Annotated in this window: 49 protein-coding genes and 1 pseudogene (1 of these 50 only partly in view); 24 read left to right on the forward strand and 26 right to left on the reverse strand. The window is 69.8% G+C overall.

The genetic code is table 11. The features are described 5' to 3' along the window. The first annotated feature begins 584 nt into the window (after nt 1–584). Nucleotides 585–1,328: an SGNH/GDSL hydrolase family protein gene (locus ACWDA7_RS19550; RefSeq protein ID WP_450605564.1), complete on the forward strand. Its 744-nt coding sequence runs from the start codon at nt 585–587 to the stop codon at nt 1,326–1,328. Nucleotides 1,329–1,472: 144 nt separating this feature from the next. On the opposite strand, the gene ACWDA7_RS19555 is transcribed toward ACWDA7_RS19550, so the two are convergent. Both ACWDA7_RS19555 and ACWDA7_RS19560 read right to left on the reverse strand, forming a co-directional pair. After that, entirely contained in the window at nt 1,473–2,312 is an 840-nt protein-coding gene (locus ACWDA7_RS19555) for a GAF and ANTAR domain-containing protein (protein ID WP_450605514.1), read from the reverse strand. A gap of 350 nt (nt 2,313–2,662) precedes the next feature. Then, nucleotides 2,663–3,181 (reverse strand): Fur family transcriptional regulator, encoded by a 519-nt coding sequence (locus ACWDA7_RS19560; protein WP_450605515.1) that lies wholly within the window; start codon nt 3,179–3,181, stop codon nt 2,663–2,665. A 516-nt stretch (nt 3,182–3,697) separates the two neighbouring features. Here ACWDA7_RS19560 and ACWDA7_RS19565 point away from each other — a divergent pair. The 3 genes from ACWDA7_RS19565 (at nt 3,698) to ACWDA7_RS19575 (ending at nt 8,527) form a co-directional block, all read left to right on the forward strand. After that, complete coding sequence (locus tag ACWDA7_RS19565) at nt 3,698–4,834, forward strand: PP2C family protein-serine/threonine phosphatase (RefSeq protein ID WP_450605516.1); 1,137 nt, start codon at nt 3,698–3,700, stop codon at nt 4,832–4,834. 314 nt (nt 4,835–5,148) lie between these two features. Continuing rightward, on the forward strand, nt 5,149–7,632 hold the full coding sequence (locus tag ACWDA7_RS19570; RefSeq protein WP_450605517.1) for a SpoIIE family protein phosphatase: 2,484 nt from the start codon (nt 5,149–5,151) through the stop codon (nt 7,630–7,632). Between the two features lie 22 nt (nt 7,633–7,654). After that, a complete protein-coding gene (locus tag ACWDA7_RS19575) occupies nt 7,655–8,527 on the forward strand; it encodes an amidohydrolase family protein (protein ID WP_450605518.1) in 873 nt (290 codons plus the stop codon). A gap of 78 nt (nt 8,528–8,605) precedes the next feature. Here ACWDA7_RS19575 and ACWDA7_RS19580 read toward each other — a convergent pair whose 3' ends face one another. The 3 genes from ACWDA7_RS19580 to ACWDA7_RS19590 form a co-directional block, all read right to left on the reverse strand. Continuing rightward, nucleotides 8,606–9,082, reverse strand: a complete 477-nt coding sequence (locus ACWDA7_RS19580; protein WP_450605519.1) for a (2Fe-2S)-binding protein — start codon at nt 9,080–9,082, stop codon at nt 8,606–8,608. A gap of 9 nt (nt 9,083–9,091) precedes the next feature. Then, nucleotides 9,092–11,428: a molybdopterin cofactor-binding domain-containing protein gene (locus tag ACWDA7_RS19585; RefSeq protein ID WP_450605520.1), complete on the reverse strand. Its 2,337-nt coding sequence runs from the start codon at nt 11,426–11,428 to the stop codon at nt 9,092–9,094. Between the two features lie 730 nt (nt 11,429–12,158). After that, entirely contained in the window at nt 12,159–12,674 is a 516-nt protein-coding gene (locus ACWDA7_RS19590) for a lamin tail domain-containing protein (protein ID WP_450605521.1), read from the reverse strand. A 429-nt stretch (nt 12,675–13,103) separates the two neighbouring features. Between ACWDA7_RS19590 and ACWDA7_RS19595 the strand changes: the two genes are divergently transcribed. After that, entirely contained in the window at nt 13,104–13,379 is a 276-nt protein-coding gene (locus ACWDA7_RS19595) for a hypothetical protein (protein WP_450605522.1), read from the forward strand. Between the two features lie 304 nt (nt 13,380–13,683). After that, nucleotides 13,684–14,388, forward strand: coding sequence for a TetR/AcrR family transcriptional regulator (locus tag ACWDA7_RS19600; RefSeq protein WP_450605523.1), 705 nt, complete (start codon nt 13,684–13,686; stop codon nt 14,386–14,388). A gap of 159 nt (nt 14,389–14,547) precedes the next feature. Here the strand turns inward: ACWDA7_RS19600 and ACWDA7_RS19605 are convergent, their stop codons facing one another. Continuing rightward, entirely contained in the window at nt 14,548–15,786 is a 1,239-nt protein-coding gene (locus ACWDA7_RS19605; protein WP_450605524.1) for a SpoIIE family protein phosphatase, read from the reverse strand. Between the two features lie 399 nt (nt 15,787–16,185). Here ACWDA7_RS19605 and phoU point away from each other — a divergent pair, with 399 nt between their 5' ends. After that, nucleotides 16,186–16,854 (forward strand): phosphate signaling complex protein PhoU, encoded by a 669-nt coding sequence (gene phoU / locus ACWDA7_RS19610; RefSeq protein ID WP_450605565.1) that lies wholly within the window; start codon nt 16,186–16,188, stop codon nt 16,852–16,854. 256 nt (nt 16,855–17,110) lie between these two features. On the opposite strand, the gene ACWDA7_RS19615 is transcribed toward phoU, so the two are convergent. Together ACWDA7_RS19615 and ACWDA7_RS19620 are read right to left on the reverse strand one after the other, a co-directional pair. Further along, nucleotides 17,111–17,536: an SsgA family sporulation/cell division regulator gene (locus ACWDA7_RS19615; RefSeq protein WP_450605525.1), complete on the reverse strand. Its 426-nt coding sequence runs from the start codon at nt 17,534–17,536 to the stop codon at nt 17,111–17,113. A 223-nt stretch (nt 17,537–17,759) separates the two neighbouring features. Beyond that, complete coding sequence (locus ACWDA7_RS19620) at nt 17,760–18,068, reverse strand: hypothetical protein (protein ID WP_450605526.1); 309 nt, start codon at nt 18,066–18,068, stop codon at nt 17,760–17,762. Nucleotides 18,069–19,014: 946 nt separating this feature from the next. Between ACWDA7_RS19620 and ACWDA7_RS19625 the strand changes: the two genes are divergently transcribed. Continuing rightward, on the forward strand, nt 19,015–19,830 hold the full coding sequence (locus tag ACWDA7_RS19625; protein ID WP_450605527.1) for a hypothetical protein: 816 nt from the start codon (nt 19,015–19,017) through the stop codon (nt 19,828–19,830). 145 nt (nt 19,831–19,975) lie between these two features. Then, nucleotides 19,976–20,722, forward strand: coding sequence for a class F sortase (locus ACWDA7_RS19630; protein WP_450605528.1), 747 nt, complete (start codon nt 19,976–19,978; stop codon nt 20,720–20,722). Nucleotides 20,723–21,211: 489 nt separating this feature from the next. Here the strand turns inward: ACWDA7_RS19630 and ACWDA7_RS19635 are convergent, their stop codons facing one another. Then, the gene (locus ACWDA7_RS19635) at nt 21,212–22,792 is read right to left on the reverse strand and encodes an IS200/IS605 family accessory protein TnpB-related protein (protein WP_450605529.1); all 1,581 of its coding nucleotides are present in this window, start codon (nt 22,790–22,792) and stop codon (nt 21,212–21,214) included. A 213-nt stretch (nt 22,793–23,005) separates the two neighbouring features. On the opposite strand from ACWDA7_RS19635, the gene ACWDA7_RS19640 reads away from it, so the two are divergent. Beyond that, entirely contained in the window at nt 23,006–24,448 is a 1,443-nt protein-coding gene (locus tag ACWDA7_RS19640; protein ID WP_450605530.1) for an MFS transporter, read from the forward strand. A 271-nt stretch (nt 24,449–24,719) separates the two neighbouring features. On the opposite strand, the gene ACWDA7_RS19645 is transcribed toward ACWDA7_RS19640, so the two are convergent. After that, a complete protein-coding gene (locus ACWDA7_RS19645) occupies nt 24,720–26,639 on the reverse strand; it encodes a glycoside hydrolase family 5 protein (protein ID WP_450605531.1) in 1,920 nt (639 codons plus the stop codon). Between the two features lie 336 nt (nt 26,640–26,975). On the opposite strand from ACWDA7_RS19645, the gene ACWDA7_RS19650 reads away from it, so the two are divergent. Next, nucleotides 26,976–27,305: an antibiotic biosynthesis monooxygenase family protein gene (locus ACWDA7_RS19650; protein ID WP_450605532.1), complete on the forward strand. Its 330-nt coding sequence runs from the start codon at nt 26,976–26,978 to the stop codon at nt 27,303–27,305. Between the two features lie 317 nt (nt 27,306–27,622). On the opposite strand, the gene ACWDA7_RS19655 is transcribed toward ACWDA7_RS19650, so the two are convergent. Then, entirely contained in the window at nt 27,623–28,546 is a 924-nt protein-coding gene (locus ACWDA7_RS19655; protein WP_450605533.1) for an NADP-dependent oxidoreductase, read from the reverse strand. A gap of 250 nt (nt 28,547–28,796) precedes the next feature. On the opposite strand from ACWDA7_RS19655, the gene ACWDA7_RS19660 reads away from it, so the two are divergent. The 3 genes from ACWDA7_RS19660 to ACWDA7_RS19670 all read left to right on the forward strand — a co-directional run bounded on the left by ACWDA7_RS19660 (nt 28,797) and on the right by ACWDA7_RS19670 (nt 30,129). Then, entirely contained in the window at nt 28,797–29,102 is a 306-nt protein-coding gene (locus ACWDA7_RS19660; RefSeq protein WP_450605534.1) for a hypothetical protein, read from the forward strand. Nucleotides 29,103–29,317: 215 nt separating this feature from the next. Beyond that, on the forward strand, nt 29,318–29,587 hold the full coding sequence (locus ACWDA7_RS19665) for a hypothetical protein (protein ID WP_450605535.1): 270 nt from the start codon (nt 29,318–29,320) through the stop codon (nt 29,585–29,587). After that, nucleotides 29,584–30,129 carry a hypothetical protein gene (locus ACWDA7_RS19670; RefSeq protein ID WP_450605536.1) on the forward strand — a complete coding sequence of 182 codons (546 nt, stop codon included), beginning with the start codon at nt 29,584–29,586 and terminating at the stop codon, nt 30,127–30,129. Before ACWDA7_RS19665 ends, ACWDA7_RS19670 begins: the two co-directional genes overlap by 4 nt. Before the next feature lie 46 nt (nt 30,130–30,175). Here ACWDA7_RS19670 and ACWDA7_RS19675 read toward each other — a convergent pair whose 3' ends face one another. Beyond that, nucleotides 30,176–32,410 carry an MMPL family transporter gene (locus tag ACWDA7_RS19675; protein WP_450605537.1) on the reverse strand — a complete coding sequence of 745 codons (2,235 nt, stop codon included), beginning with the start codon at nt 32,408–32,410 and terminating at the stop codon, nt 30,176–30,178. A 251-nt stretch (nt 32,411–32,661) separates the two neighbouring features. Between ACWDA7_RS19675 and ACWDA7_RS19680 the strand changes: the two genes are divergently transcribed. From ACWDA7_RS19680 to ACWDA7_RS19690, 3 genes are all read left to right on the forward strand, one after another. Further along, nucleotides 32,662–33,294, forward strand: a complete 633-nt coding sequence (locus tag ACWDA7_RS19680) for a TetR/AcrR family transcriptional regulator (RefSeq protein ID WP_450605538.1) — start codon at nt 32,662–32,664, stop codon at nt 33,292–33,294. A gap of 433 nt (nt 33,295–33,727) precedes the next feature. Next, nucleotides 33,728–33,916, forward strand: a complete 189-nt coding sequence (locus ACWDA7_RS19685) for a hypothetical protein (protein ID WP_450605539.1) — start codon at nt 33,728–33,730, stop codon at nt 33,914–33,916. A gap of 61 nt (nt 33,917–33,977) precedes the next feature. Continuing rightward, nucleotides 33,978–34,625 (forward strand): hypothetical protein, encoded by a 648-nt coding sequence (locus ACWDA7_RS19690; protein WP_450605540.1) that lies wholly within the window; start codon nt 33,978–33,980, stop codon nt 34,623–34,625. A gap of 6 nt (nt 34,626–34,631) precedes the next feature. On the opposite strand, the gene ACWDA7_RS19695 is transcribed toward ACWDA7_RS19690, so the two are convergent. The 5 genes from ACWDA7_RS19695 to ACWDA7_RS19715 form a co-directional block, all read right to left on the reverse strand. Continuing rightward, nucleotides 34,632–35,264: a hypothetical protein gene (locus tag ACWDA7_RS19695; protein ID WP_450605541.1), complete on the reverse strand. Its 633-nt coding sequence runs from the start codon at nt 35,262–35,264 to the stop codon at nt 34,632–34,634. Next, nucleotides 35,261–36,970: a PHP domain-containing protein gene (locus ACWDA7_RS19700; RefSeq protein ID WP_450605542.1), complete on the reverse strand. Its 1,710-nt coding sequence runs from the start codon at nt 36,968–36,970 to the stop codon at nt 35,261–35,263. Before ACWDA7_RS19700 ends, ACWDA7_RS19695 begins: the two co-directional genes overlap by 4 nt. Before the next feature lie 247 nt (nt 36,971–37,217). Beyond that, nucleotides 37,218–37,670, reverse strand: a complete 453-nt coding sequence (locus ACWDA7_RS19705) for a flavodoxin family protein (protein WP_450605543.1) — start codon at nt 37,668–37,670, stop codon at nt 37,218–37,220. Between the two features lie 193 nt (nt 37,671–37,863). Continuing rightward, nucleotides 37,864–38,274 carry a tautomerase family protein gene (locus ACWDA7_RS19710; protein WP_450605544.1) on the reverse strand — a complete coding sequence of 137 codons (411 nt, stop codon included), beginning with the start codon at nt 38,272–38,274 and terminating at the stop codon, nt 37,864–37,866. Between the two features lie 50 nt (nt 38,275–38,324). Further along, nucleotides 38,325–39,356 carry a nitronate monooxygenase gene (locus tag ACWDA7_RS19715; RefSeq protein WP_450605545.1) on the reverse strand — a complete coding sequence of 344 codons (1,032 nt, stop codon included), beginning with the start codon at nt 39,354–39,356 and terminating at the stop codon, nt 38,325–38,327. A 272-nt stretch (nt 39,357–39,628) separates the two neighbouring features. Here ACWDA7_RS19715 and ACWDA7_RS19720 point away from each other — a divergent pair, with 272 nt between their 5' ends. After that, nucleotides 39,629–40,480 (forward strand): LysR family transcriptional regulator, encoded by an 852-nt coding sequence (locus ACWDA7_RS19720; protein WP_450605546.1) that lies wholly within the window; start codon nt 39,629–39,631, stop codon nt 40,478–40,480. A gap of 219 nt (nt 40,481–40,699) precedes the next feature. Here ACWDA7_RS19720 and ACWDA7_RS19725 read toward each other — a convergent pair whose 3' ends face one another. From ACWDA7_RS19725 to ACWDA7_RS19740, 4 genes are all read right to left on the reverse strand, one after another. Continuing rightward, a complete protein-coding gene (locus ACWDA7_RS19725; RefSeq protein ID WP_450605547.1) occupies nt 40,700–41,500 on the reverse strand; it encodes a sigma-70 family RNA polymerase sigma factor in 801 nt (266 codons plus the stop codon). 83 nt (nt 41,501–41,583) lie between these two features. Further along, nucleotides 41,584–41,922, reverse strand: a complete 339-nt coding sequence (locus ACWDA7_RS19730; protein ID WP_450605548.1) for a hypothetical protein — start codon at nt 41,920–41,922, stop codon at nt 41,584–41,586. Between the two features lie 37 nt (nt 41,923–41,959). Next, nucleotides 41,960–43,681, reverse strand: a complete 1,722-nt coding sequence (locus tag ACWDA7_RS19735; protein ID WP_450605549.1) for an MFS transporter — start codon at nt 43,679–43,681, stop codon at nt 41,960–41,962. 46 nt (nt 43,682–43,727) lie between these two features. After that, nucleotides 43,728–44,174, reverse strand: coding sequence for a MarR family winged helix-turn-helix transcriptional regulator (locus tag ACWDA7_RS19740; protein ID WP_450605550.1), 447 nt, complete (start codon nt 44,172–44,174; stop codon nt 43,728–43,730). Nucleotides 44,175–44,611: 437 nt separating this feature from the next. Between ACWDA7_RS19740 and ACWDA7_RS19745 the strand changes: the two genes are divergently transcribed. Then, complete coding sequence (locus ACWDA7_RS19745; protein WP_450605551.1) at nt 44,612–45,490, forward strand: methyltransferase domain-containing protein; 879 nt, start codon at nt 44,612–44,614, stop codon at nt 45,488–45,490. A gap of 100 nt (nt 45,491–45,590) precedes the next feature. Here ACWDA7_RS19745 and ACWDA7_RS19750 read toward each other — a convergent pair whose 3' ends face one another. Then, on the reverse strand, nt 45,591–47,051 hold the full coding sequence (locus ACWDA7_RS19750) for a dihydrolipoyl dehydrogenase family protein (RefSeq protein ID WP_450605552.1): 1,461 nt from the start codon (nt 47,049–47,051) through the stop codon (nt 45,591–45,593). A gap of 250 nt (nt 47,052–47,301) precedes the next feature. Continuing rightward, nucleotides 47,302–47,952, reverse strand: a complete 651-nt coding sequence (locus ACWDA7_RS19755) for an FMN-dependent NADH-azoreductase (protein WP_359392786.1) — start codon at nt 47,950–47,952, stop codon at nt 47,302–47,304. A gap of 121 nt (nt 47,953–48,073) precedes the next feature. Between ACWDA7_RS19755 and ACWDA7_RS19760 the strand changes: the two genes are divergently transcribed. Continuing rightward, on the forward strand, nt 48,074–48,439 hold the full coding sequence (locus ACWDA7_RS19760) for a winged helix-turn-helix transcriptional regulator (protein WP_450605553.1): 366 nt from the start codon (nt 48,074–48,076) through the stop codon (nt 48,437–48,439). Nucleotides 48,440–48,615: 176 nt separating this feature from the next. Here the strand turns inward: ACWDA7_RS19760 and ACWDA7_RS19765 are convergent, their stop codons facing one another. After that, a complete protein-coding gene (locus ACWDA7_RS19765; RefSeq protein WP_450605554.1) occupies nt 48,616–49,494 on the reverse strand; it encodes a YegS/Rv2252/BmrU family lipid kinase in 879 nt (292 codons plus the stop codon). 70 nt (nt 49,495–49,564) lie between these two features. Then, entirely contained in the window at nt 49,565–51,160 is a 1,596-nt protein-coding gene (locus ACWDA7_RS19770; protein ID WP_450605555.1) for an FAD-binding oxidoreductase, read from the reverse strand. A gap of 71 nt (nt 51,161–51,231) precedes the next feature. Here ACWDA7_RS19770 and ACWDA7_RS19775 point away from each other — a divergent pair, with 71 nt between their 5' ends. The 4 genes and pseudogenes from ACWDA7_RS19775 to ACWDA7_RS19790 all read left to right on the forward strand — a co-directional run bounded on the left by ACWDA7_RS19775 (nt 51,232) and on the right by ACWDA7_RS19790 (nt 56,707). Next, complete coding sequence (locus ACWDA7_RS19775; protein ID WP_450605556.1) at nt 51,232–51,831, forward strand: TetR/AcrR family transcriptional regulator; 600 nt, start codon at nt 51,232–51,234, stop codon at nt 51,829–51,831. After that, nucleotides 51,828–53,426, forward strand: a complete 1,599-nt coding sequence (locus tag ACWDA7_RS19780; RefSeq protein WP_450605557.1) for a glycerol-3-phosphate dehydrogenase/oxidase — start codon at nt 51,828–51,830, stop codon at nt 53,424–53,426. The genes ACWDA7_RS19775 and ACWDA7_RS19780 overlap by 4 nt, the downstream gene beginning before the upstream one ends. 252 nt (nt 53,427–53,678) lie before the next feature. Continuing rightward, nucleotides 53,679–54,203: a hypothetical protein gene (locus tag ACWDA7_RS19785; RefSeq protein WP_359392774.1), complete on the forward strand. Its 525-nt coding sequence runs from the start codon at nt 53,679–53,681 to the stop codon at nt 54,201–54,203. A gap of 254 nt (nt 54,204–54,457) precedes the next feature. Next, a pseudogene (locus tag ACWDA7_RS19790) lies at nt 54,458–56,707 on the forward strand (FUSC family protein). A gap of 124 nt (nt 56,708–56,831) precedes the next feature. On the opposite strand, the gene ACWDA7_RS19795 reads toward ACWDA7_RS19790, so the two are convergent. Further along, nucleotides 56,832–57,057: the end of an APC family permease gene (locus ACWDA7_RS19795; RefSeq protein WP_450605558.1), read on the reverse strand. It continues 1,412 nt past the right edge of the window; the window shows 226 of its 1,638 coding nt (coding positions 1,413–1,638); its start codon lies beyond the right edge, outside the window — the gene reads right to left on this strand; its stop codon occupies nt 56,832–56,834.

Genomic DNA, 57,057 nt, shown 5'->3' on the forward strand with positions numbered 1-57,057 from the left:
CCAAGAGGAAAGCGACGTCAGACGCGGGCGGCACCCGCGACCGATTTTCGCGCCGTCACCACGGCGCGGGCAACGCGCCACATGGACTTGAGTGAAGCCTCTGCCTCAAGTGGAGCTTGAGGGTGTGCGAGCGTCGCGAGGCGCCGGCCGAAACGGTGCCTGCACCGGTCGTGGTCAGCAGGGCCAGGCCCACACCCTCGAAGCGCCCTGCGGCCTGCCGCCGTTCGACCTGAACCGCGGGGCCCGACGGTGGGAGCGCCTCGGCGCACCCCGTCGGGCGGCCCCGGCGATCCTGGCACGACACGCTGGACAGGCTCCGCAACTGACGCCGGATCAGTCCCCGACTCGGTTTCGTTGAGCTGCACTTCTGAGCTGGGCACGTCTCAACCGTACATTTCGGGCCCGTTGGCCGGATCACGCGCCTATCTGGCATGAATGGGGTGTCTACACGCAAAGAATCTTTGACATGAGCACTTCCGCTGAGTCGTTGCTGGTTGTACCAAATGAGAGCCAGCATTCCCGCTCCGGGAGGTTCCGTGAGACGCAAGTCGCTGTCAGCTCTTGCCACGCTGAGCGTCGCGATCATGTTCAGCCTGGTCATCGGTGGTCCGGCCTACGCTGCCGGGCCCGCGTACGTCGCCCTGGGAGACTCGTACTCGGCCGGTAACGGCGCAGGTAACTACGACAGTTCGAGCGGCTCCTGCCACCGCAGCTTCAGCGCCTACCCGTACCTGTGGAAGAACGCCCACGCCCCGTCCTCGTTCGCCGACACCTCATGCTCGGGCGCAGTCACCACCGATGTGACGAACAATCAGCTCGGCCCGCTGAACTCCTCCACCGGACTCGTCTCCCTCACCATCGGGGGCAATGACGCCGGGTTCTCGGATGTCATGACCACCTGCGTGGCCGGCTCCGACTCCGACTGCGTCAACCGGGTCAACCAGGCTGAGAGCTACGCTCAGAACACGCTTCCCGCCCGTCTGGACGCCACCTACAACGCCATCCGCGCCAAGGCGCCCAACGCCAAGGTGGTCGTGCTGGGCTACCCGCACATGTACACCCTCAACGTCTTCTGCGTCGGTCTCAGCGACACCAAACACCGCAAGATCGACGAGGCCGCCGACGTCCTCGACAACGTCATCGCCAGCCGCGCGGCCGCGCACGGCTTCGTCTTCGGCGACGTACGCAACGGCTTCAGCGGGCATGAGCTGTGCTCCGGCGACGGCTGGCTGCACTCAGTGGTGGTCTCACCGAGCTGGGAGTCGTACCACCCGACCGCAACCGGCCACTCGAGCGGTTACTACCCCGTGCTGAACGCGAACAGCTGATCTTCCTCACGAACGAACTGGCGCCTGGCGGGCCTCTGTCCACGGCAATCTGTGGACAGGGGCTCTGCCGCCGTTCGATGCAGGCCCCGTACGGCAAGGGCGACAGCCGTGACGCCGACGAGCACGTGAGGCGGGTTCAAGTGGTCACCGTTCACCGCCCCGTCCGTCGCCACCACCGCCACGCCGACCGCTGTCCTGGCCGTGGCTGCCCCTCGACTCCGGCCCGAAGCCGAGCCTGCGGGAGACGACGTCCCGCGCCACTTCGCTGACCGTACGGCCCTGAACGAACGCACGGGCCCGCATCCGGTCCAGCGCCTGGCCGGGATCCGCATTGAGCTGCATCATCACCATGCCGACCGCCTGATGGACCTCGCTGTGGTCGGCCTCACAGGCCGCCACCCACGACGCCGCGTCGTCCTCGGCTCCCCGCCCGGTGGTGTCATACACCGGCTGCAGGTTCAGCACTGCGAGCGTCACCGCGTCCCGCGTCCGCAGGGCGATCCTCAGTTCGCGTTCCGACAGCGGTCCGGCCGTCTCGCGATACAGGTCGAACGTCCCGATCGCCGCGCCGCTGACGCCGAGCGGCAGCGAGAACACCGCACGCACACCCAGTTGCACCGCCTCATCGGCGAAGAGAGGCCAACGACAGGCATCCCGACCCCGGCCCAGGTCCGCGGCGAGCACCGGGGCGGCACGATCCAGCGCCGTCTGGCACGGGCCGTCCCCCAGGGTGTACTGGGCCTCGGCCAGCCGGGCGGCCGTGCTGTCACTGGCACACCAGGTGGCCCGCACACCTGGTCCACCGGAGATCGACACGGAGGCGCCGCTGATCGTCAGCAGCCCGAGACAGGCATGGCATAGGGCTGCGGGAACCCGTCGCACATCGACACCTCGGGCGGCGGTCCGCAGGATCTCAGTGACGAGTTGTTCGTCCGCCCCTGACGGTCGGCCGTCGCCGGGCTGGTCGGGGTGGTCGGACCGCATTGTCATCACCCCCGTGTCGTCACGCACGGTCAGCAGAGCTGATCCACCGGTGTCGTCGTCCGTCGGCCATTCAACGCCCGACGGGACGCCTGCTCAGGCACCAATGACGACCGTGGTCGACCGCGCTTCCTGCCTCTCAGCGTGACGAGTGCCCAAACCCTGGCAGCACTGCACGTCCCCGTGCACGGTTTCTCGCGTCGGGGCGTGCCCTCTGAGGGGCGGTCACGCTCTGCCATCGCGCGGCTGCGTCGACCGAGCGGCATAGCCGGCCGGGGGTCGCAGAGGCTGGGCATCGCCGCCGGAGGCGGTCCGGCGGCGATGTACTCGATCGTGGTGCCGCGCCGGTCCCCTCAGCCGGCCGGGCCCTCGGGCAGGTCATTCGCCGGACCGTCCCCTTCCGCCCGGGCGGAACAGTCGGGACAGGTGCCCCAGAAGGTCACCGCGGCCTCGCCGATCAGGTAGGTGGGGGGAAGCTGCGGCTCCAGGCAGGGTGCGGCGCCGATCACGCACTCGACGTCGACGACGCAGCCGCAGGTCCGGCAGACGAAGTGGTGGTGATTGTCGTGCCTGTCGACCTCATAGCGCGCGCGATGGCCGGCGATGTGGGTGCAGCGCAGCAGAGCGGCTTCGGTGAGGACGCGCAGGACGTCGTAGGTGGCCTGGAGGGAGAGACGGCCGAGCACGCCCTGTGCTCGGTTGCGGATCGAGTTCACATCGGAGTGACCGCCGAGTTCCTCCACGGCGGCCAGCACGGCCATACGTGGTGCGGTGACCCGAAGCTGGGCCCGCTGCAGCCGGATCGCGGCGTCCGCCATGGGGTCGACCGTGGTGGTGGGTGCGTCCACTGTGGTCCGGGGGGTGCGATTCATGATGATCTCCGCCGAGGTGGCGACCTTGGGTGACCGCACGGCTGCGGTCCTGTTCCTCTCAGGTCCGTCCGCTCTGGAGTCATTCCAGAGACTACACATAGAGAACACCAAAGGTTCCTAAAATAGGGTGAACTTCTCTAGCCACTTGAATAACTCCAAATTAGCGTAACAGGGAAGCGGCACGGCAAATACGGACAAAAGCCTTCCGATGCTCGTGAGACGCAGTTCCGGTCTCCAGGAGCGACCGCTGCCGCGCGGCTCCCTCGCACCGGATTGGACGTGCAGACATGAGCGATCCGACGGCATGCATGAAGCCGACCCGCCCCAATCCGACGCGCCTCCGACGGGGCTCCGGCGAATTGGGGATGAACGATGGTCCCTGAGACCAAGGCGGTCCTCGCGGCCATCAGACGCGCGATTCGCCCGCTCGGCCAAGGCCTCGCACGCTTCAGGAGGCCACGGCACACTGCCGCCCGACGGTTCAGACCGGCGTTGCTGAACCCTCCCTTGGTCATCGTGGCAGTGGTCGTCGCCAATGCCCTCGACGACCGCATCATGGTCTACCGCTTGCTGGGAGCGGCCCCCGCGCTGGCCGCCGCCACGTTCTCGGCCGTCGGAACCCTTGGGATCGGGATCCTGGCCGTGGGCGTCGCCGTGGCCCTGGTAGACGCCGACCATGCCCTTTTCGAGACACCGGGCATGGTCACCTTCGGTGCGCTCGCGGTGATCACCCTGGCCGGTGTACACGCCAGCCGTGAGCGACAGAAGCAGGAACGCACGCTCGCCCAGGTCCGCCTTGTGGCCGACACGGCACAGCGGGCACTGCTGGGGCCGATGTCCCAGCACTGGGCGGAGGTCACGATCGACGGGCTCTACCGGGCAAGCGCCGCACAGGCCCGGATCGGCGGAGACTTCTACGAGGCGTACCGCACCCCGCACGGGGTCCGGATGCTCTTCGGAGACGTGCGAGGCAAGGGACTTCCGGCCGTCGACGCGGCTTCGGCCATCCTCGGGTCCTTCCGGTCGCACGCCCGGCAGACGCCGGATCTGCCCGCGCTGGCGCAAGAGCTGGAATCCCATATGAACCACTACTACGAGGACTCCGTCGGCCAGGACGCCGGCGAGCACTTCATCACGGTGCTGCTCGTGGAGATCCCCGCCAGCGAGTATGTCGTCAGACTGCTCAACTGCGGCCACCCTGCCCCGCTGCTGCTGCACGACGGCGAGATGCACGAACTGGAACCCAGTGCCCCGTCACCGCCGATCAACATGGCGGGCCTCATCGGCGGCGATTACCACGTGGACGTCGTTCCCTTCACGGTCGGAGACCGCCTGCTCCTCTACACGGACGGCATCACCGAGAGCCGGGACCGCACCGGGACCTTCTACCCGTTCACACAGCGAATCCGGCAGTGGGCCTCGCAACCGCCGCGCCAGCTCCTGGAGAGCCTCGACCACGACCTGGCCACCTACAGCGACAGCCACGACGACGATCTCTCCGCCCTGGTCGTGCACCGTCTCGGGGCGGGCGAGCACGAGCAGGAGACGCCCTCACCGTCCCCGACCCTGCCTCAGCAGTCCCCGCACACATGGATGACGCCCAACCGGTCGCCCGGCGGGCAGAGACGAGCCGTCGTGACCGAAGCTCTGTGACGGGCGGCCGCCTCCCTCGGCGGGAAGCGGGAGCCGCGGACCGCTCCGCCGCCCGCCCGTGAAGGACCCGTACACGGCAGAGGCATCAAACGGCAGAGGCAGCAAAGGAGACAGGCGAGAACGATGCACCCGGCAGCGGCTTTACCCCGCGGCCCGATGAAGCGAAGGGACGCAGAACCAAGCAGTAGCACAACGTCATTCCGAGCTTTCTCAACCGCTGACCAGTCAAGGGACGGCACGGCAGCGGGGAAGAGGAGGCGTATGTGATGCCCAGGCACAAGCACGACAGGCGAACAGAACGAAGTCTCGCCAAGGTGACGGCCATCGCAAGTGGGCTACTCGCGGTGCTGATCAGTGCCATCTTCGCGCTCTTCATCTGGTCGGGTGACAGCCTGCGCGAGACCGGGCTGGCAGAACGGCAGTCCCATGCCGCGCTCGTCCAGAGCCGACGGGTCTCCTCCCTCATCTTCGACGTCGACTCGAACCAGCGCGGCTTCATCATCACAAGAGAGCCCCAGTTCCTCGAGATGTGGAAGACCGCGCAGACCCGCTTCCCCAAGCAAGCCCAAGACCTCGTACGCGCCAGTGGCACCCTCCCCGAAAGGGACCTGGCGCAGCAGATCAGCCGGGCCGGCCAGTCCTTCATCGGCCAGTACTCGATTCCTCTGATCGACGAGGCGCGGCACGGGGACCCGAAAGCCGGCAGCCCGGAGACAACCCTCGAAGGCCAGCACAGGATCGACGCGTTGCGGGACCTTCTGCGCCGATACGTCGCGGTGGAACAGTCCGACGTCACGGCACGCGAGGCCGCCGCCGACGCGAGCGCGGGACGGGCGAAAGCCGTGGCGGCCGCGGGTACCGGATGCTCGATCCTCATCATCGCCGGCTACTCCGGATACGTCACCCGGGTCGTCGTCCGGCCCGTCCGCAAGGCGGCAACCGTGGCCACACGGCTCGCCTCGGGCGACCTGAGCGCCCGGATGCCGATGACCGGCAGGCACGAAATCGGCCGGCTGGAGTCGGCCTTCAACACCATGGCCGACTCCTTGGAGGCCAGTCTTGGACACGCACGGCAGGCGTACCGGCGCGTCAAGCTGCTCTACAAGGCGAGCATGGCGGTCGGTACCACCCTGGACGTGATGCGCACCGCTCAGGAACTGGTCGATGTGGCCGTACCGGGCTTCGCCGACTTCGCCACCGTGGACCTCGTGGTGTCCGTACTGCGCAGCGCGGAACCCGCGCCCGTCGGCGACTCACCACCCCTGCAACGCGCGGCCCTCGGCGGCATCCACGACGACGTCCCGCTGGATCCTGTCGGCACCGTGCTCCAACGGCCCCAGCCGCCGGTACGAGGCCCCCGCTTCCTGCGGGAGGCGGTACTCGTGGGCGATCTCAGCGCCTGCACGCTCGGCTCCGACCAGCCGCAGGAAGCGGGCAGACTCCACGGATCCGGGATCAATTCGATGATCATCGTCCCTCTGGTCACGCAGGGCGCCCTGCTGGGGATGGTCACGTTCTGGCGTTCCCGTTCCACACCCTTCGGCCCGCCGGACCTCTCCGACGCCGAAGGGCTGGCCGTCAAAGCCGCCGTCGCCATGGACAACGCCCGCCGGTACACCCACGAACGCGAGAGCGCGCTCACCCTGCAGCGCGCTCTGCTGCCGCAGCAACCACCCCAGCAGCCTGCCGTGGACGTCGCCTACCGCTATCTCCCCACCGGCACGCGAGCGGGCGTGGGCGGGGACTGGTTCGATGTCATCCCCTTGTCCAGCACGCGCGTGGCGCTGGTCGTGGGCGACATCGTGGGTCACGGCATCCAGGCGTCCGCCACCATGGGGCGCCTGCGCACGGCGGTACGCACCCTCGCCGACGTCGACCTGCCGCCCGACGAGCTCCTCACCCACCTCGACGACCTCGTCGTCCATCTGGGCGACGGGGACACGAGCGGGGAGCGGGGCGCGACCTGCCTGTACGCCGTGTACGACCCGGTCTCCCGCCACTGCACTCTGGCCAGCGCCGGTCACCCACTGCCCTTCCTGATCGGCAAGGACGGCACGGTGGAGCCCGTCGCCGGGGAGATCGGGCCGCCCGTCGGGGTGGCGGATCTGCCCTTCGAGAACATCGAGCTCGAACTGGCGGAGGGCAGCACCCTTGCTCTGTACAGCGACGGACTCGTGGTGCACTCCGGCAGGCGGGACATCAGCGAGGGCCTCGCCCTGTTGCGCCAAGCGCTGGCGCCCGCGGCGGAGTCGCTGGAAGCCGCCTGTTCCCGCGTCATGGACACGCTGCTGACCGGCCCTCCCGAGGACGACGTCGTGCTGCTGCTGGCCCGGACGCGGGCTCTCACCCGCGACCAGGTCGCCAGCTGGGTCATCCCCGCCGAGCCGGAGCACGTGGCACATGCCCGCACCCTCGTGACCGAGCAGCTCAAGGCCTGGCGGCTCGAGGAGTCGTCGTTCGTCACCGAGCTGGTGGTCAGCGAACTCGTGACCAACGCGATCCGCTACGGCGCCCCACCCATCCACCTACGGCTGGTCCGTGACAGCGCCCTGATCTGCGAGGTCTCCGACAGCAGCAACACCGCGCCCCATCTGCGACGGGCCCGCACCTTCGACGAGGGCGGCCGAGGTCTGCTGCTGGTCGCGCAGTTGACCCAGCGATGGGGCACCCGCCATGCCCGAGACCGCAAGACCATCTGGTGCGAGCAGCCGCTTCCCTCCAGACCCGAGGCGTGTCGATCCCCCGGACCGGAGGCCGCGGCGGGCACCGGGGCGCCGGGCGAGTACAGTCCCGGCTGAGAGCGGAGGGAGCGATGTGGCGATGACCGATGCCGAGCGCGTGACGGCGTTCTGGTCACAGCTCGGCCTGCCGGGCCTGATCGACGTGCACACCCACTTCATGCCGACCCAGGTGATGGACAAGGTGTGGGCCTACTTCGACTCCGTGGGCCCATTGGTCGGCCGGCCCTGGCCCATCGCCTACCGGGCCGAGGAGGACGAGCGGATCGCGACCCTGCGCGGCTTCGGCGCGCGTTCCTTCACCGCGATGCTCTACCCGCACAAGCCCGCGATGGCGGCCTGGCTGAACTCATGGGCCGCCCAGTTCGCCGCCCGCACCCCCGACTGCCTGCACACCGCCACCTTCTTCCCGGAGCCGGAGGCCGCGGGGTATGTGCTCGAAGCCGTGGCGAACGGCGCCCGCGTCTTCAAGTCCCACGTCCAGGTGGGGGCGTACGACCCCAATGACGAACTGCTCGAGCCGGTCTGGGGCCTGCTCGCGGAGGCCGGGATCCCCATCGTCATCCACTGCGGTTCGGGGCCCGTGCCGGGCAAGCACACCGGCCCCGAACCCGTCGGCCGGCTGCTCGCACGCCACCCGAAGCTGCGCCTGATCATCGCCCACATGGGGATGCCCGAATACGGGGACTTCCTCGATCTGGCCGATCGCCACCCCGACGTCCATCTGGACACCACGATGGCCTTCACCGACTTCAGCGAGGAGGTCGCGCCGTTCCCTCCGGCCGAGCACTCGCGGTTGACCGACCTCGGCGACCGCATCCTGCTCGGCACCGACTTCCCCAACATCCCTTACTCCTACGCCCACGCCCTGGAGGGGCTGGCCCGTCTCGACCTGGGGGACGACTGGCTTCGGGCGGTGTGCCACGACAACGCGGCCCGTCTGTTCGCCCTGTGAACCGGGACCGGGTCGCCGGCGAGTCAGATCCGCCGCGCCGCCCCGGGCCCGGCTCGCCGGCACGAACGGAACCTCGGCTCAGAACATCTTCGCGCCGGCCTCGATCGCCTCACGGATGCGGTGATACGTGCCGCACCGGCAGACGTTGCGTATCTCGTCCAGGTCCGCCTCGCTGATCTCGCGGCCCTCCTCCCGCGCCGCCCGGACCTTCGCGACGGCGGCCATGATCTGGCCGGGCTGACAGTAGCCGCACTGCGCGACGTCGTACTCCAGCCACGCCTCCTGCATCGGATGGAGCTCCTTGCCGACAGTGCCGGGCAGACCCTCGATGGTCGTCACCTCGTCCGTCGGGCGCAGGTCCTTCACGGGGACCGAGCAGGGGTTGAAGGCCTTGCCGTTGATGTGACTCGTACAGGCCTGGCAGACGCCCAGTCCACAGCCGTACTTGGGTCCGGTCACGCCCAGGACGTCCCGGAGCACCCACAGCAGTCGTACGTCGTCCTCGATGTCCACGGTCACGGCTCTGCCGTTGAGGATGAAGGTTTGCTCGGGCACGGGGGACTCCTAGAAGGCGCGGCTGAGACCGTCGGTGGGGGACGCGGGGATCGGCGGGGTGGTGGGCAGCGGTTCGAAGCCGAGCGGTCCACCGTGGTTGATCGGGAAGGTCGTCGGCATGGTGCCGGTGGCGCGGCCGTAGGCGCAGGCCACCGCGGCCATCGCGCCGGCTACGGCCAGCTCCCCCGCGCCGCCCGGAGAGCCGGTGGTCGGCGGCATGACGACGATCTCCAGCTCCGGCGGCGTGTTCCACTGCCGGGTGTAGAAGTAGTTGTCCCAACTGCCTTCCTGGAAGTGCCCGTTGTCGAGGTGGAGTCCGGAGGTGAGCGTGATCGCGATGCCGTCCATGATGCCGCCCATCATCTGGGCCTGCAGTCCACGGGGGTTGACGGCCAGGCCCACGTCGACGGCACACACGACCTTGGTGACACGGGGCCCGGTGAAGGCGTCGGGCACCTTGCGTCCGGTGGTCTCGGGGCGGCAGTCGATCTCTGCGAGGACCGCCACGCACGCGTGGTACTCGGGGTGGACGGCGATGCCCTGGGCCGTGCCCGCCGGCATGCTCCGGCCCCAGTCGCCGACCTCGGCGACCTTGTCGAGGACGGCCCGGGCCCGCTCGTCCTTGAGGAATTCGCGGCGGAAACCGTAGGGGTCCTTGCCCAGCCGTTTCGCCAGCTCGTCCACCACCAGCTCCTGCGCGCACCGCACGTTGGGCGAGTAGATGTTGCGCATGGAGCCGGTGTTGAAGCCCTGGTCGGTCTCGCTCAGCAGCTGGGTGACGACGCCGAAGTTGTAGGGCGTCTGCTGGGTCAGCGTGAAGATCGTCTCGGAGAAGGTGAGGCCACCGACCGGCAGTTGCGCCGCCTCGGACGTGATGATCTCCCCGACGCCGTGTCCGAAGTCGGTGGCCACGGAGGTGTGGCGCTGATCGTAGGTCAGCACCTGGCCGAGCGCGTAGGTGGCTCTCACGCGCGACGTCGACATGGGGTGCGTACGGCCCTGCCGGAAGTCGTCGGTGCGATGCCACATCAGCTTGACCGGCTTGCCCATCGCCTTGGAGATCTCGGCGGCCTCCGCGGCGGCGTCGTGGAAGAGCTTGCGGCCGAAGGAGCCGCCGCCCTCGGTGACGTGGACCTTGACCGCGGTCACCGGCAGGCCCAGCTTCGCCGCGATCTGCTCCTGCGCGGTGATCGGGGACTTGAGGCCGCCCCATATCTCGGCCGAGTCCTGCCGTACGTCGGCTATCGCGCAGTTGGTCTCCAGCGCGCTGTTGCTGGCGAAATGGAAGGTGAAACGAGTGTCGACGGCCTTGGTCAGCAGACCGAGGGCGGGCAGCGGGAGTTCGGCCCTGCGCAGCTCGGCACGGATGGTGTCGTCGGAGGCTCCCTCCGCCGTACCCGGTCCCCAGGTGACCTTCAGCGCGCGCACCGCGTCGATGCACTGCCCGAAGGTGCGCCCGCGAACAGCCACGCCGGTGGAGATCCGTAGGACATCGGTGATGCCGGGCATGGCCCGCACCTCGTCGAGGTTGTCCACCGAGCGGACCGTGCCGTTGATCGTCGGCGGTCGGCACACCATGGTCGGCAGAGCGCCGGGCACCTGCAGGTCCATCGCGAACTTCTTGCGTCCGGTCACCGCCGCCAACGCGTCGATCCGCCGCTGCGGAGTCCCGATGACCTCGAAGTCGGCCGGTTTCTTGAGGGTGACCTCCACTTGAGTAGTCGTCACCGACGCGGCCTTCTCCGCCAGTTCGCCGTACGTCAGGCTCTTGCCGGTCACGGCGGAGGTGATGATCCCCGCTTTGGCGGTCAGCGTGTCGATCACCTCGCCCAGTTCCAGAGCGGCGGCCTTGAGGAGTCTCCCTCGTGCCACGGCGGCCGCGACCCGGATGGGGGTGAAGGTGGAGATGGTGGTGTTCGACCCGCCGGTGAGCTGGTTGAACAGCAGCTCGGGCCGTGCGTCGGCGAGTGTCACCCGGATCCTGTCCAGCGGCAGATCCAGCTCCTCGGCGATGAGCATGGCGCTGGACGTGGTGACGCCCTGCCCGACCTCGGCCCTGGGCAGGGCGAAGGAGGCCGTGCCGTCGGCGTCGAGGCGGATCGTGATCAGGTTCGCGGTGGGCAGGGCGGCGTGCGTGAGCATGTCGTTGAGGTCGTAGATCTCCGCCGGCCCCGGCAGGGACGGCGCCGCGGCAACCGCCTCCTGCGGTGCGAGGGCCCCCTCCCCGAGCTGGGCCGCCACGGTGAGCGTGGAGGCGGCCACCACATAGCCGAGGAACCTCCGGCGGCCGATGCCGTCCGTCGCAAGCGCGGCTTCCGGCTGCTCCGGACGGCTGTGCGCTCCCATCAACTGTCCTCCAGGCAAGGTGATGTCCGCCGCTGATGGCGGGACCTCGACTGTGCATGGTTGGCGCGTTACTCGATAGATCTCGGCAGCGCTTCAGCACGCAACGCGCACAATTCGCTTCTCATGTGAAGCGCTCGCAGCCTCCGGCGCACTGCGCGGCATCGGGGCACCGCCTGCCCGGCCGCGCTTCATCAAGACGCTCACCCGCGAGGTCCACGACACCGGTGCCATGGCAGCGCGTTTGCGCGACACCCGGACGGTCGACGCTGGATCGCCCCTGGCAACACACCCACGGACCGGCCTGGTCCATGCGCTCCGAGCCTGTTCAACGGCCGCTCCTCCGCGGGGCCAGGGCCGCGCGCTCGGCTTGGCCGTCGGCCGGGGACTGAGCGGTGACGGCGGTGATCGTTGCCTCCCAGTCAGGAAGGGGCTGCGGGTGTGGGGCTCGGCATGGGCGCAGGCGAAAGCCCCCAGCGCCTGACGCGTGCCGAGGTGCGCTCGGGTCGAGCTCACGGTGGTGACGGACCGCGGGCGGGGCGGCATCGGTCTGGGCGGCAAGTCGGACGGCCGGGCCGCGTCGTTCACCTGGGCCGGTGGCGCGCGTCCCCAACGGCTCACTGGAGCGTACGACGGCGCGCCCGCCCGCCAGGGCCGACGCGCCGTCGGGTCGTGCCGGTCGGACCGCGCTTCCGCGCGCCGCGGTCACCGGCACATCCTTTCTGATGGCTTCTCAGTGGCCCCTGTGGTAGCCCCCGTGGTTCCGGTAGCCGCCGTCGCGGTCACGGTCACCGCCCAGGAAGAAGGTGTCGACGACACGGCCATAGGCGTTTCGCAGCGTGGCGGTGTCGTGGCGGCCTTCAAACACGCTGCGGCGGCGGTCCTGGTAGAGGTCGGTCCGGGTGTCGCGGCCGTACCCGGTGTGAACGCGGACCGTGGAACGGCCATCCAGGCGGTAGTGGTGGAAGGTGTAGGTGTGGCCGTCCCGGTCCGACAGCGTCCACCCGCTCAGGTTCACATCCCTCCGGGTGTTGTTGGTGATCTCCACCCACTCCCTGTTCAGAGAGCGGTTGGAGCGGTCCTGGCGACCCCAGGTGTCGGACTGCACATCGCTGATCTCGACCCGCGCGTTGCGCCCGCGCAGGTCGTGGTCGGCCGCGGACGCCGACGGAACAAAGGCTCCGACCGCGGCAGCGGACGCGACGGCGACGGCAGCCAGACGGCGAGCGGTCACGGAGGAAGCGGACACAGGCTCTCCCTGCAGGGTGAGGGCACGCCCTTGCACGGCAGTCGGGCCGCGCAAGGGCGTGCGAGTTGCGGTGTGCACGGCCAACCGGCCGCGCACCCACACCTTGATCCCGCAGGCGGGCAATACGGGCGATACATCAGGCGTGTTACGAATTGCGGATATTCCTGTAACACTCGCCTGCATACCGCACCTATGAGTGTGAGATAACGATTCTCCCGTTTGTCCGGTTCAACGCACCTGCAAGCAGCGCCTGCGACGCCGACACAAGGCCGTCCATCGCCCCCATACGAACAGGGCCGTCACCCGAAAGTGGGTAACAACGATCTGAGGCGGGCACCGCTCCGGTCCACCCGCGTGACAGCGCCCCGGTACAGCCTCCGGACTCTTGGCTTGTATTGCGGCGCGCGGGGCCCGGCGTTGGAATCAAGTGTGAGGTACTTCGGCACTCCCGTGGCCCCCGGCCGCACCGCTCCCGGCACCGGATCCGGCCGGAAAGGGCTCAAGAACGCCGCACCGGGCACGTTCTCCTCGGTCGTCATCGGCCTGGCCTCCACCGCCCCGGCCCACAGCATCGCCGCCACGCTGGGCGACGACGAAGGAGGCCGGGGCCTGTTCATCACCACCCAGATGACCGCGCACTGGAGGACGCGCTACACCCGCACCGGCAAGATCATCACGTACAGGTCCGCGCCCACCTCGACCTGATCGCCGGACTCGGAGACGGCTCCGAGGAAGCCCGGGCCGAGGCCATGCTCACCCTCAGCGCTCTCGTCGGTGCGGTGCTCATGTCCCGGGCTGTGGCCGACCCCGAACTGTCCGACGCACTGCTGACGAAGGCCGCCGACCAGCTCCAGCGACAGGAGTGAGGGGCCCTTTTCCCGCGACCCCACTGCATGGCTCCGGCCCTGCCGGGTAAGCGCGGCCGAGAACCGCTTCCAAGTGTCGCAGTGTGCGCTAGCACACGGTCGCGTACCCGTTTTCGAGGGGCCCCTCATGTTAGGCTCACTGCATGAACGCCCGACCGTTTCCGCCCGCGCCCGCGGCGCCGGTCAAGCCGCTGCGGCGTGACGCCCAGCGCAACCGGGACGCGATCGTGACCGCTGCCCGTGAGGCCTTCGCACAACAGGGCCTCGACGCTTCCCTGGAGGGGGTGGCCCGCGAGGCCGGCGTCGCCATCGGAACGGTCTACCGGCACTTCCCCACCCGGCTCGCCCTGGTGGAAGAGCTCTTCACCGCGAAGTTGGCCGAACTGGTCGCCGCAGCCGAAGAGGCCGCCGCCATGGACGACGCCTGGAAGGGCTTCTGCCATTACCTCGAGCGGCTGTGCGAGCTTCAGGCCTGTGACCGCGCCTTCCACGACCTGGTCTCCGCCAAGCTCCCCCTCCATGTGCTCAGCCGGGAGATGGTCGACCGCGCGAGGGAACTGGGAGCTCAGGTCTTCCGAGCCGCCCAGGAGCAGGGGATCGTCCGTGCGGACGTCACCCCGGAGGACGTCGCCTTCGTCATCTGGTCCCAGGCCGGCATCATCCAGGCCACGCGCAACATCGCCCCCCGTGCCTGGCGCCGCCACCTCCACCTCATGCTCGACGGCTTCCGGGCGGACTGCGCCCACCCCCTGCCGGAACCGCCGCTGGCCCCCCGGCAGTTCGAAGAGGCCATGGTCATCATCGAATGCCCCGAGCAGGAATGCTCAGAGTGCCACGAGGAGCAGTGACCCCTGCGGTGCAGTAGCGGGCCTGCTCCCCCGGGGTCGCAGGAGTGGGCCTGGTCAGGCCACGCTCGGGATGACCTGCGGTTTCCGCTTTCCTCACCCATCCCGGGCCGTCGTGGAGCCGTCATCGTGACGCTGGCCGTCATCGTGACGCTGTAGGAGCTACAGACGCACGACGATCAATGCGATGTCGTCCTCCCCACCGCCGCTGACTCCAAGGCGGGACAGCAGGGTGTCAGCCAGGTGATCGGGGCTGAGGCGGGAGTTGGCGGCGAGGGTGTCGGTGAGCCTGCGCAGGCCCACGTCGACGTCCTCTCCGCGGCGCTCGATGAGCCCGTCGGTGTAGAGGACGAGGGCATCGCCGGGGGTATAGGGAAGGGCGGCCTGGGGGCGCGGGACATGCTGGGGGCGGGTTCCCAGCGGCGGGTCGGTGGCCTGGTCGAGCAGAACGAACGTCCCGTCCGGGCGGACGAGAACCGGTGGGGGGTGGCCGGCGCTGCTGTAGGTGATGTGGCAGCGGTGGGTGTCCACGACGGCCTTGACCACCGTGGTGGCCAGTGCCCCTTCCACCGAGCGGGCGTACAGGCCCAGGACCTCGATGGCCTTGGCGGGATCGCGCAGGGCGCGTACCGCGGCGGACAGGGCGCTGCGGAGCATACCCATGACGGCGGCAGCCTCCAGGCCGTGGCCGACGACGTCGCCGACCGCGACGGTGAAGCAGCCGTCGGGCAGGTCCACCACGTCGTACCAGTCGCCGCACACGTTGAGCCCTTGGGCGGCGGGCAGGTAGCGCACCGCGACGTTGGGGTGCCGGGCCAGGTCCGGGGACTGCAGCATGGCCTCCTGAAGGGTGACGGCGACCTGTCGTTCCCTGGCGTGGGCCTGCCGCAGTTGCTCGTTCACCAGTTGGAGCTCCCGTGCCCGCGCATACAGTTCGGCCTCCATCGCCTCTCGCTCTTTGAGCGCGTCACCCGGCTGCGACAGGCAACGGGAGAGCACGAAGTCGGTGACGTCCTCCGCCCGGTGGACGATCCACGCCACCTGTCCGTCCGGTCCGAGGACGGGGATGTTGATGGGGGACCACCACCGTTCCTCGAACACTCCCGGGTGGTCGGGCACGGGAATGTCGTACTTCTGCATCGCCATCGTGTCCGGCTCCTTCGAGCGCAGGACACGGTGCAACGAGGCACTCAGATTCCGGATTCCGTCGGCGTCGGGGTCTGCCGGGTTTTCGGGGAACGCCTCGAAGAGGTATCGCCCGACCAGATCTTGCCGAGAGTGGCGAGTGGCGCAGCAATACGCCTCGTTGACTGCGACGATCACAAGATCGGGACCCAGCACGAGATGCGGGCTGGGTGTGACGGCGAACAACGCCTCGTAGTCGACCGGCGCGGTAGCCACAGACACTGCACTCGCCTCTTCCTGTCCGGAAGCCTCCTCTCCCCTCTCCACTATGCGGGCCGTGTGTGGACCGCGCGAGGGCGATCAACGATGACAGGCGACGACAGGCAGCGACCGCTTTCCGTCTGGACCCGGCGACTCCGCCGACCTACATCAGTCTGATGTCATCACCAGACGCCCCGGGTGACCTCTGTCGGCGAAACAGCCCTGCCTTCGCCATGAGACAAATCGCCCATCACAGTGGGTACAGGGGCCGACCTTGCCGCTGTCCTTCTGGTCGCAACGATGGGCCCGCTCCCCCAGGGGCGCCGAGCACCGCCGCTGGCAGCCCGATGAGCACGCTGTGGGAGCCTGGTGGCGGCGGAAGTCTGGCACACACGAGTGGACGGTGAGGACACGATGCGGGCGGCCTATCACAAGGAGCTGGCCTCGATCAGTGACGGCCTGGTGGAGATGGCGAATCTGGTCGGCTCTGCCATCGGCCTGGCGACGACCGCTCTCCTGGATGCCGATCTGCAGCTTGCCGAGAGCGTGATCTCAGCCGACGAGAGGGTCGATGACCTCCAGCGTGACCTGGAGGACCGGGCGATCGCGGTGCTGGCGAGGCAGTACCCGGTTGCCACGGACCTGCGCGTCGTGGTCACTTCGCTGCGCATGAGCGCGGACCTGGAGCGCTGCGGTGACCTGGCCCAGCATGTGGCCAAGCTGGCCCGGATGCGTTATCCCGAGCGGGCGGTGCCGCGCGATCTGCGCCGCACGATATTGGAGATGGGCCAGCTCGCGCAGCGCCTGATGGCGCAGGCCGCCGAAGTGGTCCTCACCCAGGAGGTCGATGCGGCGCTCCAGCTGGAGAAGGACGACGACCGCATGGACGAGTTGCACCGCATGATCTTCCACCATCTGATGGACGACCGGTGGCAGCACGGCGTGGAAACTGCCGTGGACGTGACGTTGGTCGCCCGCTACTACGAGCGGTTCGCCGACCATGCGGTGTCGGTGGCCCGGCGCGTGGTCTACCTGGTGACGGGCGAGCACACGGACGAGCTGGCCACGGATGCGCCCGCATGACCTCCGCCGGACTCGGCGAGGGTGCCCGCTTGTCAGGCTCCCCATCTACGTCGTCGCGCGGCACGTAGCAGCGTACGCAAGCTCGGGCAGTGCGGGGTGTCGATCATCACAATGTTCGGACATCGTCGCGAGGCTTGTCACCGCATCATCGAGGCGTTCGTCGCCATCGGGCAGCGGAATGAAAGCGCCTCGGAAAACCTGCTTCTTCTCGGCGGCGAGCGTACGCACCACTCATCAGTGGTTGGCGCGAACGGCTTCAGCTGCCCGCGAGCAGTTGTGCCAGTTCGGCGTCGAGGTCGAGGTGCTCGGACTCGGCGCCCGGCGGCACCACCGAATGCGTCTGGCGCAGGAAGAGTTCCACGCTCGACGCGGGCAGTTCGAGCAAGGCCGACCCGTGGGGTGAGCTGAGGGCGAGACACAGCACATCGTCCGCGGCAGCGCCGGCGGCCGGCCACATCCGCACGTCCCCCTCACCGGCAGGGCCACTCAGGGCCTGCGCCAGCAGGTCACGGCCGAAGACCCAATCCACGCTCTCGCTCCGCCCGACGGGGTGGAAGGCGGCACGGACGACATAGGGATCGCCGGTCTCGTACCAGAGCTCCACAGACAGGTGCACCGACAGGTCATCAGACCTGATCAGCCGCACCGGCAGCTCGCACGCCACAATGTGCAAGGAAGTCATGGTCCATCACTCCGACAGCCCGCTACGCATTGACTCCGATGGCTCACGCCGTGTTCCGGACCGCGGGACACAGGCAGCCACCACTGCGCGGCGCGCAGCATCGGCAGGGAAGACGACATCAGCTGCTCCTGTGGGCTTTCGCCTGGTTGGCACGCCTCTGGAAGGCTCCCCAGGGGGCCGATGCGGGCACGCACCCCGGGCCCTCGTCAAGCGGCGGTAAGTATCAGCCCTGAGCCAGCAGCAGCTGGTCCACGTACCAACGGTCCACGGCGCCGTGGCGGAGCGGAGTCACATCGGTCCACTTGTCCTCGATCCACCGGTACAGGCGGTGACCGTCCCACCGGTAAGCGCCCTGGTGGTAGCGCTGCAGCGAGTCCGCGCCAGCGCCGGTCGCGACACTGACGGCCTCGGACCGGGTGGGGTGAACGGGCTGCGAGGCAGCCATCGCCGAGCTCCCGGCACCCACCACGGCTCCGCCTGCGATCGTCGCAGAAGCAACAGCCACCACCACGCGCGTGATCAGCCTGTTCATGGTCATCTCCTCGCTGGTTGCCCTGGTCCGCCCACCGGACGGTGGGTCATCGCTTCCGCGGACCGTGGCGCACGTTCTGAAAAAGTCGCCGGCGAGATGCCCCGAACAATCTGAGGGGTCCCTCACGTTTTGACTTCGCCAGCGTACCTGAGGGGTGCCTCATATTCTTGGTGAGGCTCATCACAGCAGGTGGGAAGGCCTTCTCAGACAGCCTTCAGGCGTTGTTTTCGGGCGTGCGCGCCCTTGCCAGGACAGCGCGCGGCGGCACTGCGGACGTCCGGTCAGGCGCGCGGGCGTGCCGCGTCGAACACGGCGACGAGCCGGTCGGTGGTGACGATTGCGTGAGCGAAGGTCGGCCCGTTCAGCTCATGGGCGGCGTGCATCATCTCGGGGTCGCACTCGGGTGGTCCCAGTTCGCGTAGTCCCCCGGCACCCAGCGGTGGTGCGGCACGAGCAGGACTCGGCCACGGCGCCTCCTCACATCCAGATGATGGACACCCCGGGAGCCTCACGGTCGCCCTGGCATGGTCCGACGCAGGGCCTCCCGGTACGCCTCGGCCGGGGCGGTCCCGTCCTCCCACCCCAGTACCGCCGAGCGGTGCGGGGAGCCGCCCGCGATGGCCCGGCCTGGGCCGCTCCCGCTGCCGGACCAGCAGGCCCCAGAAGGTTCTGATGTCCCGTCACCAGGGATGTTCCTGCGGCAAGTCGGCCTCAGGGCGCGCACTCGCACCCTGGGAATGCCTCTGTCCTGGTGCCGACGGAGATGCTGCCGACCGGGTTGATTTTCGGTCTGGAGACACTCCAACAGCGTACGGGCAGGCCCGTGAGGCCGTGTCCTTGGACGGTGCGGGGCGCTGGCCGGTTGAGGGTGGTCACGTTGCTGCTGCGATTCCGCTGTGCCGGCGTGGTGCCGGCCCTCGCGGTGGCGGCGAAAGGACTACCTCTGATGCGAGTGACCCGGACAATGTTCGCCTCCGCGGCGGTTGCCGCGGCCGTCGCGCTCTCCGCTCCCGCCGCGCATGCCGTGTCGCTGGTCGGACTTCGGGCGTCGGACGGCGGTAATTCCCACGGCAGCCACGACAGCCACGACAGCCACGACAAACCGCACGGAAAGGATCACGGCCACAAGTCGTCGGGGGAGAACGAGGAGCAGGGCGGGGGGGCTCAGGTCGAGGGTGGCGCGCAGGAGGACGATGGCGCGCAGGCCAACGGTGTCGCCCCGGACACGGCAGGGGAAGAGTCCGGAGCCGAGGGCGACTCCGGAGTCGAGGGAGGCGGCAACCCGTGGAAGAAGGGCGGCAAGTCGCACGAGCAGCAGCAGGCCCCGATCGGCGGTGTGAAGGCCGGCGGCGGCGCCCTGGCCATGGCCCACATGGACGACGGCGGCAACCCGTGGAAGAAGAAGGGCGGCAAGCCGGGCGGCGACGACGCGGCGAGCGACGACGAGCAGTCGCAGGGCGACCCGAACAGCGGGGCCCAGTCCGAGGGTGACTCGTCGGCCGCGGCCGGGGACGACTCCGGAGCCGAGGGCGACTCCGGAGCCGAGGGAGGCGGCAACCCGTGGAAGAAGGGCGGCAAGTCGCACAAGCAGGAGGGACAGCAGGCACAGCAGGCCCCGATCGGCGGTGTGAAGGCCGGTGGCGGCGGTCTCGCGGAGTCCGGAAGCGGCCTGGCCGCAGGCTCTCTGCTCCTGGTCGGCGGTCTCGGCGCAGGCGCCTACATGCTGCGGCGCCGGAGCGCGTCGGATGCTGTCGGGGCCTGATCGGTCCTTGCCAGGTGCCGTTCGGTCGCGGGCGCTGTCGCCCTGGGAAGGACGACAGTGCCCGCGGCTGCGGCCGCGGTGCCGGCGTCCCGCCGGCCCGCCGATGTCTGACCGCCGCTCCAGTTGATGAACAGGCCTTTGTCCAATGACTCTCGCGCAGCAGGCCCCGCCCGATGAGACCCCCAGCCGAGCCCCCTCGCGTCATGTCGGCCCTTCTCTGCTGTGGCCGGCCGCGGCGGTGGCCCTGGGCGCCCTGCTCATCCACCACTCGCTGGCGCCTCCGGCTGATGCCAAGCCGCCGGAGGTACCGGCCGTCGTCGCCCCGCCCACACCTCTGCACCCGGTCGCACCTCCGGGACCGCCCCCGTCCGTCGCCCCGCCGCTGCCGGGACCGAATGCGATGGCACGTCCCTCGGGGCCCGCGCTGCCGCGGTCGGAACCAAAACGGATCGTGATTCCGCAGATCGGGGTGAACGCACCGTTCACGGACGTGTCCCTGACCCCTTCGGGACAGTTGAACACACCACCCCTCACCAACAAGAACCTTGCGGGCTGGTACAAGGGCGGAGCCTCACCGGGCGAACGAGGAACGTCGGTCGTGGTGGGACATGTCGACACCAAGACCGGCGCGGCGATCTTCGTGTATCTGCGCTTCCTCAAGCCGGGCAACACAGTGGACATCACCCGCGCCGACGGCATCACCGCCCGCTTCAAGGTGGACTCGGTCCAGACGTTCAGCAAGGCCCACTTCCCCGACGCCCGGGTCTACGCCGACGCCCCGACCGCCCAGCTGCGGCTGATCACCTGCGGCGGGACCTACAACCACAGCGCCCACGAATACCAGTCCAACGTCGTCGTATTCGCACACCTCGACACATCGGGACGTTCCTGAGACATCAACCGGCCCACTGCCTCGACCCGCCGTCCCGTATGGCGGGTCAGTGCCGTGCAGGGCAGGTCGCCGCACGGCCTCGACACGAGAATCGCACGGTGCAGGTCGGCTCGGTTCCCGTCGACTCCAGCGACATACGGGCCGCGCCTCTGCCCCTGAGTCATAGAGGACCTGCGGCCGGCGATACCGCGGGCCGACGAACCTACGATCGAGGGTCCACTGCTCCCGCTCTGCCCGCCGCCTCGGACCACGTCCTCCATGGACGGGCCACTCACGCCCTCTCAGCAGCCGATCCGAAGCATGCCCCGATGAGGACCGACAGCCGCGGGGGCCGTTGTTCCGCATCGAGTTGGTCGCCCGTTCGAGTGCCGTGATTCGGACGCGTCGCCTGGCGTCCGCACCTGTCGAGGTTCCGTCCGCAACATGGCGTGCGGCGACCCCCTTAACGGAGCTACTCGTGAGGACGACGTGACCCCCGAGAAACCGTTCCTACGGACTGAGCATAGGTTGTGCAGGCTCAGTCGGACGCTCCGAACGGTGTTGGGCGCCCTGGTCTCCCGCTTTCACGCCGCGTCCGGTCCCAGTGGATCGTGTCCGTGGTCCGGGGATGCGGGGGCGGGTTCCCTCACGCCCTGGGGCGCCGTGTCCGGCCTGGGCGGTCCGATGCCCCACACGATCGCTCTGGTCGTGTGGGGGCGGTGCCGTCCGTCGCCGGATGCGGTGTCCGAGGGCGCGTCGTCCGATCGCGATGCTCGCGGCATCGTGACGGCTGGTTTTCCTGGTCGTGTGGGTGAGGGGTTTTTGCCAGTGCTGGGCGCCCCACCTGCTGGTGTAGGCCGGGTCCACGGCGATGATGGTGATGCCGAGTTCGGCCGCCATGCTGACGAGCCGGGCCCGCAGCTTGGACACCGGCATGCCGGAGATCAACCGCCGAAACCGCTTGCGGCGCCCGTGTTTCTCCCGGGTTTTCTCCGCGCTGAAGTCGAGGTCTTCGACCGCGATCGACACCCCGTGGCGTTTCGCCCAGTGCAGGAGCCGGATCAGTGCATGCCGTACCTGGGCGTCACGATGGTCCGCGGTGCCGGACAGGTCGTAGAAGAACCGGCGCGGCTCGCCGCACGGGTTGCCGTGGGCGTCCAGCCGCCAGGCAGCCAGATGGTCGGCGTTCGTGTCGACACCGATGAGGCCGCCGGTGCGGGCCTGGGACAGGGGGACGGTGGTGACCGGCGGGATCGTCCAGGACGCGGTGAGGTACCAGCGCCCACGCTGCACGTCGTAGTGGATGCGGTAGGCCACAGCCCGATTCGTGGTGATGCGGTCGGCCCACTCCTCGCGCCGGTGGTGGAAGACCACGGTTGCGGCCAGGACGTACCGGCCATGCGGGGCGTTCGCCAGGTACGCAAGCGGGACGGGAAGCTTGAGGGAGACTTCACCGTCCCGGGTGACGCGGATCGTCTCGTTCCCCAACCGCTTGCCCGACTCGCCGTCCGCCTGGAGGAACCAGCGCGCTGCCTCCCACCGCTGTCGCCATGCGTGCTCGGTGAGCTGCGCCGCCTCGAGGTGGTGTCGGGTGTTGAGCAGGCGTTTACCGCCTCGCACCACCCGCACCCGCCCCACCTCGTGATCGGCCCGCTCCCGCTCCAGCCGATCCTTGAGCAGATGCAGCCGCCGGGTCTTTTGGAACCACTCCTGCCGGGTGCGGTATCCGCCCGGAGCCCGCTTCGAGCCCTTCTCACCCACCGGCAGCGACAACCGGTGCGCGATCGTCTTGATGCCGGCCTCAAGGCTGTGAATGTGCGCGAGCTGGGCACGCCTGGACAGCGCCCACTGATCGTGGGTGGCCTTCGTGATCGAACCGGCCCACCGCGACGACGACGTGTCGGTCAGGGCCCGCTTGCGCTGCGCCCACGTATCCGCGGAGTGCTCCAGGCCCTCAGCGCACCGGCGTTTGAGATCCTTCGAGGCCAGCGACCCCAGATGCGCGCCGACCAGACGTAACACCTGCTCGTCGTCCGGCGTGAGGCCCTTGAGGCGGGTGCGGATCGCCACGCCGGACGGGCCGACGGCCACGAAGGGGCAGCGATCGTGCGCAACGACTCACCACGCATCGATGCACCCCCCTCCCCAGCACTTGATCAGCAACAGGAAGAACGCTACCGGCCGGCACTGACATTCAGTGCTCGCCATGCGTCGTGTGCACGCTGCAACACCACGAACCAGTACACGCTCGTGCACACTCCTGCACATCCGAAAACGAACAGCTCCCAACCCCCGAGGAAGCACATGTCCGACCAGGCGCGGCCCTTGGGCGAAGCCCTGGACGACGCCGCCGTCTCCGGACTGCACATCAGATTTTGGCTGCTGGTCGGCCTGGGCATTCTGCTCGACGGCTTCGACTTCTTCATCATCGGTGTGGCGAACCCGCTCATCGCCGCGAACTTCTCCGTCAGTGCCGCCGAGATGGGCATGTTGTCGGCGGCGGCGATCGTGGGTTCGGTCGTCGGCGCCGCGCTGCTCGGGCCCCTGGGCGACCGTATCGGGCGCAGCCGGATCTTCCGGGTCGACCTGTGGCTGTTCGTCGTCTTCTCCGTGCTGTGCGCGGCCGCGTGGGGTGTCTGGTCCCTGACGGTCTTTCGCTTCGCGCTGGGTGTGGCGGTGGGGCTGGACTACCCGATCGCCGCCAGCTATCTCGCGGAGATCCTGCCGTCCAAGGCCCGCGGACGATGGCTGGTCAGCGCCTTCAGCTTGCAGGCATTCGGCATTCTGCTGGGGGCGGCGGCCGGTGTGGTGATCCTGCTGACCCGGCCTCACATCACCTCGTGGCGCATCATGCTCGGATTCGGGCTGGTGCCGGCTCTGGTCATCATCTGGCTGCGCCGCCGGGTGCCGGAGAGCCCCCGCTGGCTCGCCCAGAACGACCGTGAACAGGAGGCGTGCGAGGTGGGCCGGGCGCTCGTCGGCACTCCCGTCCAGGTGACCCCCGCGGACAAGGAACGGCACGAGCCACCGCCCGAGGGCCTCGGAGCCTTCCTTCAGCCGCAGCTCTTCTCGCAACGCTGGCGCCGGCGCACGATCTTCACCGCGGTGCCGTGGTTCCTGATGGACATCGCGACCTACGGGGTGGGGATCTTCACCCCCACCCTGCTGGCGTCTTTCGCGCTGGGCGGCGCGAACACCACGTTCATCGCGGACGACATCGCCTCCACCAAGGGCACCGCCTTGCTGGACGCCTTCCTGGTCGTGGGCTTCGCACTGGCGATCCTGCTGGTCGACCGGGTCGGCCGGGTGCCCCTGCAACTGACCGGGTTCGCGGTCATGACCATCGCGCTGTGCGTCCTGGCCGTGGGCACGCAACTGCCCGACGGAGCCAACGCCCACCTCGCCCTGGTCATGGTCGGGTTCGGGCTGTTCAACACCTTCATGAACCTGGGGCCCAACGCCACGACCTTCGCCCTGCCCGCCGAGGTGTTCCCGTCCGAGATGCGTTCGGCGGGACATGGATTCGCCGCCGGATGCGGCAAACTCGGGGCCGCGCTGGGCACCTTCCTCTTCCCGGTACTGCTGGCGGACATCGGCGAGGCCGCTCTGCTGTACGGGGTGGCCGCGGCCTGTGCGGGCGGGTTCCTCATCACCCTCGCCTACCGCGTCGAGCCGCGCGGCGCCTCCCTCGACGAACTCTCGGGCATCCAGGCCACCAAACTCGCCCCACGCGTCACTCCTCCCTGATCGGCGATCGAGAGGACCGCGCGGCCCGGGGAACGGCCCTCGCGGCGGCCGCTGCCGAGAACCGAAACGCCGTGGGCCCGCGGGCAGTCCCGGTCGATCGGACTGTTCAGGGTCGTGTGCAGGCCCGACGCCGAGCATGCTGCGGACGGCCGCCACGACGGCGGCTCGTCCGGCCCTGAAAGTCCGCATGGCCCGACCGCGGCCCTCCGCGAGGCCGGACGAGCCGCCGTGCACTCCCCCGGACGCCGGGCCCGGCCATGAGCGGAGCGCCTCAGAAGAGCTTGCGGCAGAGCAGGGCTGCGGGCCCGGCGCTGCTCCCCACACGTGTGGTGAAGGCGATCCCGGCAGCGTACTCGTCGTCGGTGCACTGGCCCTTGTAGTCACCGTAGGCGAAGTCGCCGCCCGCGGTGTCGGCGGGGCGGTTGTCGGACCGGTCGAACCAGACCGTGCGTCCTGTGCCGGCCTGCGGAGTGCCCGCGGGAACGCACAGGGCCGCCGACACCCGGGCACCGCGACGGCTGTAGCCGATGAGGTACTGGCCGGACGGGCACTGGAGTTTGGTGTAACCCGACGCCCAGTCACCGCCCGCGGGGACGTAGCGTTCGTCGGTGACGACCGTCTGCGCGGTGCCCCCGGCGCGCAGGTCACCGGTGGTGACGTCGGTGCACAGTCCGCGACCGGTGGTGTGGCTGAGGCCGATCAGTCGCAGGCCGTCGGGACAGGCGGCCTTGTAGGCGCCGTTGTCCCAGTCACCGCCGGCTCGCACCCGGAGCGACTGGACGTAGTCGCCGTGATCGGTGGAGAGCATGCGCCAGGTCGGCACCCGGTCGACGGGGCCGGTGCGCGTCGGTGAGGTCATGAGGTGGTTCCACGCGGTGCTGCGCCAGTCGGCCTGGTCGAGGATGCCGTACCGGTGGCCCGAGCTGTCATAGCGCAGCAGGGCCCAGTCGTCGTGTCCCTCCCAGCCGACCAGGGGCCAGTAGGCGAAGTCGGCGTCGTGGTCGGCGAAGTAGTCGGTGATGTTGCCGAACCATGCGCGGGCGGCGGTTCCCGTCTCGCCCGCTCCGATGCCGAATTCACTGATCCATACCGGTGCGGTGTAGTGCCGGCCGGTGTCCTCGGACACGAAGAAGGCCTCGTCGTAGAGAGCCTGGTACAGCTCGTCGCGGGTCAGGTCCTGGTAGCGGGGGTCGTGGGTCTCCCCGATGCCGGTGGCACCGCTGTGACGGGGGCCGGTGTATCCGTAGAAGTGCGCGGAGTAGACGAGCTTGTGGGTGGCCACGAGGGTGTGCGAGAGCGTGCGCGCAGGCGTCAGGGTGGGGCGGCCGTGCGGCAGCCCGTCGACGGGCAGGCCGGTCCAGTTGATTCCTTCGATGAAGATGAGGAGATCGGGGTCGGCCTCGCTGAGGATGCGGTCGGCGGCGAGTTGCGCGGCGGCATACCAGTCGTGGTCGTCACCCAGGCCCCAGTTGGGGTCGTCCATGATGTCCCGGCGCACCTCGTTGTAGAGATCGGCGCCCACGACACGGGGGTTGGTGGCGTAACGGCGGGCCATGAAGACCCAGTCGTCGGCCCACTGCTGGGTGGTCTGGCTGCTGTTCCAGCGCTCGTTGCCGTCGATGCCGCAGCACCAGCGGGAGGTGTTGGTGTGGTTGTTGAGGATGACGGCGAAGCCGTCCTGTGTGAGGGCGGCCACCACGGCGTCGTAGACCTGCAGCGGCGTCTTGCCGCGAAGCTGGGGATTGGCTGTGACGGCGACGTCCGGTACGGCGGCCGTGGTGTGGAGCATCTCGTTGGAGAACGGCAGCCGGATGCTGTTGATACCGAGTTCGTGGAAGTCGCCGAGCAGTTCGGACAGGGGGGCACGGTCCAGGCCGAGGGGTATCCCGTAGGAGTCCTGTCCGGCGTGGTGGTTGGCGGCATCGGAGATGCTGCCGCTGCCCGTCCACGAGCCCTGCGCGCCGTCCCAGTTGGCCGACCTCAGCCGGAAGCGGTTGCCTGCGGCGTCGATGATGTACCGGCCGCGGGTGGACAGCGGCGGTTGCCAGGTGTCGGCTGCCGGGGCCGCGGTGTACGTGGTGGGGGCCGAGAGCTCGGCGACGGCGACGACCGTCCCGGGTGCCGCGGCGAGCAGGAGGAGGGCCGCACCTACTCCTCCTGTCAGGTACTGGACAACTCTGGTCGTTGGCATACGGGCCTCTGTGTGCGAGCGGGTGAGCGCGGTCAGGCTTGGCGCAGCCGGAGGGCGACCCAGTACGCGGAAGCCTGCCGGCGCTTCTCCGCACGGCAGCCGAACATGGCCTCGGGCGGACGACGGCCGTCAGTCTACGACTCAACGGCCCACGTTTTGGGGCTACTTGGAGCGACCACCGAGTTTTCCGGCCAGGGGCGGCACTGACCAGCGCCCCTGGCGGGGCGGATGCCGTCGGCCGAAACCCACCGGCCCGTCCCGCCTGTCGGCCACTGGTGACACTCGGGCGGGCAAGCCGCTCACCGTCTCACGGCCGCGGTGCGGCAGGATGGGGCCATGAGCGTAGTCAAGATCAACGTACTGACCGTTCCGGCCGAGCAGCGGGAGACCCTGGAGAAGCGCTTCGCCTCTCGAGCCCATGCCGTGGAGGGCTCCGACGGGTTCGAGTGGTTCGAACTCCTCCGGCCTGTCGAAGGCACCGACAGCTACCTCGTCTACACGCGGTGGCGTGACGAGGAGTCGTTCCAGGCCTGGCTGGAGGGCCCCATGAAGACGGCCCATCAGGGCGGTGGCGCGGAGAGCGGCGAACACCCCAAGCCGGCGGCGAGCGGGTCCACGTTGTGGTCCTTCGACGTGGTGCAGCAGGCGGCACCGAAGAGCGCGTAGGCATTCTGTCGCCGCGGGACCGGGCGGCGCGCTCGCCTCGCACCGCCCGGCCCGGACGACGGCGAAGCCCGACTACTCCGCCGGTCCCGGCGCCCGGTCGTACGGCTGGTTTCGGCCATCGCGGAAGCTGCGGCTCAGGACGCGGCAGGTGCCGTCGGGGCCCGGAGCCGAAGCAGACCGGCCCCTTCCGGTTACTCGCCGTCGAACGCGGGACGCCGAAGCCGTACCTCGGGCTGCTTCGCCGACCGCGGGGCGGCCTTGTCGGCCGTGAGTGCCTCACGGGCGGCGCGGGCGGACCCACGCCGCCCAGGTGAGGATCAGCCGACCTCGAGGACGATCTTGCCGCGGGTCCGTCCGGTCTTGCTGAGACGGAACGCCTCGGCCGCCTCGGCAAGCGGCAAGGCGCGTTCGACATGGACGGTGAGTTTGCCGGCGTCGGCGAGTCGGGCTAGTGCCGCCAGGTCCGCGCTGTCGGGCCGGACCCACACATGGTGTCCACCGCGCTGCTTCACTTCGGCGTCGACGATGGACGCGACCCGGGAGCGGTCCTTCAGCAGCTCCTGCGAGACGGCGACCGTGCCACCGCCCACATAGTCCACGGCTGCGTCGATACCCTCCGGCGCCAGCTGCCGCACCCGGTCGGCCAGGCCCTCGCCATAAGTGACGGGTTCGGCGCCCAGGGAGCGCAGGAAGTCGTGGTTGTGTTCGCCGGCCGTGCCGATCACCCGGGCTCCCTGGGCCACGGCGATCTGCACGGCGAACGACCCAACACCGCCGGCCGCCGCATGAACCAGGACGGTGTCACCCGCGGCGACGGCCACCCGGGCCAGTGACTGCCAGGCGGTCAGTCCTGCGAGCGGCACGCCGGCGGCCTCCTGCCAGCTCAATGACGCGGGCTTGAGCGCGAGGGTGCGCACGGGTGCGGCGACGAGCTGCGCGTAAGTGCCGTGCTGCACCTCGTCCTTGCGGACGTACCCGAAGACCTCGTCGCCGACCGAGTACTCGGGGGCGTCCAGACCGACCGCCTCGACGACGCCCGAGACGTCCCAGCCGGGCACGAGCGGGAAGTGGACGTACATGATCGGGTCGAGGAATCCGGCGACGATCTTCCAGTCGACGGGATTGACCCCGGCGGCCTTCACACGCACGAGCACCGAGTCCGGACCGACCTTGGGATCATCGGCCTGCGCCGTCTCCAGGGTCTCGGGACCACCATAGCGATTCGCAACAATTGCACGCATAGCAAACACTTTAGGCTCCAATGCCCGACTATTCAGAGGCGCGCCGGTACGAGGGCGCGGGCGTCACCGAGAGGGTTCTGCACACGGGAGCCAGGGTCGCCCTTCGCCGGCGCACGGCCGGGGGCGGGAACCGGCCGCAGCGACTGAATCGGGCTCGGCGACCGCGCAGCCCGCACAGGCATACAACTCGCCCTCAGGGACACACGGCATGACACAACGAGGACCGGGGTCGCGATGAAGGGGGTCCGTCATGCAGCTGGGATCATCACGTGAGGTACTGGCCATCGCGGGCGCGGCTCTGGTCGGCGCCGTCATAGCGGCACGCTGGTGGGCCTGCCGTATGGCGCGCCCCACACCGCCCGCACGCATCACGAAACCGCAGGTCGACCGCGTGGAGGAACTGCACCTGGCCTTCCGCGACACCTCGGTGCGGGAACCCCATACCGCCGAGGCGCTCCTGGAACCGTACTGGAGCCGGCTGCACCCGCTGCGGCTGACCCGCCGTCCCTCGTCCGCTCCCGCCGACTCGCACGCGTCGCATCGCACGGCACCCTGACCCTGCGGCGCCCGGCAGCCGTCCTGGAACGGCAGACGCGGATTGCCGGCACCGACTCCTGGGCCCCCTGTGTGCCTCACATCACGTCCGAATTTCGCCTCTTGGGTGGTCTCCGGGGAAATATCGGAAGGGCTCCCCTTAGTTGGCGCTGATGTGCCTGGGTCTGTCGAGACCCACTTGGGCATCGGACGAACAGGGCAGGAGAAGAGACCGCGATGAGCCACCTCACTCCGGGGATCTTCCGCGCCCGGCCGGAACGTCCAGTGGCGGTCGCCGCCCCGCGCGCGGCGTGGCAACGTGCCGCGTACGTCCTCCTCGCCGTTGGCCTCGATGTGGGAGCCACGGTGATGCTGCTGAGCCGGCACTTGCCGAGCGCCGTGGCCGGTGTGTTCCTGGCCGGGCTCGGGTGGTTCGCCACAGGGCGCATCACGACCTGGCACCCCGCGTCTTCACTCGGTGCCCACGAGAATTCGGCGCGCCGATGAGCCAGGCAGCCCAAAGGCCGGTGCGCACCACTCCCTTCCCGAGCGCCTCGCGGTCGTCACGCCCGGCTCCCGCTCCCGTGCGCGGCAGGGACCGTGACGACCGGTTCGAGCGGCGCCGGCGGCACACCCTGGAGCTGTTCGCGGTGTCCGCGCTGGGCCTTGCCGCCTGGACGGTGCTCCTGGGTGTCACGCTGCCCTCGGACTACCAGGTCCACCAGTGGCGCACGACCTGGGTCGGCTTCGACATCCTGCTGCTCATCGCCCTGGGCTTGACCGCCGTCCTCGGGAAGCGCCGCAACCCCGCCGTCTTGCTCACGGGGCTCGCGACCGCCGTCCTCCTGGTGTGCGACGCGTGGTTCGATGTCTCTCTCGCGTTCGGCACACCTGCCGTCTGGGCGTCCATCGCACTCGCCGTCTTCGTCGAACTGCCGGTCGCGGCCTTCCTCTTCCGCCGCATATACGGGCTGCTGCGGTTCCAGTGCCCACAGGAGGCGGTGGACGCCGGCGGGCGGGACGCGCAGGAGACGAACGCGCACCCTTGATCGGGGCGGGCACTGTGCTTCAGTCGCGTCAGCCCGACGGCGCTGCTCAGGCGTGCAGCCTGGGCAGGAGACGGTCGAGCCACCTGGGTATCCACCAGTTCGCCCGGCCCATCAGGAACATGGCCGAGGGAACCAGGACCAGGCGCACGATGGTGGCGTCGAGCACCACACTGATCGCCAGGCCCAGTGCCAGCATCTTCACGACCACCGTCGGCGAGACGGTGAAGGCCAGAAACACCGCCGTCATGATGAACGCCGCACTGGAGATGACACGTGCCGTGGCCGACAGGCCCACGCTGACGGAGCGCCGGTTGTCCCCGGTCCTTCGCCAGGTCTCGGCGATCCGGGAAAGCAGGAAGATCTCGTAGTCCGTGGAGAGCCCGAAGACGATGGCGAACATCATCATCGGAACGTATGACTCGATGGGGACCGGCTCGGAGAGGCCCAACAGAGCGTCGCCCCAGCCCCATTGGAAGACGGCGACGAGGACACCGTAGGAAGCCGCGGTGGTGAGCAGGTTGAGCAGCACGGCCTTGAGCGGGATGACCACACTGCGGAAGACAGCCGTCAGCAGCAAGAAGGCGAGCACCAGCACGATTCCCACGACGACGGGCAGCCTGCGGCCGACCACGTCCCGGAAATCGGACTGGCCCGCAGCGGTTCCGGTCAGGTAGGCGTGCGCGCCGGTGCCCTTGAGGGCGTTCGGCAGGGCGTGGTCGGTCAGGTCGGTGAGGAGGCCGGTGGTCGCCGCGTCCTGTGGGCCCGTGGTGGGGGTCACAGTGCTGACGAGGATCTTGCCGTCCGTGCTCGGCGTGACGGGGGTGAACCGGTCGACGCCCGGGGTGCTCTGCAGGGCCCGGGTGACATCGGCCGCGATCCGGTCGGCAAGGACACCTGCGTGGCGTAGGTCCACGACGGTCACGACCTGCCCGTTCGCACCAGGTCCGAAGCCCGGTCCGTCGGCCTCGGCGATCCAGTCGTAGGCGAGGCGGGTGGCGCTGCCCGGCTTGTCCGCGCCGGCTCCGACATGGCCCAGGCGCATCGACAGCAGCGGCAGCGCACACAGGGCGAGGACCGAGGTACCGACGACGAGGAAGGGCCAGGGGCGGCGGGCCACCAGGGTCGCGTAGCGGTACCAGTTGTCGTCCTCGCCTGTGCTCTCGGCGACGGGCCGCCGTACGTGCAGGCGGTCGATGCGCCGGCCGACCAGACCGAGAGCCGCCGGAACGAGTGTGAGTGCGGCCCCTGCGGTGACCACGACGGCGATGGTGGCCGCGAGTCCGAGCTTGCCGATGAAGGTCAGACCGCAGGCGTACAGACTCAGCATGGCGACCGCGACGGTGACCGCGGCGACCAGCACGGCGCGCCCACTGGTACGGGTGGTCCGGGCAGCGGCGTCGACCGGGTCACGGCCTTCGATGAGGTCCTGACGAAAACGGGTAGTCAGGAACAGGGCGTAGTCGATGCCCACTCCGAGCCCGATCATGCTGGCGAGGGTGGGCGCGGCGGTCGCGAAGTCGATGGTCGCCGCGACGACACTCACCAGGCCGAGCCCGGTCCCGACGCTGATCAGCGCCGTGACCAGGGGCATCAGGGCGGCCGCGACGCTGCCGAAGCCGGCCAGCAGGATCACCAGCGTGGTGGCGACGCCGACCAGTTCGCTGAACCTGTCGTTCGCGGGCGCGCGGACGACCTGGTCCAGGTCGCCTCCGTAGGCCACGTGAACACCTGCGGCGCGGGCGGGTTCGGTGGCCTCGTCGAGCCGGGACGTGTAGTCGTGTCCCAGGTTCTTCAGCTGTTCGTCGAAGGAGACCGCGGTGTACGCGGTGCGGCCGTCGGCGCTGGTCACCAGAGTGGACACCGCAGTGACGTGCGGGAGCTTCCGCAGCGTGGCCACGGTCCGGTCCACCGCCGGCCGTTGCGCGGACACGGTGCCGGAGTCGACGTGGAGGACGACCTTGCCGCTGGGGTCCGCCGCGCCCGGCTCCGATGCCTTCAGAAGGTCGGCGCCGGTGTGCGACGGGGTGCCCGGAAGGCTGATCTGATCGCTGAAGGCGGACCCGGCCATGTGCCGGCCGACGAGGGCACCCGTCAGCAGCAGCAGCCAGACGACGATGACGAGGACGGGACGGCGGGCGCACGCCCCACCGATCCGGGCCGGCACGCTCCGCCTCTCCGGATCGGGTGAGGGCTCCTGCTCTCGTACGTCGGGGGGCTCGGGCGCTTCGAGCGATGGCTGCATGGGACGGGACGACACCGTGTCCTCCAGAGAAAGTGTCACGAGTGACAGGAACTCTGGGGCAATCTGGCACGAGTGTCAATTGTCACTGTCGACAGATTCAGGGTCTGGGGGCGCTTCGAAGGCGGTCAGCGAGGAGTCGCCGATCATCTGCCGGCGCAACGTTGTCGGGATGACAGGCGAGGTCAAGAGGCTCGTCGGGTGGGCAGCCGCAGACCTGGGCCACATCTGGAGCCAATGACATGGCACCACTGCCAATTGACACTCCGATGCCCATGCCCGAGGCTTCGGGTATGCCGAGTGACACCGCCGAGCCAGGACTGCGAGAGCGCAAGAAGGAGGAGACCCGGCGCCTGCTGCGCGAGGGAGCCGCGCACTTGTTCAAGGAGCGGGGTTTCGAAGGCACCACCGTCGCCGACATCGCCGCGTACGCCAATGTCTCGGTACGCACGTTCTTCCGGTACTTCGAGAGCAAGGAAGCCCTGCTCTTCCCGGACAGCGTCGAACTGTTCGCCTACGTGGAGAAGGCCCTGGCGGAGCGCCCCGCGGAAGAGGCCCCATGGGACGCGGTCTGCAACGCACTGCTCGCGGCCGCGGAACCGTTCGCCGCCTCGACCCTCACCGCGCTCACCCACCCTTTCGAGGGCACGGAGAATCTCGTCGCCGCCCGCCTGGTGCAGTCGTTCAGCGACTTCGAAGAGCGGCTGACCACTCTGGTGCACAGGCGTCTGCCGCCGGACACCGATGACGCCGATCTGAAGGCCGCCGTGATCGCGTGCGCCGCCCTGTCGGCGGTCCGCGCGATGCTGCGCACCCGGCGGGCCCGCCGTGCGGCCGGCCACGCGGTCACCGGCCCCGCGCCGCTGCCCAGGGCCTTCGCCTTCCTCAAGGAGATCGGGGCGGAGCCCTCCCGGGCAGGCGCCTGACAGCGCCGAGCGTCCGCCTCACTGGACTCAGGAGACCCAGGCAGCTTCACGCCGGCGGCCGCGCTTCCATCACCGATTGTCAGCCGCTGTGGGCACGGTCCGATCAATAGGTCGGCGCCGGACGAACGCAAGTGCACCATCGGCGACAATTCACATCAACCACATGTGAACCCGCTCGCCACCCCATAACGTGCTCATCCTGTGACGCCGAGTGATCGACGCGTGCACGACCGAGGAAGCTCTTGGGGAGGTGCCCGGATGGATCCGGCAACGTTGGTGACACAGGCGCCGGCCACGGGCGCGAGCGCCGGCTTGACCACCGTCACCTCGAGCACCGTCCGCGACGCCTACGGCGCGTTGAGATCGGCCTGTCTTCAGCGCCTCCCCGAGAGGTACCGGGAGCCCTACCGAAGCCGCGGACTCCTCGACGCCGTTGCCGGAGCCGGTCCGCGAGTTGATCGCCACCGGCGGCGTCGACGCGCACCTCGTGGAAATCGCTCAACGGCTGCTGGCCCTGACCGACCCGGCCGGAACGCGCTCCGGGACCTACCAGGTCGACCTGCGTCAGGCCCGAGGCGTCCAGGTCGGCGACCACAACATCCAGCACAACACCTTCGGTTGAGCCATCCATCCCGCACACAAGGGCCCGCGCCGCTGATGCGGGTCGCAGAAGGCAGACAGCGATGAACATCGATCGGACCAAGGGTGCCCAGGTCGGCGAGGGCAACGTCCAGAACAACACGTATCTGCCACCCCGTGCCGGCGCGCGGCACCATTCACCCGCGATGTCCGTCCACGCGGGCGACAACGCCCACGTCCATCAGAAGAACACCCACCTCAAGTTCTCCATCCCCGTCATCGGGCAGCTCTTCAACATGGCGTCGGCGCACCCGATGATCGCCGGTGCGACGGCCGTGGCACTCATCGGAGGCGGGACGATGGCGACCACGGTCGTACTCCAGGGCCCGGGCTCCCCGGCGTCCACCGCCGTCGTGCGCGGCTTCACGATGAAGAGCGACGCTCAGGGTGCGCCCACGGGCTACGACTTCTCCCACAGACCGCCGGTGGTTGCCGAAAGCGATTCCGACGCCATCTATGTCTCGGGAAGTCTGCTGGTGTCCACCAACGGCAAGCTGGCCGCGTGGCAGTCCGCGGCACTCCCCACGGGCGCCGAGTGCCGCACCGTCGTGGCCGAACACCCTGTGCGTGAGGCGCCCTTGGGTGTCCAATCGGTGTTCTGCTACCTGGATCGCAACGGTGACCCCGGCTATATCGCGGTCACCGCGTACGACACCGAGACCACGACCGTCGACACCGCGCGGCTGAACTGACGTTCGTCAGGCGTGATCCGCGCAGCACGGCGTGGGGTTGGGCACCTCGAATGGAGCCAGGGCTCCCCCTGCGGCCGGAACCAGGGCCAGGAGCAGATGCCCGTCCCGCCACTCGGGACGTACATGGTCCCGTGTGAGCACAGGAGTGGCCGGATCGGGTCCTGGACCGCCGGTCGACGGAGCGCCGAGCACGGTGACCCGGTCGATCACGGTACGGGTGAGGACGTCCGCCACGGTGACGGTGCCCGTCAGGTGGTGGACGCCGGGGAAGACCACGGCCCGCCCGCTGCGCCGGTGGACGTGCTCGGCAGCCGCCAGGGCCGCCGCGCGGGCGGATTCGGCAGGGCCGTACACCCGCTCCCCCAACACGGCACCGGCCGCGCTCATTTCCCTTGCGGCGAGTGTGGCCAGCGGGCCCCATGCCGCGTCCGCCGCGGCGTCATCGGGAACGGTGAGCGAGATCGCCGTGCCACGCCGCTCCGCGGTGCGGATCAGATGGGTGCAGGCGATCGTGCCCGCAGGAAGGTCCAGTCGGTCCACCAGATCGTGGATCAGGTGGTCCGCCTCGCGCAGGGTCGCCGTCCCGGCGTCCACCCCGATGACGGAGTGGACGCCGGGCGCGTCGTGCTGTTCGGTCATGCGGGCAGGACCCACATGGGGTTGGTGTAGAACCAGAGGTCCTTCCACGGGTCGGCGTCGCCCAGGCCGTCGATCGCCGGACCGGCCGGGTCGACGGAGGCGCCGTGCAGGCCGACGGCGCTGCGGTTGCCGTCGGTGCCCCTCAGCCGGACGTACACCGGCTTGTCCAGGCGTCCCAGGGAGTACGTCAGGCGCACCGCCCCCGTGGCCTTGTTCACCTCGAAGGACTGCACCACCTTGGTGGACGGAGTGGCGAACGTGTCCTTGTCCGCGACCGGGCCGGTGACATCGCCCTGGATCACGTCGACACGGGACAGCGACGGCACGAACTGCGCCCAGTTCGGGCCGTTGGCGAGGCCGATCTCGACGACCAGGTCGCCCCGGCTGCCGCGGCGCACATGAAGCGCACCGCCCAGCGTGACCTCGCGTCCGTCCGCACGCAGCCGCGCGTTGAGGCCGCTGATCAGCCCGCCGTGGTCCACCCAGACACGGCCGGCGCGGATGCCGTCCATGACCGCCTTGTAGGAGAAGGAGCTCGCACCGACGTGGGTACGGGAGTACTGGCCGGGCCAGAAGTCGGTGTCGGTGAGGTTGAGCCCGCCGCCGTACACCGGGTCGTCGTAACGGCCGTTGGCGTTGAAGTCGCTGTTCGGGCCGCGGACGGCGGCGTCGGCGTAGACGTTGTGCGAGTCGGAGTTCGCCGTGATCCACCAGGGCTTGCCCTCGGCGAGCAGGCTGTCCCACAGGCCGCCGACGGTGGCGGTCATCCAGTCGAAGCCGCCCCACGTGCGGTAGCTCTCCAGCGGGTAGCCGGGGAAGGAGTCGGCGCTGGGGCTGTTGTCGTAGATGCCGCGTGCGCCACCGGGGCCCTTCGGCGCGGGCACACCGCCGGCCTGGTGCCCGGGCGCGCCCTCCATGCCGACGGCGATCGACGGCTGCGCGTCGCGCCACGCGCGGATCTCGTGCGGGGAGTCGATTCCCTTGCGGGCCGGGTGGTTGGCCAGGAAGAGAGCGTCCTTGACCTTGCGACGCTGAACCTGCTCGGCGAGGAAGTTGATGCCCGCGATGGCGAGCGCCTCGTTGGCCGGCGTGGCGGCGGAGGCCCCCTTCACCGAGCCGTCGAAGGAGTTCTCGAACTCCTTCAGCACCGCGACCTCGTTGTTACCGGGGTGCACGAAGACGGTGCCGTGTTCGGCGGCCGGGATGTTCCACTCCAGACCCTGGAAGACGAGCGTGTCGTCGATCTGGTCACGGGCCGCGACGATGTCCGGGTTGACCTTCTCCACACCGATCTTGGCGTGCGCCTCGCTGCCGTGGTCGGTGATCACCATCCAGTCCAGGCCGTGCGCGTTCGCCTGCCGGACGTGGTCGATGACCCGGTACTTGGCGTCGGAGCTGTACTGCGTGTGGATGTGGTGGTCACCGGCCAGCCACAGGTACTCGCCGGAGCGCCCGCTGTGCTGAGCCGACGATCCGTGCGCCGCCGCCGCCTGGCCCGCGCCCGCGAGGACGCTGCCCGCGGCCAGGCCCGCTCCCAGCAGACCGGTGCGGCGCAGCATGGAACGCCGCGAGAGCTGACTGGGCGTCAACTCCTCGTCCGGCACCGACAGGTCGAGCGCCGGCGGCAGCGACGAGGCGTCGCCGCTTCCGTGGTCGTGGTGGTGATGGTGGTGTCCATGCCCGTGTCCGTGACCGTCGTGGCCCATGTCAGCTCCCGCTGCAGCATTGGATTTACCCTTCAACGAGGCCGAGATTGGGCAGCGGGAATGAATGTCGGCCCACACGCCAACTGCGGAACGACGAACACCGGATGTGCTACCGGCGGCTTGCGGAAGCCCGTGTTTCGGCCCTGTTCGACTCGGTCGTCCCCACGCGCGGTCGCGGTCGCGAATCAGAGGCGGACCACACCGACTCCCTTGACCCGCCTGTCCGTTGACGCGAGTGCCTGCTGGCTCAGCTCATCAGTCCGGCGGCGACCGTCGCCCCCAGCTCCCAGCACGCCTCGATGTCAGCCTTGCCCGGCTCACCCGTCACCGTCACGGACGCGGCCGCAGGCCGCCAGCCGAGTCCGCCCGTGATCGCCTCGATGCCGCGTACGGCCCCGGTCACATCGCTGCCGCCGTGTACCCAGAACCCGAAGGGCCGACCGCGCGTCTCGTCCAGACACGGGTAGTAGACCTGGTCGAAGAAATGCTTGAGGGCCCCTGACATGTAGCCGAGATTCGCCGGAGTGCCCAGCAGATACGCGTCGGCGGCCAGCACGTCGGCCGCGGTGGCGGACAGCGCCGCGCGCCGTACGACCCTCACTCCCTCGATCTCCGGCGCCGTTGCACCGGAGACGACGGCTTCGAACAGCGCCTGGCAGTTGGGCGAGGGCGTGTGATGGACGATCAGCAAGGTGGCCATACGGCCGAACACTGCCGTGACGCTCGTCGGGCCGCAACCGACGTACCCGGCCGCTTGACGACGACTTGATCACCACGGGTGGCCGAGCCACGTCCGGCCGGGCGATGGCCCCGACAACCGCCGTCACATGCCGGCGACAGTGGGGACCTTGTCGGGCAAGGGCAGCAGGCCGACACGACTCACGGGACGGGACTCAGTGGGCATCGCCTGGAACGGCGAGCTCTCCTTCAAGGTACTGAGCGCGGCCGTGGGCGAACGACCAGTCCTGAGGGGCGTTCTCGGTGATGCCGATGAAGACGTCCTCTCCCTTGATGCCGAGTTGGCCCAGGCGCTGCGCGATGACGCGGTACAGACGCTGCTTGACCTCGGGGGTGCGCCCCGACTGAGTGAAGATCTGGATCATGACCAGCGCGGAGCTCCGGTCGAAGCCCAGGCCGGCGTCGAGGGCGATGATGTGGTCCGCAGCGTGCTCGGTGACGATCTGGAATCTGTCGCGTTCCGGAATCCGCAGCACCTCCACGATCGCCTGATGTGTGGCATCGGCAATCGCCTGGACCTCGTCCGTTCGGCGTCCGCGGATCATGTCGATCCGTACCAGCGGCATGCCGGGCCTCCTTCCCGTAGCTGGATGGCTTGGTGAATCGGCGTTGACGGTCAGAGATCGGCGGCGAGCCGGGCGAAGGTACGGGCAGCAGGCTCGGTCCTGGCGTGACGGTGCCCCGTGCCCGCCCACAGATGGATCAGACGGGTGTCCCCTGCTGCGGCGGCGGCTTTGCGCAGGGGGCTGGTCAGGTGGTGCAGGGCCGGGTAACCGGCGGGGGCGATGTCGTCGTAGTGGTCGACGAAGTAGTTGCGCAGCGCGCGTGCCGGCCGCCCGGTGAAGGCCCGGGTGATCACCGTGGTGTCGAAGGCGGGGTCGGCCAAGGCGGCCTTGTGCGGCGCGGAGGCGCCGCTCTCGTCGGTGCGCAACAAGGCGGTGCCGACCGCGGCGGCTTCCGCTCCGGCGCGCAGCACGTCGGCCACGTCCCCTGACTGTGCGATCCCGCCCGCGGCGATGACCGGCAGCGGTACGGCGCTGCACACCTGGGCGACCAGTTGGGGCAGTGGAGTGGGCGGGGGCAACTGTGCGGGGGTGAAGGTGCCGGAGTGCCCGCCGGCCGCCGATGCCTGGACGGCGACCGCGTCCACCCCGGCCTCCGCAGCGAGCCGGGCCTCGTCGGCGGAGGTGACCGTCTGCACCACTGTGCTTCCCGCCTTGCGCAGCTTCGCGACGACCGAGCGATGGGGGAGGCCGAAGGTGAAGGACACCACCGGGACAGGGTTCGCCACCAGCAGGTCGATCTTGTCCGTCCAGTGGTTGTCGTCCTCGACCGGATCGCCGTCCGGCAACGACAGCCCGTATCGGGCGGCCTCGGACCGGATCGCCCGGACGTAGTCGCGGTAGTCGTCGCCGGATATGGGGACCGGATTGGGGGCGAAGACGTTGACGCCGAACGGCACACCTTCCGCACGCACGGCCTCGATCTGCTCGGCGAGCGCCTGCGGTGTCTTGTACCCGGCCCCAAGGAAGCCCAGACCGCCCGCGCGCGCGGCCGCGATCACCAGTGTCGGTGTGCTCGGACCTCCGGCCATCGGGGCCGCGAGGATCGGAAGACTGACTCCGAGGGGGGACAGGAGTCGACTCATGACGGCTTCTCTTTCGTCGTGCGGGCAGCTTCGTCGTGCGGGCAGCTTCGTCGATCAGGCAGCTTCGTCTTTCAGGCCCGGCACCAGGATCGGCCACGGCGACCGTGTCCCGATGGGCGCGAAGCCGGATCGCACTGCAGTCATGATCCCTTCCCTTCGCGGTGCTCTCGGCTGCCGCTCTCCACGGTAGGCACTCGTCGCAGCGCTGTTAAATGCCGATTACGCTGCTTCTATAGGCGTCAGGTATAGGCGCGGCGAAGGGACGGGCAGACATGGATGTCGAACTCCGCCATCTACGGGCGTTCGCCGCCGTGGCCCATCACCGGTCCTTCACCCGCGCGGCCGAGGAACTGCTGATCAGCCAGCCGGCCCTGAGTCGCACCGTCACACAGCTGGAGTCCGCCCTGAGCGTCCGGCTCCTCGACCGTTCCTCCCGGCACGTCGAGCTGACGCAGTCCGGCACGGAATTCCTCACCCATGTCGAGCACGTCCTGGCCGCCCTGGACCAAGCCCTCGCTGCGGCCCGCAGAGAGATCACGATCAGGCTCGGTTTCAGCTGGCTGCTGCCCGACCCGTGGGCCCAGCGGGCGGCGAACCGCTTCAAGGAAGTCACCGGCGCCTCCGTGGCATTGACCCGCTGCGACGATCCGCTATGGGGCCTGAGGCAGGAGAACATCGACATCGCCCTGGTCCGTGGCGACTTCACAGCCCCCCGGTCGGCCCACGCGGTGCATCTGTACGACGAGCCCCGCATCGCCCTCTGCTCCCAGGACAGCGAGCTGAGCCGGCTCGAACGCGTTGACTGGGCAGACATCCCCCGCTGGCCCCTGGTCGTCAACATCCTCAGCGGCACCACCGGCCCCTGGTCATGGCCGGCCGGACAGCGTCCCGAGCAGATCATCGAGACGGCCAACTTCGACGAATGGCTCGAGTCGGTGGCGGCCAACCGCGGAATCGGTATCGTTCCCGAGATCGCTCAACGCCGCATCAGCCACTCCGCGATCCGCTTCATCCCGCTCACCAACGCACCTCCCAGCCCGGTGAGCCTCGTCAGTCTGCCGCACGCGCAGCAGGCCCTCATCCGCAGTTTCCTCGATTCCGCCGTCTCTGCGGTGAACGAGTGAACTGCCGCCTCCGGAGCGGCCGTCCAGGGCTCCGGACCAGCCCTCGGCCGCGCTCCCCCGCCCGACGAGTCCCGAAGCCCGTCACAGCTTGGAGCCGTTCGGTACGGCACCGTTCTGTCGCTGGCGCGCCTCGACGGGAGCGAGTCGGCATGCCGGCTGACACTTCGTCGGTCCGGTCGGCAACACCGCTGTGAGACGTGACGGCCGTCCATGGCCGCCTCACACAGGCAGTTCGGTGTGCTTCGGAAGGAGCCCGTGCTCGCCTGCGTAGTCCTGCAGCAGTTCGCGCATATGGTGCCGGGCCCGGTGGATGCGGCTGCCGACGGTGTTCGTGGTGACGCCCGTGATGTCGGCGATCTCTCGGTAGGTGAAGCCCTCGACGTCACAGAGGTAGATGGTGACCTGCTGTTCGGTGGGAAGGGCGTGCAGAGCCGCCCGGACGTTCGGGTCGCCGAGGCGGTCCAGCACCTCGGCCTCGGCCGAGCGCAGTCCCGGCAGCACAGGGGAGTCGGCTTGGGCCTGCTCCCCGTTCTCGATCTCACCGGTGCGGCTGTGTGCCGGCTCGCGCCGGGCCTTGCGGTTGTTGTTGAGGAAGGTGTTCGTCAGGATGCGGGCGAGCCATGCTCTGACGTTGGTGCCCTGCTGGAACTGGTCGAAGTGCGCGTACGCCTTGGCGTAGGTCTCCTGCACCAGGTCTTCGGCGTCCACCCGGTTACGGGTCATGCGCAACGCGGCCGAGTACATCCGGCTGCGGAGTTCCAGGGCGGATGCGAAGCCGGGCTTGCCTTCTGCGTCAGGCCTACTCTGCTCCCGAGGTATCTCGTGCGTGCTGCCCTCGGGGACGGCCGACGGCTGCCTCAGGTGCGTCCGGCCCGTCCAGCGGTGGCCGCCGTTCGGACTGCCGCCGGGCAGGGGCTGGTTGGTGCCGGTGCCCCGTCCTCGGTGACGGCCGGTGCTGTCGCCCGTCGTCGGCATCCTGCTCGAAGTGCCGGTGAGGGGACCTGTGCTGGGGTTGGGCATCGATGGTCTGCTCCTGACTGAACCATGCCTCGCGCACTCCGCAGTGCCGAAGGGCGTACCTCGGTTGCGCGGTACGCCCTGTCTCAGCCCTGGGGCAGGCCGAACCGGTAGTGGTCACCGTCGATTTCGAAGAGGTAGGGACGGTCCAGCTTGTCCCAGGCGCCGATCAGGTCGGCGTCGAATGCCGCGTCCCCCAGCGTGTGCAGGATGTTCTGCACCTCGTGGGCGTGGCGCGGGTTCTCGCCCGCCAGCCAGGTGGTCCTGACCTGCGCCTGGGCCTGGGACAGCAGCCGAAGCTCGTGCTCGCGGGCCAGGCGGCGCTCACGGTGCAGCACCCATCGCCAGCCCAGAGCGCTCCCGATGCGCCTGCCCGGCCAACCCGGTCGTGTCCGCGTGCTCGTGAACTCGTTCGTCGCCCTCACTTCGGCTCCTGTCCTCACTGCGCCGTGCCCGTACCGGTCAGGTGCTCTTGGTACGCAGCTCCTCCAGTGACGCCGCTGTCAACCGGTGCGGTGTCCGACCGGGTTCGACCAGTACGACGTTGCAGGCCGCGGCGTGGGTCAGCGCTGCGGTGAAGCTGCCGTCGGTGAACTGCGCCACCGCTCCGCGCGGGGAACGGCCGACCGCGATCGTGTGCGCCTCGACGTCGGCGGCGTACTGAGCGAGGACCCTGCCGGCTGCGGCGTGGTCACCGACGCTGGTGAGCACTTGTCCGGTCGCGGTGATGCCGTGTGCGGCGAGGCGGTCGAGGTGGGCGAGGACCGCGGCGCGTGCGTGGTCGGCGTCCTCGGTGTCGAGGGCCTGTTCCTCGATCACGGCGGTCTCACGTACGTGGACGACTTCCAGCGCGCTGCCCGTCTCGCGGGCGACGGCGGCAGCCGCGTCCACGATCCGGTCGGGGTCGCCGGTGGCGCCCACGGCCACGATGACCGGACGGTATCCGGGAGCCGGGACGGCCCCGATCCGCTCGAGGGTCGGGCGCACCGTCTCGCCGTGGGCCTCCATGTTCTCGGCGGCGCTGACCAGCTTGTGGCCCGAGGCGAGGACGAAGATGGCGAGGATGAAGCTGGCGCCGCCGAGGTAGAACGGGACGCTGAGGTTGGTGGCCTCGGCGAGCTTGCCGGCGACGAAGGGGGCCAGACCGCCTCCGATGAACCGGACGAAGCCGTACGTCGAGGAGGCGACCGATCGCTCGACCGGGGAGACGAGCATGACGGCCTGGGTGGTGAGGGTGTTGTTGATGCCGATGAACGCGCCGCTGACGATGACCGCGACGATCACGGCGGCGGGGGTGTCGACGCCGACGGCGATGACCGTCATGACGATCCCGAGCCCGACCATGTTGGCGTAGAGCACGGGAGCGGTGCCGAATCGTGCCTGCAGGCGAGGTGCGACGAATACGCTGAAGGCGGCGACCAGCAGGCCCCAGCCGGTGAAGACCAGGCCGAGTTGGTGGGCGTCAAGCTTCATGGGGTAGGGCGCGTAGCCCAGCATGGTGAAGAATCCCCAGTTGTACAGCAGCGCCATCATGCCCATGGTGAGCAGCCCGCGGTGCCGCAATGCCTTGAGCGGGGCGCTCAGAGATGTGCGGCGCTCGGGTTTGGGCAGTGCGGGGACGAAGGCGAGGGTGGCGATCAGGGCGATGGCCATGAGTACGGCGACACCGAAGAACGGCCCGCGCCAGCTGATGCTGCCCAGTTCACCGCCGAGCAGCGGACCGACCGCGATGCCGATGCCCAGCGCGGTCTCGTAGAGGATGATCGCTCCGCCGAAGCCGCCGCTGGCCGAGGCGACGATGACCGCCAGGCTGGTCGCGATGAACAGGGCGTTGCCCAGGCCCCATCCCGCACGGAAGCCGACGATGCCGCCGATGGAGCCGGAGGTGCCGGCGAGCGCCGCGAACACGACGATCAGCGCCAAGCCTATGACCAGGGTGCGCTTGGCGCCGATCCGGCTGGACACCCAGCCGACCACCAGCATCGCCACCGCGGTGACGACCAGATAGCTGGTGAAGAGCAGCGACACCTGACTCGGGGTGGCGTGCAGGCTTTCGGCCAGCGAGGGCAGGATCGGGTCGACCAGGCCGATGCCCATGAACGAGATGACGCAGGCGAACGCCACGGCCCAGACGGCACGTGGCTGTTTGAAAGGGCTCGTTGAAGTCCCATGCGGTGCGGTCATTGCCTCTTTTTTCTTCTGGAAGGTCGGCTGTCTTCGATGCCGGCGGTCAGTCGGACGCCTCGGCCTGGACCAGCCGGGCGAGCGCGGGAAGTGCGATGACGACTGCGGTCCGCTCCTTCGGGTCGAGCCGCTCCATCAGCCTCTCCAAGGCTTCGGCGCGCTCGGAGCGCCGCCGTCTGACGAGGTCGGCTCCGGCGTCGGTCGATTCGACCAGCACGCATCGGCGGTCATCGGTACTGGCGACGCGGCGCACCAGCCCGTCGCGTTCCATACGCGTGACCAGCTGTGTCATGGCGGGCTGCGAGACGCCCTCGGCGCGTGCGAGTTCCGTCAGCCGCTGGGATCCCTCGCGGCCGAGGCGCCCCAATGCGGACGAGGCGGCGGTGCTCAGGCCCCCGGCCGTACTGACCTGGCGCACGTACCGCACCAGCTGCTCGAAGGCGACGACCAGCTCTTCGCCGGAGCCGCCGGATTCCATAAGCTCGTTATGCATAACTGCATTATGAATCTATATGGAGTCGACCGTCAATGTGACCCAGGTCTCAGCAGGGTTGTTGAGCGGCCGGCGCGGACAACCCACGGCACAGGCGACTCATGGCCCGCCCGGCACCTCTCCGGACTGCTCACCGGACGCAGGGGCTCCTCCAGTGTGCAGAGCCCCCTTCCCGAGCCCTGGGCCGTGCCTCTCAACTTCGGTGGCGTGAAGGGTTTCGTCGAGGCTCGTAGACTCATGACGTGGCATTCATGAGCACCCCGCACTGCTGCTTCCTGTGATCGGAAGGCGTTGAGGGCGATGTCGGACGGCATCGCCCTCCTTGGTGTGCCTGCTGTGTGAACTACCCCCTTGGCCCTGCCCGTTCCTTCCTGAGGCAGTGACCGTCTGTGCACGCAGGCACGTTCCCTCCCCTTCAGCCGTGCCAGGAGTGCCTCGTGCCCGTGTTGTTTCCCCCTGCCCTCAAACTGTCCCTCGATCTGCTGCGTTGCCCGACGTGCCACACCCGCCGCCTGCACCCCGACTGCGGCGCACTTCGCTGTCCGGCGGGCCACACCTTCAATATCGCCCGCCACGGCTACGCCGGCCTCCTGACGGGCACCCGCGCCACCAGCGGCGACGACGCGGCCATGGTCCAGGCGCGAGACCGCTTCCTGGCCACCGGCAGGTACGCCCCCATCCGCCAGACCGTGGCCCACCTGGCGACCGGCTCGGCCCCTGAACGGGGCACGGTCGTAGACGTCGGGTGCGGCACGGGCTACTACCTGGCCGGCGTTCTCGACCAGCTGCCCGGCGCCCGAGGGCTGGGCCTGGACACGTCGGCGCGCGCGCTGCGCTCGGCAGCGCGAGCCCATGAGCGAGCCGCTGCGGCAACCTGGGATGTCTTCCGTCCCTTCCCGCTGGCTGACGATGTGGCCGACGTGGTGCTGGACGTGTTCGCACCCCGCAATCCAGCCGAGTTCTACCGAGTGCTCCGCCCGGCCGGCCGGCTGATCGTGGTCCGGCCGACGGCGCGGCACCTGGCCGAGCTTCGCGGCCGGGTGCCTGCCATGGTCACCATCGACCCGGCCAAGGAACAGCGCCTGCACGGGACACTGGACCCCTACTTCGAGGCCGTCGTCACCGAACGCGTGGAGTACTCCATGGCCCCGATCGGGCCGGAGGCCCTGGACTTGGTGGGGATGACGCCGAGCGCACGTCACTTGAGCCCCACAGAGTTGGACGATGGCGGGCTCCTGCCCGACCGGCTCACGGTCTCTGTGCTGGCCACCGCCTACACGCCCCGATGCCCACGAGCGGGCGCCTGCGCCTGCTGACCGACGAGCAGTGGGCACGCCTGGCGCCCTGGCTTCCTCACAACATCTGCAGCCGTGTCAGCAGCGGTAGTCACCCGACTACGAAGTTGAGAGACACGGCCTAGTGCCGCTGCGTGCGCAGGGTCTCCAGGAGGCGCAACCAGATCTCGCTGACCGTGGGATAGCTGGGCACGACGTGCCACAAGGTGGGGACAGGGATGCGCCCGACGATCGCCGTGGTCGCGGAGTGCACGAGTTCGGCGATGCCCGCGCCCACGAACGTCGCTCCCAGGACGACGTCCTCGGCGCGGTCCACGACGAGCTTGGCCCGGCCGCGGTAGTCCGCGCTCATGACCCAGGTGCCGGCGAGCGCGGCGAGGTCGTACTCGACGGTCTCGACATCGGCCCCCACGTCCCGTGCCTGCTGCTCGGTCAGGCCGGCGCTGCCGACCTCGGGGGTGGTGAAGACGACCTGGGGCAGCCCGATGTGACCGAGCGCGGCGGACGGCAGGTCGGAGGAGCCGGCCGCGCGTGCCGCGATGACCTCTCCTGCGATACGGGCCTGGTATTTGGCCATGTGTGTGAGCAGTGCCCGGCCGCACACGTCCCCGATGGCGTAGAGCCAGGTGCCGGCCGCGCCCCGCACCCCCTGGTGGTCGTCGACGTCGAGGTAACCGCCAGGGCTCAACCCGACGGTTTCCAGGCCGATGTCATCGGTGTTCGGGGTGCGCCCGGCCGCCACGACGACCTCGTCGGCCACGATGACCGTGCCGTCGTCGAGGGTGACGCGCACCTCGTCGCCGTGCACGCGGCCCTCGCCCGTGTCGCGGGCTCCGGGCCGCTGCACCTCGGCCATGGTCCGTCCGTAGCGCAGTCGTACGCCCGCGTCCTGCAGCGCCTCACCGACGAGCGTCCCCGCGAACGGCTCGTTGCGGGCCAGCAGGCGCGTGCCGCGGTGGACGATCGTCACCTCGGCGGCGCCGAGCCCTTTCAGCCAGGTGGCGGCCTCGCAGGCGACCACACCGCCGCCCAGGACGACGACCCGCCGCGGTACTTCCCGCATCGTGGTCACATCGCGTGAGACCCACGGCAGTGCGGCGCGCAGTCCGGGGATGTCCGGCACGGCCGGGCAGGATCCGGTGTCGATGACGACGGCCTGCCCGGCCGTCAGCTCCCGGCTCGAGCCGTCGGGCCGGCTCACCACGACTCTGCGTTCACCGGCCAGCCGCCCGTAGCCGCGCACCACGTCGATGCCGGTGTTCAGGGCCCATTTCACCTGGGAGCTGTCGTCCAGACCGTTGATCACGACGTCGCGGCGGGCGAGCACGGCGGCGGGGTCCAGCTGTGCCGACACACCGGGCAGATGGGCGGCCGCGTCGACCACCTCCACGGGCCGGAGGAGCGCCTTGCTCGGCATGCACGCCCAGTACGAGCACTCGCCGCCCAGCAGGGCGTTCTCCACGAGCACCGACGACAAGCCGGAGAACTGGCTCGCGTACTGGGCGGCGTTCTCCCCCGCGGCCGCGCCGCCGAGGACGATCACGTCCCACTCGGAGCGATCCGGATCCACCGTCGCGGTCATAAGACCTCCCCTGTCACCCTTCCGCCTGGGCGGCGGCGCACGGAGTGTGCGGAGAACGGCTGCCGTCAGCCCGGCCACGACATGCGACTGCGCAAGCAACGAGGGGCGCCGCAGATCGCCGGGGCCTGAGCCCAGCCTACGAGGAACGGGCCATTCCCTCTCGTTTCACCGCTGAGGAGATCGAGGTTCGGGAGCGACTGCGGAGGTCCGCCGCACGGCCGGGCCGCCCCCTCCCCGCCTCGCGGTCACCTCATGCGGCCAGGCGCTCCACGAGCTGCTTGGCCTTGGCGGCGGCGTCCGCGAGGGCACGCTCACGGGACGCCTCGTAGAGAGGGACCAGCTGGGCCATGGCCGGATTGTGCGGGGCCATGGTCAGTTCAGGGACGATGAAGTCGAGGTCCAGAGCGAGGGCGTCGGCGAGGACGGCCCGCAGGTAGTTCTGGACGTACTCGTAGCCCTCCCGCGGGGTGCCGGGGCCGTACGCGCCTCCCCGGCTGGCTACGACGGTGACCGGGGTGCCCTTGGCGGAGGGGGTCTCACCGGCGGTGCGGCCGAAGAGGATCACGTTGTCCAGCCAGGCCTTGAGGGTCGAGGGGATCGCGTAGTTGTACATCGGGGCGCCGATCAGCACCGCGTCCGCCTGCTCCAGTTCCTCGATCAGCTTGACGCGCTCGGCGAAGGCGCCGGCCTGCTCGGCGGTGCGGGAGTCGGGGTCGGCGAAGCCGGCCGTGTGGGCGTCGGCGGTGATGTGTGGGACGGGGTTCGCTGCCAGGTCGCGGTAGATCACCGTCCCGTCGGGGTGCTGCTCCTGCCAGGTCTTGCGAAAGACGTCCGCCACGGCGCGGGACGCGGACGCGTCGCCCGGGAAGACGGAGGAATCGATGTGCAGCAAGGTGGCCATGGGTGTCTCCATGCAGAACGAGCCCACGTTGAGTACGGGGCTGATGTTTCGTACTTAGCTATATTTAGCACAGGGACTTACTTTTTTTCACCCCCCAACAGCAGAGTAGTACCCTGTACCCATGGCGGTGGAGCAGAAGCACGACCAAGCGGCGTGCAAGCGGGTGGACGGCGGCATCACTCGCGTCTTCCAGCTGCTCGGAAAGCGCTGGAGCGGCCCGATCGTGGCGGTCCTCGTGGAGCAGCCCGCGCACTTCGCCGACCTGCGCCGGGCGATCCCGGGCATCAGCGAGCGCATGCTGTCGGACCGGCTCGCCGAGCTCGGCGCCGCCGGACTGGTGGTACGCGAGGTCGACGAGGGACCTCCGCTGCGCGTCTCCTACCGGCTGACCGAGTCGGGAGCCGCACTGGGACCGGCGCTCAAGGAGCTCGGCGCATGGGCGAAGGAGCACCTGCCGGGGGCCGAGCCCTGCACGGAGGAGTTCTGAGGCTGACGGCCTCGACGGCCGGGCCGTGATCTCGAACCGCCGTCATCGCCGGGGCGGCGCCGACGCCGCCCCACTCACTGACCCGTACGCCGGCATCGCAGCGGCACTGTGTCGTTCGTGGTCTCCCGCCGACCGGACGCGGACGCCTGCCGGCAGGTGTTCAGGTCTCCAGGTGTTCAGCACAGCACGGCGAGCGCTCCGGGCAGAACCCTGGCCGTGACGGGGAGGACGGCGTCCACCTCACCGTCGGTGCCGTAGGGCACATCCCGGTCGGCCTCGATGCGGATCTCCCTGCCCCGGGCGATCCGGACTTCGCCCCGGTTGACGTGCGCGCCTGTCTTGAGCTCGTTCATGAGGGTGAAGAAGAGCCGGCGTGGCGCGTGACGGATCATCACCACCTCGAGCAGGCCGTCGTCGACGCGCGCGTCGGGGGCGATGATCCGGCCGGAGCCGTAGTAGGCGGAGTTGGCGGCCACGACCGTGTAGCCGTGGTGCGTGATTTCCTCGCCGTCGATGGTGACCTGGTATGTGGCCGGGCGCCAGGTGGCGACGGCGCGCAGCCCGCCCGCGTAGTAGGAGGCGGCCCCGCTCAGCAGTCTGGACTGGTTGGCATGGCGGTTGGCGAGCGCGTCGACTCCCGCGTAGACGCTCCCGAGAGCGACGGCGCGGCCCTGGGCGGACTCGACTTCGATGGTGTCGACGTGCCGCGGGTCGTGGTGGAGCAGCGCCTTGGCGAGGGCGGCCGGGTCAGTGGGCAGGTCCAGCGCCCGGGCGAAGTCGTTGCCGCGGCCGGCCGGGACGATGCCGAAGAGCGTGTCGGTGCCGCTCAGTGCCCCGCCGATGCCACCGACGATGCCGTCGCCGCCGACGGCCAGGACGACACGCTGCCGTTCGCCGGCCTGGCGCGCGAGGTCCTGGGCGTGGGCGAGGCTGCGGCTGTACTCGGTCTCCAGTTCGGCGCCGGCCTCCCGCAGCAGCCGGGCCACCTGGAGCAGGGTCGCGACCCCGGTCGAACCGCCCGCGGTGGGGTTGACGATGGCGGTGAACTGTCGCATCGGTGTGCCTCCGAGGGCGGCTGACGATCGTGGACGGACGATGGTAAGGCGGGGACGGACAGGGTGGGAATCAGTCGGTGGGCAGCAGGATGCCCGGGTTGACCAGCCCGTCGGGATCCAGGCGCCGTTTGACCGCTTTGAGGGCCTCGATGCCGAGCGGCCCCGCCTCCCGGACGTACCAGTCGCGGTGGTCGCTGCCGACGCCGTGGTGGTGGCTGATGGTGCCGCCCGCAGCCAGGATCGCCTCGTTCGCGGCGTGCTTGGCGGGCGCCCAGTGGGCCACGGGGTCGTCGCCCTGGGCGCTGACCACGGTGAAGTACAACGACGCGCCGTTCTCGTACACATGGGAGATGTGACACATCACCAGGGGCGGGGTGCCGGCACCCGTGAGCGTGGTGGTGAGCGCCTCCCGCACGGCGGCGTACAACTCAGGGATCCGGGACCAGAAGGCCGCCGTCTCCAGTGTCTCGGCGAACGCTCCCGCGTCCAGCAGCGCGTCGCGCAGGTAGGGCGCCGAGTAGCGGCCGTCGGCCCAGCGCTCTCCCGGTCCCCGGCCCACGTAGCTGCCGCCGCACTCGCGCAGCACGGCCGCCGCACGTTCCCGGCGGTGTGTGGTGTCCTCCTCGGTACCCTCGTAGCCCGCGATCGCCAGGCACCCTTGGGCCTGCTGCACGCCCGAGGAGCCGATGGCCTCGGGCTGGGCGAGGCCGACCAGGGTCTCCGTCTCGTCCGACAGGCGCAGGACGGTCGGCCGCGGCCCGTCCTGGGCCAGACGGCGCAGCGCGGCGACGCCCGCGTCGAAGGAGTCGAAACGCCATCCCTCGTATATGCAGGTGCGTGGGACCGGGCGGATCCGCACGGTCACCGAGGTGATGACGCCGAACGCCCCTTCGGAGCCGAGGACGAGCTGACGCAGGTCGGGTCCGGCGGCCGAGCGGGGGGCACGGCCGACCTCGAGGGTTCCGGCAGGAGTGGCGAGGGTGAGGCCGAGCACCATCTCGTCGAACCGGCCGTAGCCGGCGGACGCCTGGCCGCTGGAGCGCGCGGCGGCGAATCCGCCGATGGTGGCCCATTCGTAGGACTGGGGGAAGTGGCCGAGGGTGAAGCCGCGCTCGGCCAGGAGTGACTCCGCCTGCGGAGCGCGCAGTCCGGGCTGCAGGGTGGCGATGCGGGAGACCGGGTCGAGGGCGAGCAGGCCGTCCATGCGGCGCAGGTCCAGCGCGACGAAGGGCCGCCGCCGCTCGGGGGCGAGGCCGCCGACCACGGAGGTGCCACCGCCGAACGGGACGAGGGCCAGGTCGTGTTCCGCGCAGGCCGTCAGCACGGACTGCACCTCGTCATGGCTCGCCGGGAGCGCCACGGCCGCGGGGACGTCAGCCATGTCTCCCTCGCGGATCCGCAGCAGATCGGGGGTGGACTTGCCGCGGGTGTGCCGGATCCGGGACTCCGCGTCCGTCCGCAGATGCTCCTCGCCGCCGAGGGCGGCGGCCAGGGCCTGGCGTGCGGCGGCGGCCAGGGGCGACTCGGGCACGGCGATGTCTTCCAGGGCCACCGGTTCGGCGCTGCGCGGTTTCACCCCGAGCAGGTCGCGCAGCAGTCCGATCACCGTGTCGGGCAGCGGCGTCGCCCTGGCCGGGTCTCCCCAGCCGCTCCACAGCATGTCCATGGGGCTTGTCCTCACCGGTCGTTCGAGAGTGCCGTCTCTTGTGCGGCCACAGGGGCGTTACACTGTGACACATGACGCCTATTCGTCACAACGCTTCGGACAGCGATCCGGTGCTCGACGCGGTACGCGACTGCGTCCTGGCCGTCGGCGTCCGGCGCACGACCCTCACCGACGTGGCCCGGCGTGCGGGCGTCTCCCGGATGACGCTGTACCGGCGCTGGCCCGATGTACGGTCCCTGGTCGGTGACCTGATGACCCGGGAGTGGATCGAGGCGGCCACCGGAGCGATGCCCGAGCCCACGCCTGGAATGCACGCGCGCACCCGGATCGTGGAGGGGCTGGTCAAAGGCGTCGGCGCCGTCCGCAGCCATCCACTCTTCCGCAAGATCGTCGACGTCGATCCCGAACTGCTCCTTCCCTACGTACTGGACCGGCGCGGAGCCAGCCAGGAAGCCGTCATCGAACTGATCTCCGACGCCCTCGAGCAGGGCCACGCGGACGGGTCCGTACGCCCCGACCATCCCCGACGGCAGGCCAGATCCCTGCTCCTGGTCGCCCAGTCCTTCACCCTGTCGTTGCGCACCATGGCCGACGAGGACGACGCCGAACTGAGCGCCGACGCCTTCTACGCAGAACTGCGGACCATCCTCGAGAGGACCCTGACGCCATGAGCCCCAGCAGCAGCCCGGCCCCCTCGGCGCACCCGGCTCCGGGCTCGTCCCTGACCGCCGCCCGCCGCCGGCGTGAACTCGGCCGGAGCACCGACGGCACGGCGGTGGACGTCCTGGTCGTCGGTCTCGGCGCGACGGGTGCCGGAGCCGCCCTGGACGCCGCCGCCCGCGGGCTCTCGGTCGCCGCCGCGGACGCCCACGACCTGGCCTTCGGTACCTCCCGCTGGAGCTCCAAACTCATCCATGGCGGGCTGCGTTACCTCGCCTCCGCCCAGTTCGACGTCGCCCACGAGAGCGCACGCGAGCGCGGGGTCCTCATGGAGCGCACCGCTCCGCACCTGGTGCGTGCCCAGCCCTTCGTGCTGCCCCTGACCCCCCTGGTCTCCCGTGGCCAGGCCGCTCTGGCCTGGGCCGGCTTCCGCGCCGGTGACACGCTGCGCCTCGCGGCACGCACCGCTCGTTCGACGCTGCCCGCACCGCGCAGACTCTCCGCGGCGGAGACCCGGCACCTCGCCCCCGCGCTGCGCACCACCGGACTCCGCGGCGGCCTTCTGTCCTGGGACGGCCGCGTGATCGACGACGCCCGTCTGGTCACCGCCGTCGCCCGTACGGCCGCCGCCCACGGCGCACGTATCCTCACCCGCGTCCGCGCACTGGAGATCACCCGCTCCGGCGCCCGTGTACGGGACGAACTCACCGGTGAGGAGGGCGAGATCCGGGCCCGCGCCGTCATCAACGCCACCGGCGTGTGGGCGGGCGGCCTGGTGGAGGGCGTCCGCATCCGGCCCTCCCGCGGCACCCACCTCGTACTGCGGACGGACCACCTCGGAGCCATGCCCGCCGGGCTGCACATCCCGATCCCGGGCGAGACCAACCGCTTCGTCCTCGTCCTGCCCCAAGGAGACGGCCGGGTCTACGTCGGCCTCACCGACGAACCCGTGGACGGCGACATCCCCGACGTACCCCAGGTACCCGAGACCGACATCGGTTTCCTGCTCGACGTCCTCGGCTCCGCCCTGGACGTCCCGGTCCACCGCCACGACGTGGTGGGCGCCTTCGCGGGACTGCGCCCCCTGCTGGACACCACACCCGCGGCGGGCTCGGGGGCGCCGGCGGGCACCGCCGACATCTCCCGCAAACACGCGGTGCTCACCTCGCCGGAGGGCGTGATCACGATCGTCGGCGGCAAACTCACCACCTACCGGCGCATGGCCGAGGACGCCGTCGACACGGCCATCGCCGCACACCGCCTCCCTGCCGGGCCGTCCACCACGACCGCGGTTCCCCTTGTGGGCGCGGCACCGCCGCAGGTACTCGCCGAACTCCGCGCGCCCCGACGCCTCATCAGCCGCTACGGCACCGAGGCGCCGGCCGTTCACGCCCTGACCGAGCAAGACCCCCGGCTCGCCGAACCCGTTCTGGAAGGCCACCCGGTGACCCGCGCGGAACTGCTGTGGGCCGTACGCCACGAAGGAGCCCTCGACACGGCGGACCTCCTGGACCGCCGCACCCGCATCGGCCTGGTGCCCGCCGACCGCGCCGACGCGATGCGTACGACACACGAGCTGCTCGGTGACACCTTCGACGCCGACTGACACGTCGTCGCGGCGGAGTTCGGGAGGTCGCAAAAGCACCGGCCGGCCGGCGCATCGCAGCCCGTTGGGACAACGCGGCGATCGCCCACTGCGCCACGGGGACGGTGCGGCGCCGAGGGCCGGGCTCCTGAGGGGAACCCTCAGGAGCCCGGCCCTCTTTCGGACGCGCGTAGAACTCGGGCACCATCGCCGTGCACCACCTGCACAGCCGCCCCACAGGAAAGCACGGCCCGATCGCAGGAAGGTCCCCACATGAAGATCCGCTCCGCCCTCATGGCCCTCGCGCTCACCATCGCCCCCGGACTCGCCGTCCTCGGCAGCGCCGGGGACGCACTGGCCGCCCAGGACACCGCCCAGGCCGCGGCGGTCACCAAGATCTCCCACGCCACGGCCACCTCGATGTTCCGCCAGGTGGGCATCACCTGGTCGTCCTCCGGCAACTGCTCCGACCGCAACAACCCGACCTGCACGTCGTTCGAGCAGCTCAACCTCGCCACCGCCCAGGGCGCGCAGACGCTCAAGCGGGCCTCGGGCTGCGCGCTGAACATCACCGGCGGGACCGAGACCGGCCACGCCTCCGGCACGTACTCGCACTGGAACGGCTACAAGCTGGACTACGGCAAGAACACCTGCGTCACCAACTACATCAAGAACAGCTTCACCTACATCGGTCTGCGCGGCGACGGAGCACCCCAGTACCAGTCCGGTTCCGGCAACATCTACGCCGACGAGGGCAACCACTGGGACGTCCTCTACTACAACTGCGGAGGCTGCTGAGCGGCTGACGGCAGCCGGCCGAGCGGCACGGTGCACAGGGGCCCCGGCGACCGTCGTCGCCGGGGCCGTTCGCCACCGGACGAGTGGCGGCAGAGCTCGTCGGCAGGTGCGGGACGGCGGGCGGGCCCGCCCGCCGGGTCCAGGGCGCGATCGCGCGCCCCGGCCGCCCTTCTGCGTCCCCCCTCCGTTGATCGGGCCACCGCGTGCGATGCTGGAGCAGGGATCATGACGGGACGCGGAACAGAACACGCGGAGTGAGGGTGGCGGGTCGGTCGGTGCGGGTGGCGCTGCGGGATCGCATCGCGGCATCGGACCCGGGACTGCTGCGGCTGACCGCCGGCCTGAGAACGGTGTCGTCCATCGCGCTTACACTCGCTGTCCTGGCCCCGGTGGGCGTCGGCGTGCCCCATCTGGTGGCGGGCGCCATGTCGGCGATGGTCGCGACCTTCGCCATCCGCGACAAGGAGCGGTCCGGGCAGGCCGTCACCCTCGCCGTGGGACTGATCGTGGCGCTGGTCGCCGTATCGCTCGGCGCGCTCCTCAACTCCCGCCTCGTGGCCGGGGACGCCTTCTTCGTCGTGCTCATCTTCTGCGCCGTGTACAGCCGGCGCTTCGGCGACCGCGCCACGGCGCTGGGACTGATCGGGTTCCAGGTCTACTTCCTCTCGTTGTTCGTCAGCGCGACCGTCCCGGTGCTGCCGCAGCTCTACGGCGCCATCGCCGTCGCCTTCGTCTGCAGTGCCCTGGTGCGCTTCGCCCTCGTGCCCGAGACGCCCTCGGGCATCCTGGACCGTCTGCGCCGTGCCTTCAGAGCCCGCCTCGGCCAACTGATCCTGGCGCAGATCGCCTTGCTCGACGCCGACGCCGACGACGTGGAGAAGGCCCTCGAGGAAGTGCGGCACAGGACGGCCGCGCTGCACGAGACCGCCATGCTGATCCAGGCACGGCTGGATCAGGGGACCTCCGACGCGAAGACGGCCCGGCTCGTGCAGCGCCGTATCGCCGATGCCGAGATCGCCTCTGAACGGCTGGGGCTCCTGCTGCTCACCGCGCGCAGCGCCGAGCGTGCCGACACGCTGACTCTGCATCTGCCGGGCGCCTACCTGCCCTCGAGGGGACCGCTGGCCGAGCACGACGAGACGGCCTCGACGCTGCGCCGCGACCTCGAGGCGCTGCGCCTTCTCGTCCTGCGTCCCGTCGCCGACGCCGAGGGCACCGCCTGGTCCCATGTGCGCAACCGGCTCCTCGGCTACCGGGAGGAGGACCATCTGCCGCTCGCGCCGGCCGCCGTTCAGGATGTGTTCCGGGGCATCGGAGAAACGGCGCGGGCGGTCCTCGGGCTGCGGATCGCGCTCGGTGGAGCCCCGGACGAGTCGGAGGACACCCCCGCGACCGCCCGCTCGCGTGAAGAGATCGACGCCGAGGACGCGGCCATCAGCGGCAGCGAGGAGGAGGGGCAGGAAGGCGCGCAACGCACCGGGCTGGACCGCCCGACGACCCGTGCCGCGGTTCAGGTGGCGGTGGGCTCCTCGCTCGCCATCGTCGGCGGCGAGTTCCTCTCCAGTCATCGCTGGTACTGGGCGGTGCTGACCTGCTGGATCGTGTTCATCAACACCTCGTCCACCGGCGAGATCCTCGTCAAGGGGTACCGCCGCCTGATCGGCACGATTCTCGGCGTGGTGGCAGGCATCGGCCTGGCAGGGCTGGTCGGGCACCACACCTGGACCGCGTTCGCGCTGGTGTTGCTGTTCATCTTCGCGATGTTCTACACCGCACCGCTCTCCTACACGTTGATGTCCTTCTTCGTCACGGCGATGCTGGGCCTCCTCTAGACGCTCCTCAACACCTACAGCCTCTCCGTGCTGGTGCTGCGCATCGCGGAAACGGCGCTGGGCGCGGTCTGCGGAATCGTCGCGGCGGCCCTGGTCCTCCCCGTTCACACCGATCGCCGTACGAACGAACTGCTCAGCTCCGTGCTGGAGCAGCTCGCGGACGTCACCGACGCCGCAGTCGACCAGCTCAGCGGAGGGCCCGCGGCGGACCTCCTCGACAAGGCACGCGACCTGGACCGGACGCTGGCCGACCTGGCGGCCGCCACGCAGCCGCTGACCCATCCGATCACACCCCTGCGGGCCCGGCGGGACACCGCACGCTATGTCGTCGCGCTGCTGGAGACCTGCGGATATCACGCCCGCTCACTCGCGGCGACGGCGGAACTGCTGCCCGAGCACCCCTCGATCGCGGCGGATCCCCGACTGCGCGGAGCGGGCATGCGCATCGTGGGCAACATCCGGGCGATCGCCGCGCACGTCGCGGACGAGGGCAGCACCGCTCGCATCGAGACCGGGCCGAGCATCGCCTCCATGCTTCAGCCGGGAACTCTGGGCGCACCCCGGTACGACCGCGTCACCGACCGCGTGCTGCGTCATCTGCAGCGCCTGGACGAGGTGGTGGCCGGGTTGGCCCGTCCGCTCGGCGTCCCGGCCCCGGCGCCGGAGCAGTGACCTGGCAGGACGGCCCGGGACCGGCGGTGCCTTGGGGAGCAGTCAGGATGCCGGCCCCACCGTCTGGACATGCCGTCAGCCCCGGCCGGGCGGCCGAGGCTGACGGGACAGAGCCGGAGACGGGTCAGTGGGCCGGTGCCTCGGTGACCACCACTTCGTCGATGCTCTGCTCGATCTCCGCGGGCTTGGACGCTGTGGCCCTCGCCCAGTTGTAGATGACCAGGGAGAAGACCGCGACCACCACGATGTCCCACCACAGCGGGATGTGGTTCTGGCCGCCGAAGCCGCCCTGCCAGGAGATCAGGCCCAGGCCCACCAGGTAGGGCGGAAGCCACTGGGCGGCCTTCCAG

The sequence above is a fragment of the Streptomyces sp. NPDC001156 genome (assembly GCF_053598275.1).

Coding starts and splice junctions, on each gene's coding strand:
- ACWDA7_RS19755 (WP_359392786.1), bottom strand. CDS start 47,952: ATGGCCACCTTGCTGCACATCGATTCCTCCGTCTTCCCGGGCGACGCG.
- ACWDA7_RS19770 (WP_450605555.1), bottom strand. CDS start 51,160: ATGGACATGCTGTGGAGCGGCTGGGGAGACCCGGCCAGGGCGACGCCG.
- ACWDA7_RS19625 (WP_450605527.1), top strand. CDS start 19,015: ATGCGAGTGACCCGGACAATGTTCGCCTCCGCGGCGGTTGCCGCGGCC.
- ACWDA7_RS19680 (WP_450605538.1), top strand. CDS start 32,662: ATGCCGAGTGACACCGCCGAGCCAGGACTGCGAGAGCGCAAGAAGGAG.
- ACWDA7_RS19710 (WP_450605544.1), bottom strand. CDS start 38,274: ATGCCGCTGGTACGGATCGACATGATCCGCGGACGCCGAACGGACGAG.
- ACWDA7_RS19720 (WP_450605546.1), top strand. CDS start 39,629: ATGGATGTCGAACTCCGCCATCTACGGGCGTTCGCCGCCGTGGCCCAT.
- ACWDA7_RS19585 (WP_450605520.1), bottom strand. CDS start 11,428: ATGGGAGCGCACAGCCGTCCGGAGCAGCCGGAAGCCGCGCTTGCGACG.
- ACWDA7_RS19630 (WP_450605528.1), top strand. CDS start 19,976: ATGACTCTCGCGCAGCAGGCCCCGCCCGATGAGACCCCCAGCCGAGCC.
- ACWDA7_RS19615 (WP_450605525.1), bottom strand. CDS start 17,536: ATGACTTCCTTGCACATTGTGGCGTGCGAGCTGCCGGTGCGGCTGATC.
- ACWDA7_RS19640 (WP_450605530.1), top strand. CDS start 23,006: ATGTCCGACCAGGCGCGGCCCTTGGGCGAAGCCCTGGACGACGCCGCC.
- ACWDA7_RS19750 (WP_450605552.1), bottom strand. CDS start 47,051: ATGACCGCGACGGTGGATCCGGATCGCTCCGAGTGGGACGTGATCGTC.
- ACWDA7_RS19760 (WP_450605553.1), top strand. CDS start 48,074: ATGGCGGTGGAGCAGAAGCACGACCAAGCGGCGTGCAAGCGGGTGGAC.
- ACWDA7_RS19705 (WP_450605543.1), bottom strand. CDS start 37,670: ATGGCCACCTTGCTGATCGTCCATCACACGCCCTCGCCCAACTGCCAG.
- ACWDA7_RS19725 (WP_450605547.1), bottom strand. CDS start 41,500: ATGCCCAACCCCAGCACAGGTCCCCTCACCGGCACTTCGAGCAGGATG.
- ACWDA7_RS19695 (WP_450605541.1), bottom strand. CDS start 35,264: ATGACCGAACAGCACGACGCGCCCGGCGTCCACTCCGTCATCGGGGTG.
- ACWDA7_RS19620 (WP_450605526.1), bottom strand. CDS start 18,068: ATGAACAGGCTGATCACGCGCGTGGTGGTGGCTGTTGCTTCTGCGACG.
- ACWDA7_RS19670 (WP_450605536.1), top strand. CDS start 29,584: ATGAGCCAGGCAGCCCAAAGGCCGGTGCGCACCACTCCCTTCCCGAGC.
- ACWDA7_RS19660 (WP_450605534.1), top strand. CDS start 28,797: ATGCAGCTGGGATCATCACGTGAGGTACTGGCCATCGCGGGCGCGGCT.
- ACWDA7_RS19780 (WP_450605557.1), top strand. CDS start 51,828: ATGAGCCCCAGCAGCAGCCCGGCCCCCTCGGCGCACCCGGCTCCGGGC.
- ACWDA7_RS19665 (WP_450605535.1), top strand. CDS start 29,318: ATGAGCCACCTCACTCCGGGGATCTTCCGCGCCCGGCCGGAACGTCCA.
- phoU (WP_450605565.1), top strand. CDS start 16,186: ATGCGGGCGGCCTATCACAAGGAGCTGGCCTCGATCAGTGACGGCCTG.
- ACWDA7_RS19560 (WP_450605515.1), bottom strand. CDS start 3,181: ATGAATCGCACCCCCCGGACCACAGTGGACGCACCCACCACCACGGTC.
- ACWDA7_RS19785 (WP_359392774.1), top strand. CDS start 53,679: ATGAAGATCCGCTCCGCCCTCATGGCCCTCGCGCTCACCATCGCCCCC.
- ACWDA7_RS19555 (WP_450605514.1), bottom strand. CDS start 2,312: ATGCGGTCCGACCACCCCGACCAGCCCGGCGACGGCCGACCGTCAGGG.
- ACWDA7_RS19575 (WP_450605518.1), top strand. CDS start 7,655: ATGACCGATGCCGAGCGCGTGACGGCGTTCTGGTCACAGCTCGGCCTG.
- ACWDA7_RS19550 (WP_450605564.1), top strand. CDS start 585: ATGTTCAGCCTGGTCATCGGTGGTCCGGCCTACGCTGCCGGGCCCGCG.
- ACWDA7_RS19655 (WP_450605533.1), bottom strand. CDS start 28,546: ATGCGTGCAATTGTTGCGAATCGCTATGGTGGTCCCGAGACCCTGGAG.
- ACWDA7_RS19735 (WP_450605549.1), bottom strand. CDS start 43,681: ATGACCGCACCGCATGGGACTTCAACGAGCCCTTTCAAACAGCCACGT.
- ACWDA7_RS19690 (WP_450605540.1), top strand. CDS start 33,978: ATGAACATCGATCGGACCAAGGGTGCCCAGGTCGGCGAGGGCAACGTC.
- ACWDA7_RS19700 (WP_450605542.1), bottom strand. CDS start 36,970: ATGGGCCACGACGGTCACGGACACGGGCATGGACACCACCATCACCAC.
- ACWDA7_RS19715 (WP_450605545.1), bottom strand. CDS start 39,356: ATGAGTCGACTCCTGTCCCCCCTCGGAGTCAGTCTTCCGATCCTCGCG.
- ACWDA7_RS19765 (WP_450605554.1), bottom strand. CDS start 49,494: ATGCGACAGTTCACCGCCATCGTCAACCCCACCGCGGGCGGTTCGACC.
- ACWDA7_RS19740 (WP_450605550.1), bottom strand. CDS start 44,174: ATGCATAACGAGCTTATGGAATCCGGCGGCTCCGGCGAAGAGCTGGTC.
- ACWDA7_RS19600 (WP_450605523.1), top strand. CDS start 13,684: ATGAACGCCCGACCGTTTCCGCCCGCGCCCGCGGCGCCGGTCAAGCCG.
- ACWDA7_RS19775 (WP_450605556.1), top strand. CDS start 51,232: ATGACGCCTATTCGTCACAACGCTTCGGACAGCGATCCGGTGCTCGAC.
- ACWDA7_RS19650 (WP_450605532.1), top strand. CDS start 26,976: ATGAGCGTAGTCAAGATCAACGTACTGACCGTTCCGGCCGAGCAGCGG.
- ACWDA7_RS19645 (WP_450605531.1), bottom strand. CDS start 26,639: ATGCCAACGACCAGAGTTGTCCAGTACCTGACAGGAGGAGTAGGTGCG.